This is a genomic window from Secundilactobacillus odoratitofui DSM 19909 = JCM 15043 (genome assembly GCF_001434895.1).
In the GTDB taxonomy this organism is placed as follows: Bacteria; Bacillota; Bacilli; order Lactobacillales; family Lactobacillaceae; genus Secundilactobacillus; species Secundilactobacillus odoratitofui.
The window spans coordinates 1-57,671 of the sequence record NZ_AZEE01000001.1 but is presented as its reverse complement, the minus strand read 5'-3'; the positions used below and the strand labels follow the sequence as shown (position 1 = coordinate 57,671).

Sequence of the window (57,671 nt, the reverse complement as noted above, 5' to 3'; positions counted from 1 at the left end):
GAAGTGATCAATGAAGCTAAGTTACTGATTACAAACGCTATCAAACGTCATCAATAAGAGAGGATTTTTAAGATGAAACTAGTGATTGCAATTGTACAAGATAAAGATGCAAACCGACTTCGAAGTGAATTCGTAAAGGCCGGAATCGGCGCCACGCGCTTATCAACGACTGGTGGATTTCTAAAGTCCGGTAATACAACCTATATGATTGGTGTGGAAGACAAACGGGTGCAAGAAGTGTTGGATTTGATCGATGAAACGTCGCGAACCCGTCAGCAATTTATGACCCCACCGATTAATTTGGATGCTCAAATGGATAGTACTTCGGGTTATCCAGTGGAAGTGCAAGTTGGTGGGGCCACGGTCTTTGTAATGCCAATCGAACAATTTCATCAGTTTTAGTGGGGGTTAGGTGTGACGACGCAAACGATAATTGAACAAGCAACCCAAAAACAGCCACAGCTAGCTGCCCACTTCTTACACCTGGTCACAACCGGACGCCTGAGTCACGCGTACTTGTTTTCAGGTTTACCGGGCTGCGGTAAACAAGCGGTCGCACAGTTAGTGGCAATGCGGCTCTTTTGTTCAGACGTCACAGCCGATGGCTATCCCTGTGGCGTGTGCGCCGAGTGTCAACGCATTTTGGCAGGGGATAACCCCGATGTTGTGATGGTTCAACCAGAGGGTCAACGAATTAAGATTGATCAGGTGCGTTATATCAAGGATGAATTTAGTAAAAGCGCTGTTGAAGGTGCCAGCAAAGTGTTCATCATTGAGGGGTCTGAAACGTTAACGAGTAACGCTGCTAATGGTCTCCTCAAATTTATTGAGGAACCGGTCGCTAATCGAACCATTTTCTTGCTGACTACCAATAAGAGTATGATGTTGCCCACGATTCTTTCCCGAACTCAAATCGTTGAATTTCCAGCGTTGAGTGCGACCGCTTTTTCGGAAACGTTGCGCCAAGCTGGTATCTCTGAAAATCAAATCCCGCTGTTGAGTGCCTTGACCAACAGCATGGCAGTTTCAGAGATGTTGATGACGGATGATTGGTTGGTTAAATGTCAGCACGAGGTGAGTCGCTGGTATACGCAACTCGCTAAAAACGACGACATGGCGTTTGTGACCGTTTCAACTGGATTAATGCCTCTGGCGGGAGATCGAGATCACCAAGCGACGCTGTTGGATGTCATCATCTTGATTTGGCAGCTAACCTTAAACCGTAAATTTATCACAACTGAGGAATCAGGGTGTTTTCCGGAAGCAGACGCTATGATCACCAAATTAGCGCAGCAGTTATCGCGCCGCCAACTTCTTACGATTGTGACAGCCACGTTAACTACTAAAAAGTCGTTAGCTGGCAACATGGCCATTCAAAGTATTTTGGAATCACTCACATTGACAATTTTAGATCAATTTTAGTTCAGCGCTAGAGCGGTATAGCACACCGTTCAATACATAACGACCAGTCAGAATTATTGAAGAGAGGGTGCCATCTTGGTAAAACGTGACGTTTATGAAGATTTAAAAAATTTACAACTAGCAATGACGCAGATTATTACAAGGTTTGAGCAAGTGCAAGACGAAGTCACCCAAACTTTAGAGCAAAATGCCGAGTTAGAGATTGAAAACCAGCATTTAAGAGAAGTCCTGCGCAGTGATCACGAACGGGAACTGAATAGCGACAATCCAGAACCACAGTTGTCTAAGTCGCGGCAAAACCTTGAAAAATTATATGAACAAGGCTTCCATGTCTGCAATTATGAGTATGGTAAACGTCGTGAAAACAACGAGCCTTGTGCTTTTTGTGTAGAGGTTATTTACGGTGAACGATAGAGTGGAGGATTAAGCGTGCAGTCACAGTTAAGTTTTTCAGCACAGAATCAGACGGGAACGTTGTTTTTGGTGCCCACCCCGATTGGTAATTTAGGCGATATGACATACAGAAGCGTGGCGGTATTAAAGCAGGTGAGTTTGATTGCTGCTGAAGATACCCGCAATACCCAAAAACTGTTAAATCATTTTGAAATCGAGACGCCTCAAATTAGCTTTCATGAACATAATACCCAAGAACGAATTCCACAACTCATTGCTAAGTTAGTTGCTGGCGAAGATCTGGCCCAAGTCAGTGACGCGGGGATGCCATCGATTAGCGATCCTGGTCATGAATTGGTGATGGCTTGTATAGAAGCGCAGATTCCGGTTGTGCCGTTACCGGGAGCCAATGCTGCGTTAACCGCATTAATTGCGTCCGGCGTATCACCACAACCGTTTTATTTTTACGGTTTCTTGGATCGTAAGCCAAAACTTCAACGTGAGACCTTGTCAGCGTTAAAAGACCGTCCGGAAAGTTTGATTTTTTATGAGGCGCCGCACCGCTTAGCGAAAACCTTGACTCAAATGGTCACGGTGTTGGGTGGTCAACGACCTGCTTCACTGTGCCGGGAACTAACTAAAAAGCATGAACAGTTTGTTCGTGGAACGTTGCAATCATTATTAGATTGGGCAACTGAATCAGATCAAGTTCGTGGCGAGTTTGTCGTCATTGTTGGGGGTAACCCGGATGGACCAAGTGACCAAGCAACGGGTGATCAACCAGAATTAAGCATTGAAGACTTCGTGAACCAGCTGATTGAAACTGGCCTGAAACCCAACGATGCCATCAAACAGGTGGCCCACTACCGGCAACTTAAAAAGCAGGCCGTTTATCAAATTTATCATCACTTAGATCAGAATTAATAGGAATTAGAGGATTACCACATGGGTGCAACCACATTTTCAGAACAACATCAGATTACCTTTTACGAAACTGATGTCACAAACACCGTAACACCGGCAATGTTGATCAACATGATTATCTTAGCCTCAGAAGACCAAACCACCTCTTTAGGGGTTGGGAGCGACGTCGTTATTAAATTAGGAATTGGCTGGGTTGTGACCCAGTATAAGATGGCCATTACCCGGCTACCTAAAGTTGATGAAACGATCACGATTTCCACACGGGCAACGTGTTACAATCGCTATTTTGCATTTCGTGAATTTTGGGTACACGACGCAGCAGGAGCTGAATGTGTGCACGTCGAAAGTATTTGGGTGACAATGAATCATCAGACTCGTAAAATTGTCAGTATTCCAGACGACATTATTGCGCCGTTTCAATCTGAACAAGTCAAGATGATTCCGCGCTTGGGCCGTCCCAAACGATTGACGCCTGAAGAGCAGTTACTGACGAAACAGTATCGAGTTCGGTATTTTGATATCGATGGTAACGGTCACGTTAATAATTCACGTTATTTTGATTGGTTACTGGATGCTTTACCGATGAGCTTTTTGACGCGCCACGATTTGACCGAAATTAACATTCGGTTCGAAAATGAAGTTCAGTATCACCACGTTGTGACCAGTGAAGCAACGTTGATGACGGATGTCTCGGAACCAATCGTGACGAAGCATCGAATTCTCATGGAAAACGGTGATGTGGCGACGGAAGCCGAGTTTCATTGGCAACCAATTATCAAACATTAAGTTCTCAACAAAATAGGTACATGAATAAAAAGGGGCATTTAAACTAAATGAAAGTATTGGCATTAGACACATCTAATCGCCCGTTGAGCGTAGCCGTTTTGTCAGATGATCAAGTTTTGGCGACGACTACGGTTACGATCACGCAAAAACACGCAGCACACTTACTACCAATTATTGAGTCGTTGATGAAAGTCGCTGGCTTGAAACCGGCTGATTTAGATCGCGTAGTAGTTGCGGACGGGCCAGGCTCATACACTGGTCTTCGGATTGGCGTTACAACCGCCAAAACTTTGGCCGATACGTTAAAACTTCAGTTAGTTGGCGTTTCGAGTTTAGCAACCATTGCAGCCAATGTGATGACTGACAACCAATTGGTGGCGGTGTTTTTTGATGGCCGTAACGACCACGTTTTTGCCGGGGTCTACCGTATCAAAGACCAGCAACCGGTTACGGTGATTGAAGATCAGCACGCGGACTTCGGTGACTTTTTAAAACGCATTGCTGACCTTAATGAATCAGTCGTGGTTTTAGGCGAACTTAGTGCTTTTTCAGAGCGACTGAAAAATGTCTTAGCGGACCGTTATCTGCAATATCCAGCAGCTTTTAATTTACCGAGTGCTGTTCAGCTGGCGCGATTAGGAAACAGTGTTGCGCCAGTGGCAGACATCAATGCATTTGTGCCACGTTACCTAAGATTAACCAAGGCAGAAGCCGATTGGCAAAAGCAACACCCAGAAGAGGATAGTAGCAATTATGTTGAAAAAGTTTAAGGACTGGTATCGCCAAATTTTTCAGGTTCAAGAAGCGAAGTATCAGGACGTATTAGATATTAAAAATCATGAGGTTTATATTCAGGACGTGGCTTACTTCTTAGCCAAAGCCCAATTTACGGATATTCCCGAAATGCTTGGTATTGAGCGTGCGGTGTACGGCGGTAAAACGCCCTGGGATTCGGCTGCATTTGCCAGCGAATTACGTCGTGAGACGGACCGATTATATCTTGTATTGCGTCGCAACGACCGACTGCTTGCCTTTATTGGCTGTACGTTTAACGACGTCAAAAGTGACGCCCACATTACTAATATTGCTGTCGTCACCGATTATCAAAATCGTGGCTTAGGTCATTTTTTAATTGCGGTCATGATCAAAAAAGCGCGTCATCTAGGACTCCAACAGGTATCGCTGGAGGTTCGGCGAAGTAACGTTCGGGCACAGTCGCTGTATCAGGACCTTGGTTTTGAAAAGGCCGGGATTAAAAAGGGTTACTACTTTGGTGATCATGAGGATGCTGTTGATATGGTTTTAACCACGGGAATCAGTGATCATGACACAGTATAAGAACCAATTTGTTGCCTACCCAGAGCTTGGCGAGTTTGCGGAGAAGTGTGCCGAAATTGCTCAGTTAGCTTACCCCGCGGGCGCTGCTTGGTCGGTTGAAACCTTCAAACGAGATATGGCAACGGCTAAACGGGCGTACCTGCTTCGCTATGACCATGATCAGTTAGTGGGCTATATTGGCATCATCCAAGTTTTGGATCAAGTCGACATTACTGGTGTGGCTGTTCACCCCGATTATCAACGACGTGGTCATGCTCAGGCGTTATTCGAAGCCCTAGTGGCGCAATTAGCCACGGGATCGGCAATTTTTTTAGAGGTTCGGGTTTCAAACACTGCAGCTCAATCGCTATATGAACGAGTGGGCTTTAAAGTGATCGGTAAACGACCGGCATATTACAGCAATCCGGATGAAGACGCTATTTTAATGAAGTTTATTGTGAATGTTAAGAAAGGGGACGACGAGTGAATGGAACGAAATTTAATTTTAGCATTTGAATCAAGTTGTGACGAAACCAGTGTTGCTGTGGTTGAGGACGGCAAAACAATCCTTTCTAACATTGTGGCAACCCAAATCAAGAGTCATCAACGATTTGGTGGCGTCGTACCAGAGGTCGCTAGCCGACACCATATTGAACAGATTACGGCTTGTATTGATTTGGCGCTATCGGAGGCCCAAGTGACTTATGATGACCTATCAGCCGTTGCCGTCACTTATGGCCCAGGTTTAGTAGGCGCACTGTTGATTGGCGTTACCGCTGCTAAGACGGTGGCTTACGCCCATCAACTGCCACTCATTCCGGTCAATCACATGGCTGGACATATTTACGCAGCGCGGTACGTTGCCCCGATTGAATTTCCAGCTTTGGCACTGTTAGTTTCTGGTGGCCACACGGAGTTAGTTTATTTGGCCGAACCGGGCCAATTTGAAATCATTGGTGAAACGCGCGATGATGCGGCTGGTGAAGCTTACGATAAAATTGGCCGGGTGCTGGGTATCAACTATCCAGCTGGTAAAGAAGTGGACCGTCTGGCTCACTTAGGCAAGGATAACTTCCACTTTCCACGAGCTATGGACAAGGATGATAGTTTCGACTTTAGTTTTAGTGGACTAAAGAGTGCGTTTATCAACACTGTCCACCATGCTGATCAAATCGGTGAGACGTTAAATCGTGAAGATCTTGCTGCCAGCTTCCAACAAGCAGTCGTGGATGTACTGGCGGACAAAACGGTTCGCGCTCTAAAGGCATTTCCGGTTAAACAGTTAATTTTGGCTGGCGGTGTGGCCGCTAATCAAGGGTTGAGAGATCGGTTAACAACTGAATTAACACAATTTCCAGACGTTACCTTTTTAAAGGCACCAATCAAGTTGTGTGGTGATAATGCCGCCATGATTGGGGCTGCCGGGTACGTTTCTTATCAGCTCAATCAGTTTGGTGATGCTGGGTTAAACGCTGACCCTAGTCTGGAGTTCGACTGGCTTGAAACTACACAAGCAAATGCGTAATCACAATGAGGTCAAAATAAAAACAAGTGAACACTTTCAATTTCGGAAGTGGTTCACTTGTTTTTTTATGTTGCAGTGTCGTTGCGAACTGGTAATTGGTTGGCTAGTCTAAGTCTTCAAGTGCCATGGAGGATTCTTCCCATTGCGTTTCAACCGTTTCAATTTGAGTCGTAATCGTTTCTAACTGAGTCTGAAGTTCCGCCATTTTGGCTTGGTCATTGAAGACATCTGGGGAAGTCATGGATACTTCAAGCTGCGACTTTTGATCACCAAGTTCAGTGAGCTGCGTCTCAAGACGCTCAACTTCACGTTGTAATTTACGTTGTTGCTTTTGGTGGTCCTTAGACTGCTGATAACTTTGTTTACTTTGACTCACTGATTTAGTCACTGGTTGACCAGCGGTTTGTTCAGCAAGGGCACGTGCAGCTACTGCAGCTTGCTCTTCTTTTTTCTCAAGGTAATAATTATAGTCGCCCAAGAATAATTCTGAGCCCCTGGCTGATAGTTCAACCACCGACGTCGCCACTTGATTGATAAAGTAACGGTCATGTGAAACAAAGAGAATGGTGCCGTCAAAATCATTGAGGGTGTTTTCAAGCACTTGACGACTATCAATATCCAAATGGTTCGTTGGTTCATCTAAAATTAGGAAATTATCATGCTTCATCGCTAATTTAGTAAGGAGTAGTCGGGCTTTTTCACCACCGCTTAGACTGTGCACTAACTTGTCCACATCTTCACCAGTGAATAAAAAGCTCCCCAAAATTGTCCGGATATCGCGCTCTGGTGTGGTTGGGTGGTCATCCCAAAGTTCAGCCAAAACGGTCTTTTTGTCGTGCAACGAGCGTTGTTCTTGATCATAGTAACCAGTATCAACACCAGTACCGAAGCGAACGTCACCGGCGATGGCCGGAATTTTGCCCAGAATGGTTTTTAACAAAGTTGATTTACCGACACCGTTCGGACCGACAATGGCAATTGCCTGATGCTTTTTGATGTCCAAGTTAACGGGCTGGGCTAGGATTTGATCTGGATTCCAACCCACGGCTAAGTCAGTCACAGTGAGGACAATATTGCCACTCTGACGGTTGGGCGTGAACGCAAAGTGAGCAACTTTATCATCGTTTTCTGGCCGCTCAAGTCGATCCATTTTAGCCAGCTGTTTTCGACGAGCTTGAGCACGTTTCGTGGTAGACGCTCGGACGATATTTTTGTTCACAAAATCCTCGAGTTGTGAGATTTTGTGCTGTTGCTTGTCGTATTCTTTCCATTCCCGTTGGAGCTTGGCGGCCTTTTGAGTAACATAGTTTGAGTAGTTACCGTGAAAGTGGGTCACCGTCCCGCTGGCCATTTCGTAAACTTCTGACACCAGGCGGTCAAGGAAGTACCGGTCATGTGAAACGATCAGTAGCGCACCTTTGTAAGATTGAATGTACCCCTCAAGCCAAGTGAGCGTTTCAACGTCTAAGTGGTTGGTAGGTTCGTCCAAAATTAACAAATCGCGTTTTTCTAATAATAACTTAGCAAGTGCAAGCTGGGTCTTTTGACCGCCAGAAAGCTCGGTAATCGACCGGCTGTAATCTGGTTCGTCAAATTCAAAGCCATGAAGTACGCCCCGAATCTCGGCACGATAACCATAACCGTTATTGGCCTTAAAGGCGGCCTGACGCTGGTCATAGGTTTTTGAAAGACGTTCAAATTGTTCTGGATCATCGATAATCTCTGGGTCACTCATCTGAGCTTCAAGTTGGTGGAGGGCGTCTTCTTGATCTTGTAAATCCTTGAACACGCTAGCCATTTCTTCCCAAATCGATTTAGTGGAATCTAACCCGGTATCTTGAGCAAGATACCCGATCGTCATATTTTTTTTATAGATAATCTGGCCTTCATCTGGTGCATCAATACCGGTAATCATTCGAATCAAGGTTGATTTTCCGGCACCGTTACGACCGACAAGTGCGACACGTCCATGTTCCGGGACATCCAAGCTAACGTTGTCAAAGAGGGTGTCAGCACCAAACCGACGCGTAACCTGTTGGACTTGTAATAACATGTTGTTCAGCTACCTTTCTATTGTGAAACTATTTTACCATTATTAGGTGGTGGTCGGATAGTCTCATCAGTTGTTTGTGCATTTTTTATTGAAAATTATTTCACAAATTCGATGAATATGCTACAATGTACAGGAATGGTGATTTCACAATCTTAAATTTAAAGAAAAACAAGTTGTGATAAAAAATGGCTAACATTTAATTCGTGAAAATTCACAAGGAGGAAATGAGACTTGAGTGAAACAAAGATTCCAAAAGCAACGGCAAAACGATTGCCAATTTATTATCGTTATTTGAATATTTTACGTGACGCAGATAAGACGCGGGTTTCTTCAACGGAACTTTCTGAAGCAGTCAAAGTTGATTCTGCCACAATTCGACGCGACTTTTCTTATTTTGGTGCGTTAGGTAAGCGTGGTTACGGTTATGACGTTGAAAGCTTATTGAAGTTCTTCAAGAAAATTTTGAACCAAGATAAGCTTACCAACGCCGCCCTAATCGGGGTTGGTAACTTAGGTAACGCACTGTTAAACTTTAACTTCCACCAAAACAGTAATGTCCGAATCAGCGCTGCCTTTGACGTTAAGCCAGAATTGGCCAACACCGTTAAAAGTGGTGTACCAATTTACCCAATGGCTGAACTGCGCAAGCAACTGGAAGACCAACAGATTAAAATCGTGATCTTGACGGTGCCAGCAACGAATGCGCAAGACGTTACCGATGAAGCAATTGCTGGTGGTGTGCGGGGGATTTTAAACTTTACCCCACTTCGGGTTTCCGTGCCATCTAATGTGCGGGTTCAAAACGTTGATTTAACCAATGAATTGCAAACTTTGATTTACTTCCTCGATCACTATAACGAAGAGGTTTAACGCTATTTTTAACTTGACTGACCATGACTCTAAAACGAGAATTGGTCAGTTTTTTTGTAGAATTGGTTAAATTACTTGCAATTGAAAACGAAACATTTTATAGTAGTTATTGTGATTAGCACTTATGTTAGATGAGTGCTAACAGTGCTAAACTTTAGATTTATTGGAGGGATTCAAGTGTTAAAACCATTAGGAGACCGTGTTATTTTACAAGCACAAGAAGAAGAGGAAACAACTGTCGGTGGTATCGTGCTGGCAAGCAATGCCCAAGAAAAGCCACAAACTGCCAAGGTAGTTGCAGTTGGTAATGGCCGCGTGCTTGACAATGGTGAAAAGGTTGCGCCAAGTGTAAAGGAAGGCGACACTGTCTTATTTGATAAATACGCAGGTACTGAAGTTAAATATGCAGATGCCACATACTTGGTTGTCCACGAAAAGGATTTAGTTGCAATCGTTGACTAATCACTTTCCACAATTGAATTAAACTTAAACAATATTTTATGAGGTGAATTAAAATTATGGCTAAGGAACTTAAGTTTTCTGAAGACGCTCGTGCAGCAATGTTACGTGGCGTTGATAAATTAGCAGATACAGTTAAGACGACGATCGGTCCTAAGGGTCGTAACGTGGTTTTGGAACAATCATACGGCAACCCAACCATCACTAATGATGGTGTTACGATTGCTAAGGCAATTGAACTTTCAGACCACTTTGAGAACTTGGGTGCTAAGTTAGTTGCAGAAGTTGCATCAAAGACCAACGATATTGCTGGTGATGGGACTACGACCGCTACTGTTTTAACCCAAGCTATCGTTAACGAAGGTATGAAGAACGTGACCGCTGGTGCTAACCCAGTTGGTATTCGTCGCGGAATTGAAAAGGCCACTGATGCAGCTGTCAAGGCTTTGCACAAGATGAGCCATGAAGTGACCACTAAAGATGATATCGCCCAAATCGCTGCAATTTCTTCAGCAAACGAAGAAACTGGTAAGCTGATTGCCGATGCCATGGAAAAAGTTGGTAACGACGGTGTTATCACGATTGAAGAATCACGTGGTGTTGATACTAGTTTGGATGTTGTTGAAGGGATGCAATTTGATCGTGGGTACATGTCACAGTACATGGTTACCGACAACGATAAGATGGAAGCTAACCTTGACAACCCGTATATCTTAATCACTGATAAGAAGATTTCAAATATCCAAGATATCTTACCATTATTACAATCAGTTGTTGAACAAAGTCGTTCACTCTTGATTATTGCGGATGACATTACTGGTGAAGCTTTACCAACCCTTGTATTGAACAAGATGCGTGGGACCTTCAACGTGGTTGCTGTAAAGGCACCTGGTTTTGGTGATCGTCGTAAGGCACAATTGCAAGATATCGCCGTATTAACTGGTGGTACTGTGATTACCGATGACTTAGGCCTTAACTTGAAGGACGCTACTATTGAACAACTTGGTCAAGCTAACAAGGTTAACGTGACGAAGGATGATACGACTGTCGTTGAAGGCGCTGGTTCTAAGGAACAAATTGGCGAACGTGTTGCTGAAATCAAGTCACAAATCGAAGGAACGACTTCAGACTTTGACCGTGACAAGTTAAAGGAACGTCTTGCCAAGATGGCCGGTGGTGTTGCCGTTATCCGTGTCGGTGCGGCTACTGAAACCGAATTAAAGGAACGTAAGTACCGTATTGAAGATGCTTTGAACGCTACTCGTGCTGCCGTTGAAGAAGGCTTTGTTGCCGGTGGTGGTACTGCTTTGATCAACGTCATTGGTGATGTAGACAAGGTTGAAGCTGAAGGCGACGAAGCAACTGGTGTTGCCATTGTTCGCCGTGCTTTGGAAGAACCTGTTCGTCAAATCGCTGAAAATGCCGGTTTGGAAGGTTCAGTCATCGTTGAACACATGAAGACTTTAGATGCTGGTGTTGGTTACAACGCAGCAACTAACGAATATGTCGACATGGTTGACGCTGGTATTGTGGATCCTACCAAGGTAACGCGTTCAGCATTACAAAACGCCGCTTCTGTATCAGCGTTATTGTTGACGACCGAAGCCGTTGTTGCTGACGAACCAAAGGATGACGCTGCACCTGCTGCACCTGCACAACCAGGTATGGGCGGTATGATGTAATTAGCATCTTTAGACAAAAAAACCACTCTCAGGAGTGGTTTTTTTGTTTCTGTCAAAGGATGAGCGTTTGATCACAGGAGAGTAGGCTATTTATTGGTTGAAAACACCGTTAACTGAATTTATGACAGATAGAATTGATTGAACAGTGTCACTGTCTGGTTACTTCAGCGGTCACTTGAAATAAGAATTGAAATTCAATAGTATTTGCTGCCAGATTGGTGTACAATACCAATTGATTTTGCATGCAATTATTGTATTGAATCAAACTTAATAGTCTTGTGCGGATGGAGCTATCGATTATGCAGTGTTGTGGTCGATAGCTGTTATTCGTCGAAAAGGAGTAAATAACATGTGGCGTTATTTGAAGCGGGTCCTGATTGGGAAACCGCTGAAGACCACAGAAGAGGGCGGCCAGGCCTTAACGAAGTTTAAAGCATTGGCACTATTGTCCTCTGATGCACTTTCTTCAGTGGCATATGGGACCGAACAAATTACGACGGTGCTGATCACCTTATCTGCCGCAGCCTTGGTATACCAACTTTGGGCCGCAGCCTTGGTCTTAGTGCTATTATTTGCAATCACACTGTCGTATCAGCAAATTATCCACGCCTATCCATCTGGGGGCGGCGCTTATGTGGTGGCGACCACGAATTGGGGGCAACCAGCTGGGTTGGTTGCTGGAGGATCGTTATTGGTTGACTACATGTTAACCGTTGCGGTTTCCGTTACTTCTGGTACTGATGCCATTGTTTCAGCCATACCGGCGTTAAGAACACACACGGTTGGCATTTCGATCATTATTGTAATTTTAGTGATGGGACTGAACTTACGGGGGTTACGGGAATCGGCTTCCTTCTTAACCATTCCGGTCTATCTTTTCATTGTTATGATTATTGCAATGATTGGTTGGGGCTTCTTTGAAATTGTGACGGGTCAAATCACGTATCATGCGGCGGCGCCAATCGGTGCCCCGGTTCAAGGAATGACCTTGGTTCTGTTTTTACGGGCCTTTTCAAGCGGGTCATCATCTCTGACTGGGGTTGAAGCCATCAGTAACGCGGTACCAAATTTCCATAAGCCTAAGAGCCATAATGCCAGTGCAACACTGGCAATCATGGCAGCTATCTTAGGTGTCTTCTTTGGTGGTATCACCTTCTTAAGTTATTACCTTGGTATTCGACCAATGGCTGATAACACGGTGCTGTCACAGATTGCGGCCGCTGTGTTTGGTCACGGTTTGATTTACTACATTTTACAATTAGCGACAGCGATGATCCTGGCAGTTGCGGCAAATACCGGTTTTTCAGCCTTTCCAATTTTGGCTTACAACCTTGCAAAGGATAAATTTTTGCCACACGCCTATCTAGATCGTGGTGATCGGTTAGGGTACTCAAACGGGATTATTTCCCTCGCTCTGGGTGCCATCGTATTGATCCTCATCTTCCACGGTCAAACCAGTTTACTGATTCCGCTGTATGCTGTGGGGGTTTTCGTACCATTTACCCTGTCACAGTCCGGGATGATTCGGCACTGGTTACGTGTTCGTGAAGGTGCTTGGCCATTGAAGGCGACAATCAACTTTCTTGGTGCGTTCATCTCACTTGGCTTAGTTGTGTCACTGTTTTTCCTTCGTTTCAGTAATGTCTGGCCTTACTTGATCGTGATGCCGGCACTTTATTACATGTTCTACCGCATTCATTTACACTACATGAATGTTGCCCATCAGCTAAAGGTCACTGCGCAAAGCGCGTCAGTTAACCACCATTACGATGGCGCAACGGTAATCGTGTTAGTCAGCAACGTGACGCAAGTTACAGCCAATGCAATTGACTATGCGCGTTCCGTGGGTGATTATGTGATTGCCATGCACGTTTCGTTTGACGAGAATCCACGTAAAGAACATAAAACAGCGCAAAAGTTTAAGGCTGAGTTCCCAGACGTTCGGTTTGTCGACATTCATTCGTCTTACCGGTCAATCATCACGCCAACGTTGCGATTCTGTGATGTGATTGCGAAACGGGCGGCAGAACGCAACTTTACCACAACGGTTTTGGTACCGCAGTTCGTACCACGCCGGCCATGGCAAAACGTACTGCATAACCAAACGGCATTGCGCCTCAGAACCGCTTTAAATACACGAGAAAACATTATCGTTTCAACTTATAGTTACCACCTGAAACGCTAGTTAACAGTTAATTAAAATCGCGTAGATGCTTAAATTTGGGCATCTACGCGATTTTAATTGTTAGGTCGATGACTTTTAGAGGTGGCGACTAGTCCTTGATCTAAACGGCTGATAGGGTGGCTAAATTGAGTGGATTAACTTGCTGAAAGGTTCACAGCATTAAAGTGCAAATGATACCGTTTGATTGTAAATTGGGAATCTGTTAATTAAGAGATAGTATATAGAACCAAAAATAGCCACTGTTTCGATCACGTCGAAACAGTGGCTATTTTTTTAATTAACCGATGTGTTATCTAATACGCTATCGACTAGTGGAGACCCATCATTGAAGCGAAGGTCGGTACAACTAAGTCAATAACAATTGAGATGACAACCACCGCAATGGAAGCCATCGCACCTTGAACTGAACCAAGTTGAACGGCTTTGGCAGAACCAACCGTGTGTCCGGCAGTCCCTAAACCAAGTCCAGCACCAACGGGATCGCTGTTCAAACGGAAGATCTTGATCAAGAAGTCAGCTAAGGCGTAAATCAAGACGGCGTTTAAGATACATGCCATGGCAGTAACGGCAGGTACACCACCGATAGCACCAGAGATTGGCATCGCAATCGCAGTCGTTGCAGCTTGTGGCAACATTGATGCGATCATCGAGTTGTTCAAGCCGAAGATCTTGGCAACGTAGTAAATAACGAACAATGAAATAATAGAACCAACAATTAATGATAGCACAATTTCAAGCCAGAATTTTTTAACAACGTCGTTCCGGCGATAAAGCGGGATGGCAAACGCAATCGTGGCTGGGTTCAAGAACCAGAATAGCAGGTCGCCACCTGGTTTGTAAGCCTGCGTGTAGAAGTCTGGTAAGGATACACCTAACCATTTTGACATAAGCCATAAAATGAAAATACCTAGGACCATCCCAACGAATAATGGTTGAAACAGGAAGAACCCTTTTGAAATTTTAAATAAATATTGGCCAATTAGAAAAACGATGAGTGACAAGAAAATACCAAAGAATAAAAGCGGTGCGGAAGCTGGATTTGCAACAGCTTTACCTAAAAACGGGGCCCAATTCATTTAACTCATTCCTTTCTTTAATAAGAAACGGTACCAAATTAGTCGACATCTGTACTCTTGTGGAAAACTTTACGACTGATGGCCATAAATCCAGCAGTTGTGTAAGCCACTACGACTAACAGGATGATGGTTGCTAAGATGATTGTGACAATCAACATAACCCCAGTCATCGCACCGCCGTCAGTGAAGACGTTCAGTGAATTAGCCATTTGGATCCCAGATGGGACGAACAAGAAGGCAATCAAGCTAATTAAGAAATCAGCCATTTTTTCCACTTGATACAGCTTGATAATGTGTGATGCCAAGAGCACGTACATCAAAACTAAACCAATAACCGGTGTTGGAACAGGAAACGACTTGGGGAATAATGGTGAAATCAATGAAGAGACAAACAGAACAGTCGCAAAAATTGCCATTTGTTGCAAAATTGGCGCCGGTTCGTGTTCAACCTCCGAAGTTTTGGCAGCTTGTTGATTACTTGCCATGGGTAAACACTCCTTTCAAAATATAGATAACTTTTCACAAACTTGCGAAGCGCTTTCACTTCACATTTACAGTATAATGACTTTTACCTTTAAACGCAAGGTATTAGACATAGAGGGTTGTATTTTAATCTCTAAAGCCTTGTGAAATCAGCAAAAGAGAACAAATATTGTTCAAGGGTGAGCTGGTTGTTCAAAGAATTTCGCTTGGCATGATTGTGTTTCATGAAAGCGATTTGTATAATAGTACCAATGCGTCGTGAAGAGAGGAATTTTCTATGAAATTTGAAATCATCGTCAGTCTAGTCGCGACTATGATTTTATCCGCAATCTTGACGCCCTTCGTCCGTAAACTTGCTTTTCGACTGGGCGCAATTGATAATCCCAATGCTAGACGGGTCAATAAAGTACCAATGCCGACGATGGGCGGGTTAGCGATTTTTCTAGCCTATACCTTTGCGACAGTTTTCTTATTGCGTCAACAGATTCCCACGCGTCAGCTTTGGGGAGTCTTCGGCGGTGAGTGTGTGATTATCCTAACAGGGATGATTGACGATATCTTTGAATTGAAACCGCGCCAAAAAGTGTTTGGGATTTCATTAGCGGCCTTAGTTGTTTATTTTGCGGCTGGGGTTAAAATGAGCCACCTAACGATCCCGTTTGTTGGGATGATTTCCCTAGGGTGGTGGAGTTTGCCGGTTACCTGGATTTGGATTTTAGCGATTACCAACGCGGTTAATCTAATTGATGGTCTTGATGGGCTGGCTACAGGTGTTGGCATTATTGCCTTATCAACCATGGGGATTACCGGACTGTTCTTTTTGAACGTTGAGAACACCTTTGTTGGCATCATTATTTTTGCCTTAGTTGCTGCAATGGTGGGCTTCTTACCTTACAATTTCTTTCCGGCGAGAATTTACCTTGGTGACACGGGTTCTCTATTTATCGGATTCATGATGTCGGTCTTTTCGCTCTATGGCTTAAAAAATGTGACCTTTATTACCATGATCATCCCGGTCATTATTTTAGGTGTCCCCATCACGGACACGGTTTACGCCATTTTGCGACGGACGTTAAACCGACAACCGATTTCACACGCGGATAAGCACCATCTACATCACCGACTGATGCAGATGGGTCTGACACATCGACAAACAGTCTTAGTGATTTATGGTATTGCACTGATCTTTGCTTTCATTTCACTGCTATACCCAATTTCACCGAAATGGGGCACTATCAGTTTAACGATCGCCAGTTTGATTGGTTTGGAGTTGTTTGTTGAAGCTATCGGGCTGGTTGGAACGAATCGGCAGCCACTCCTTAATTGGATCAAAAAGCTGGTTAAAGGGACAACCTCTAAAAATTCACACTAACTTAATACTGATGATTAATTTTAAATAGCAGCGTAGAGAATTTATTTCCGAAATTCTTTACGCTGCTATTTTTGTTAGATGTTTCAAATTGGCATTGGCACGCTTTGACTTGCTTTAGTGAGTGACTAGCCGTCGAACGTGTTATATCTGTGGGCTCAGTTCACACTGATGTGAATTTTGAGTTTGTCGCAGATTACTCTTGGTATAGGGGCATATCAACTTCATGATAGCTTTCGTCACCAATTTTAAAACTGACCTGACCAGCCAATAAATTGGTGATGTTGGTTTGAACATCGTCGAGATTGGCTGTATCAACCGCAATTGTCACTTGAACTTGGTCAGTGTAATCCGTTTGAGTAATGCTGATGGCTTGCTGTGTTAGATAGTAGTTGAGCTTGTCCAAATTAGCATAGCTGACAGTGATTTGAATCGCGGTTTGTAGCACTAATGACACGATACCCACTTGCTCGATGGCTTTGGAGGTTGCATTACTGTATGCCCGGATCAGACCGCCAGCTCCAAGCTTGATACCACCAAAATAACGGGTGACAACGGCACAGACATTATGAAGTTCGAGCCGCTTTAAGACCTCCAAAATAGGGACACCAGCTGTTCCTGAAGGCTCACCATCATCACTTTCTCGTTGAATCTGATCATGTTCGCCAATCATGTAGGCAAAACAGTTATGATTAGCTTTACCATTCGCCTTTTTGATTTCGGCGATAAATTGATCCGCTGCTGCGGCAGTTTCAACCCGCTGTAGTGAACAAATAAACTGAGATTTTTTGATCACCAGTTCATGTTGACCTGCTGCTTTGAGCGTGAGAAAAATATCTGACATAAAATTTACACTCCATTTCTGCGTAGTTAGTTCTAGGAAGGTGATATGAATGGTTTTAAAACCGCAACAATTGTACGGTCGACAAGTACTCTCAGTGACGCAGCCGGAGCTGAGTGAAACTGGTCTAAAACTCAAGGGCAGACCAGCCATTTTAGAAGCTGGTGATTGGTGTATTTGTCAGCGGTGTGGCCAAAAAAGTCGTCGTAATCAAGTTCAATTACCTGACGAAACCACATACTGTTGTCATTGCTTTCAACTAGGGCGGGTGACATCTAATCAATCCCTTTGGTCCTTGCCTGAGGAAAATCAGTTCAGTCCCCAACCAAGGCCGTTAACCTGGCAAGGACAGTTAACGACGGCTCAAGCGGCCTGCAGTCGCGAAATTCGGGATTTCTTTCAAACTGGTGGCAATCATTTGCTGTGGGCGGTGACTGGTGCAGGCAAAACGGAGATGCTATTTGAAGGCGTTGGTTGGGCGCTTTCACAGGGATTACGCGTCGCCATTGCATCGCCAAGAGTTGACGTTTGTCTTGAATTAATGCCACGTTTTGAAGCCGCATTTGCTACGGTACCGCAAGTGACGCTTTATGGCGATATGCCAGGGCAATACCAATATTGTCAGTTGACGATTTGCACCACGCATCAATTACTCCGATTTTACCACGCCTTTGATGTGTTAGTCATTGACGAGGTGGATGCCTTTCCATTCGCTGCAGATGATGGCCTTCACTATGCTGCTCAACAGGCCAAAAAGCAGTCTGGTGCGCTCCTCTATCTAACTGCCACACCCAGTCAAGCGTTGTTAAAAAGTCAGCGTCAGGGACGTATTCAAGTCAGTTACTTACCAGCGCGCTATCACGGTTACCCGTTACCAGAAATCACGGTGAAGTTGACGCCTGCCTGGCGAAAGCGTTTGAAGAAAGGGCGTTTGCCATCTCAGATTCGACAGACACTGATGTCGCTTATGAGACAGCAGCATCGATTCCTAATTTTTGTTCCCCATATCAGCAATCTAGCACCAACAGGGGCGGCCCTAAAGCAACTCATACCAGAGCTAAGCTTTGAAACGGTTCACGCCGCAGATCCCAAACGTCACGAAAAAGTTCAGTTGATGCGAGATCTGGCCATTAATTGCTTAATTACAACCACAATTTTAGAACGAGGCATTACTTTTCCAGGAATTGATGTCATCGTGATAGGGGCCAATGATCCAGTCTTTTCGACGGCTGCGTTAGTTCAAATTGCTGGTCGAGTTGGTCGAAAAGAAACGGCACCAACCGGATTAGTCCGTTTTTTTGCTGATTGTTATACGCGAGAAATTCGTGAGGCAAATCGACAAATTAAATTTGTTAATTCGCGTGCACGACGGTCTGGTTTATTAAAGAAAGGATAGTTATGACGATGTGTTTATTATGCCATCGTGAGATAGCGGCACCATTAACGCTTTGGCAACTGATTAATTTTCAACCAATTACTGAACAGATAGTTTGCACGCGTTGTCGCCAAGCTTTCTCTGCAATCGATCCACAACTTGGCTGTCAAAGCTGTGGTCGATTAAGCGATCAAAAGAAGTGTTCGGATTGCGAACGTTGGTCGTCTGAAATTGAGTTTAGCAACCGAGCCTGTTACACGTATAACACGGCGATGAAGGCGTATATGTCGCAATATAAGTTTAACGGTGATTACCGACTTCGAACGGTTTTTCAACTTGAAATTCAACGAGAAATTCAAGCATCGAAGTGTGATGTGGTCGTGCCAATTCCCCTCCATCCGGATACGTTAGCAGCCAGAGGGTTTAATCAAGTTGAGGGTTTAATCGGTGAATTACCAATGTTACGTGCCCTCACCACGATTTCGGCAACCAAGGCGCAACATCAATCCGCCAAGAACCGAAAGCAGCGCCTCACAACTGCCCAGCCGTTTAAGTTGGCTGTAGATTCAATGCAACTATATCGTAAAAATGTTTTAATCGTTGATGATGTTTATACCACTGGCCGAACGATTCGACATGCCGCACTTTTATTAAAAAAAGCCGGTGCAACAACCGTCAAAGGACTGACGTTAGCACACGGATAATCACTTTAATGATTTAATTCATCTCGACAATGGCCTAAAGTATTGTGTATTGTAGCGCTTTCTATTATAATAAAATTATAAACAAAACAAACATTTGAATACCAATTTAATGTGTATTTAAATTAACTTTTGTTTGTTGTGGAAGGGAGAGAAGTTCTATGCTCACATTCAATATTCGTGGTGAAAACATTGAGGTCACTCAGGCAATCAGAGATTACGTTCAAAAACGGATCAGTAAGCTTGAGAAGTATTTTGAGCAAAGCGTCGATTCAACAGCTCACGTTAATCTGAAGGTTTATCAAAATAAGGATTCAAAGGTGGAAGTTACCATTCCACTCCCTTATCTAACCTTACGGGCTGAAGAAACGTCACCAGATCTATATGCAAGTATTGATTTAGTGACGGATAAGCTAGAGCGTCAGATCCGCAAGTACAAGACTAAGATCAACCGTAAGTCACGTGAAAAGGGCTTTAAGAACTTCGAATTTACACCTGAAACGGCTGAACCCGCTAAGGATGAAGAATCGAAGTTAGAGGTTGTTCGTACGAAACGCGTCTCTTTGAAGCCAATGGACAATGAAGAGGCAATCCTTCAGATGGATATGCTAGGGCATGACTTCTTTATCTACGAAGACGCTGAATCCGAAGGCGTCAATATCGTCTATCGTCGTAATGACGGTCGTTATGGCTTGATTGAAGCAGGCGAAGAATAATTTAATTGAATTTAACCGTGTGAGGGATCGAAGTCATTGCAGTGAGACTTCGGTCCCTTTCCTTTGGGGTGCTGAAAACGGTATCACTAATTTTTTTGAAATATCATTACCTGATGAGTTTTAAATCCTTTCCATAAATGTTAGACTGATTAATGGTATGCAATCAATTGATTTTTAAAAACAGCTAAAACCACAATGACACGATTAATAGAAGGGAATCAAGTATGGCCAATTTTTTACAACGATGGGTCGAAAGTGATAAGCGCGAACTTCGACGAATTAGTAAACTTGCAGATAAAGTTAACGCGTACGCTAAAGAGTACGACGCTTTATCTGACGATGAACTTAAAGCAAAAACACCAGAATTTCAAAAACGATATCAAGATGGCGAAACCTTAGACGATTTATTACCAGAGGCGTTTGCAGTTGCCCGTGAAGGTGCTAAACGGGTCTTGGGCTTATACCCATTCCATGTTCAAATCATGGGTGGTATTGTTCTTCATGAAGGTAACATTGCTGAAATGAAGACCGGTGAAGGGAAAACTTTGACCGCGACAATGCCAGTTTATTTGAACGCAATTTCAGGTAAGGGTGTTCACGTGGTAACGGTTAACGAATACTTATCTTCACGTGATGCCACTGAAATGGGTGAATTATATAATTGGTTAGGGTTAAGCGTTGGTTTAAACCTGACTGAGAAGTCACCAGAAGAAAAGCGTGAGGCCTATAACGCTGATATCACGTACTCAACCAATTCAGAAATTGGGTTCGATTATTTGCGGGATAACATGGTGGTCTACAAAGAAGATATGGTGCAACGACCATTGAACTTTGCAATTGTCGATGAAGTTGACTCAATTTTAATTGATGAGGCGCGGACCCCGCTGATTATTTCTGGTCAAGCTGAAGGTACCTCACAGCTTTATCAACGGACTGACCGGTTTGCCAAAACGCTTCAAGAAGACACTGATTTCAAGATCGACCTGGAATCAAAGAGTGTGTCACTGACTGAAGAGGGTATCGCCAAGGCTGAAAAGTACTTTAACTTGCACAACCTTTACGATACAGATAACACGGCATTGACGCATCATATGGATCAGGCCTTAAGAGCGAACTTTATCATGCTACGTGACAAAGATTACGTGGTCTCAGATGGTGAAGTCATGATCGTGGATTCCTTTACTGGACGGGTCATGGAAGGGCGTCGTTATTCTGACGGTCTTCATCAAGCCATCGAAGCCAAAGAAGGCGTGGACATTCAAGAAGAGTCCAAGACTATGGCTAACATTACCTACCAAAACTTGTTCCGGATGTATCGTAAGCTCTCTGGGATGACGGGTACTGCTCGGACTGAAATTGAAGAATTCCGTGAAATTTACAATATGGAAGTTATTTCAGTACCAACTAACAAGCCGGTTATTCGACTTGATGAACCAGATGTATTGTATCCAACACTTGAAGCGAAATTTAATGCAGTTGTTAACCGCATTAAAGAACTTCATGAAAAGGGACAACCCATGCTGATTGGGACCGTTGCCGTTGAAACTTCAGAATACTTGTCTGAAAAACTTGATGAAGCTAATATTCCTCACGTGGTTTTGAACGCTAAAAACCACGCCAAGGAAGCCGATATCATCATGAACGCTGGTCAACGTGGCGCCGTAACGATTGCCACCAACATGGCTGGTCGTGGGACCGATATCAAGCTTGGACCGGGTGTTCGTGAATTAGGCGGCCTAGTGGTGCTCGGGACTGAACGACACGAGTCACGGCGGATCGATAACCAACTTCGTGGCCGTTCTGGTCGACAAGGTGACCCTGGTTTGACACAGTTCTTCTTATCACTTGAAGACGACTTAATGCGCCGTTTTGGGACGGATCGGGTAAAGGCCTTCTTGGAACGGATGAACGTTGATGGTGAGGATGCCGTCATTAAGAGTCGAATGATCAGTCGTCAAGTTGAATCTGCCCAAAAACGGGTTGAAGGGAACAACTACGATTCTCGTAAGAACGTTTTGCAGTATGATGATGTGATGCGTGCGCAACGTGAAGTGATCTATGGACAACGTAACCAAATCATCAATGAAGATGACTCACTTCGTTGGGTGATCATGCCAATGATTCAACGGACCATCGATCGCGTTGTTAACCTTCATACACAAGGTGAACAGAAGGATTGGGATCTTTCAACTATCTTGGACTTTGCTATCTCAGCTCTGGTTAGTCCTGACAAAGTCAAACTCGAAGATTTTCAAGATAAAGATGCTGACCAGATTAAGTCAATTTTGATGGACTTAGCTGAAGGCGTTTATCAAGAAAAGCAAAAACAATTGTATGATCCTGCTCAAATGCTAGAATTTGAAAAGGTCGTTATTTTACGAGTGGTCGATTCACACTGGACTGATCATATCGACGTGATGGATCAATTGCGTACTTCAATTGGTCTTCGTGGGTATGGCCAATTGAACCCACTCGTTGAGTATCAACAAGATGGCTACCGGATGTTTGAAGAAATGATTGCGGATATCGATTACGATGCCACTCGTTTATTCATGAAGTCTGAAATCCGTCAAAATATTACCCGTTAATCTTAGCGATTCATTGCGACAATAAGCAGCGTTAGCAGTTAGTTAACTAATTTTCTAACAGTTTCGCTCGAACAAACAAGGTTCCACCGATTGATCTCACGATGATTCGGTGGAACCTTGTTGTATCCAACAACGCAATGATTGCGTTAAACTAGATGGGAATGAGTAACGATAAAACAATGAATGGAGCGCTTATGATGGAATTAAGTGATATTAAACGCGATTTAAAAGCGATGGCAACTGAAATTGCTGGCTTTGGGAGGTCTCTTTGACTTAGATGCATTGCATGAAAGCATCGCTATCAATGAGGCCAAAATGGCTGAACCGGGGTTTTGGGATCATCAAGAAACTGCTCAGAAGTTAATTGATGAGACCAATCTGCTTAAGGGTAAGTCAGAATCATTTGAGACATTAACGCAACAGTTATCTGATGCACAAGTTGCTGTTGAGTTACTTGAAGAAGAACCTGACCAAGAGGTTCAGCTAGAGTTAGAGACCAATCTGGATCATTTGAAAGGTGAGTTGCAGCAATACCGATTAAATTTACTGTTAAATGGCCCGTATGATAGTCATAATGCTATTCTTGAAATCCACCCAGGTGCAGGTGGCACCGAATCACAGGACTGGGGCGCGATGCTATTACGGATGTATACTCGTTGGGCTGATCAACATCAATTCAAAGTTGAAACGTTAGATTATCAAGCGGGTGAAGTTGCTGGTATTAGTTCAGTAACCTTGATGATTTCTGGACATAATGCCTACGGGTATTTACGCTCTGAAAAGGGTGTTCACCGACTTGTCCGCATCTCACCGTTTGATTCCGCTGGTCGAAGACATACCTCATTTGCCTCAGTCGACGTGTTGCCAGAGCTTGATGATTCAGTAAATATTGAGATTAATCCGGCTGATTTAAAGGTCGATGTTTATCGGGCCAGTGGTGCTGGTGGTCAACACGTCAATAAAACGTCATCGGCAGTTCGAATTACCCATGAGCCGACCGGTATCGTGGTCGCTTCTCAAGCACAACGATCTCAACTCCAAAACCGTCAAACCGCAATGAATATGTTGAAGGCCAAACTCTATGAATTAGAAGAAGAAAAGAAGGCTAAGCAAAAAGCCGCGATTGAGGGCGAACAGCTGGATATTGGTTGGGGCTCTCAAATTAGATCCTATGTTTTTCACCCCTATACGATGGTTAAAGACCACCGGACCAACTATGAAACGGGTAACGGTCAGGCCGTTATGGATGGTGATTTAGATCCATTTATCAATGCCTACCTGCAATATCAACTGGAGCAGTCTAATCCGGATTGATAAAAAGTGATTCGGGCGCTTAATGGCGACTAGAATCAATTGATGTAGTTACGTTTAAATCAATCAGTGTGTCGAGAATGGGTTGCCGTTCTCGACTTTTTTTGTGCCTAGCATTTTAAATCAGTCTTTTCTTATCGTTTGCCAACAGTTGCTCAAGCAACACGGGGTTTATGCTATACTGCTTTTAGGAACAGATAATGAAAACGTGGGTGTTTGTGATGAGAATTGGATTATTAATTTTAACTTTAGTGGCTCAACCGATCTGGTGGATCGGACTTATTCGAGAATGGTGGACCTCGAATCGACGAATTAAAAAAGAACGGCAGACCTTTGGCAGTGCGGTTTATTCGGACAAGTATGAAGTCAGACACTTCATACTACTCAGCTTGTCATTAGGCTGCTTACTCTCCCTTGTAACGTTTGGTTTAGGGGTGACGGTCCCGCTGACGTGGCTGTTGATTTATCTTAGTTTGGCGCTGATTGCCGTCTTGATTGGTCCGGCGGCAGGTCTTTCAACAACGATTTTAATTGGATCCGTGGTATTGTATGACTTGGTCAAATACTTTGACGTTAAATTCGACCATTTTGGGTTAAGTCGAAGTTTTGGTGTCAATTTTTCGGTCGTACCAGTAGCGGATTTAGTCATTTTTGTCGCGTTGGCCTTTATCGGGCTTGGTATCTGGGTTCGATTTGCTGGCGGACGCTTTGCGGCCCCCAAAGTATTAAGTCAACAACGGGGGAAATTAGTTGCAGGCTATACCTTTAATGAATTGTTAGTCGTCCCAACCTTGATTCTGGTGCCAGGTGATTGGATTACCAGTCATTTGAGCTTTTGGCCAGTCTTGGCAATGGGTCACACTACTGTAACCCCGCTGTTTATTCCGCTTATTTTGGGATTGCGATTGACCATCTTTAAACAACAGCCGCGGATTGCAGAACGGCAGCTTGCTCGTCACATTCTAGTTTTAGGACTAATTGCCGTTGTGTTGGGACTCGTTACGCTGAAGTTGAACGATCTGGCCGTACCCGGCCTCTTAGTTATTTATCTGGCATATCTAGGTTGCCTAATTTGGACGCGTTGGCGTGATCGAACCCGTTCGTTTTGGTTTTCCAAAGTTGATCATGGCGTCCGGGTACTGGGCATTAAACCGGGGACGCCAGCGGCTAAAATGGCCATTTCAGTTGGTGATATTATTACCGAGTGCAACCGACAAGCCGTTAATTCTGAACAAGGTTTCTATGAGGCTTTGCTGATTAACCCAACGTATTGCCGGCTAAAGATTCAAACGCCAGAAGGTGATTACAAAGTTACCGAAACTGCCATTTTTGATGGTGCACCGCATGAGATTGGAATTGTGATGTTTAAAAATTAGGAGGGCCCTATGCAAAGAGTTTTAGTTGTTGATGATGAACCTGCAATTGTCACACTGTTAACCTATAATTTAGAAAAAGCTAACTACGAGGTGGAATCGGCAATTAATGGGCATGACGCCGTTAACTTAGCCAGTGAGAAGCACTTTGATGCAATTTTACTCGATTTAATGTTACCCGGACTAGATGGTGTCGAAGTCACCAAGCAGCTACGACAAGAAAAAGTGAGCACCCCAATTATCATGATCACAGCCAAAACGGATGAATTTGATAAAGTGTTCGGGTTAGAGTTGGGTGCGGACGACTACATTACCAAACCGTTCAGTCCTCGCGAGGTTTTAGCTAGGCTTAAGGCAGTTTTGCGGCGAACTCAGGGTGGCCCAGCAACTGATAGTGAATTTGATGATAGCCAGCAGTTGCGAGTTGGTGAGATCATGATCGATCAAGCTACTGTGAGTGTCACTGTTAATCAACAACGGGTAAAACTAACACCCAAAGAATTTGAACTACTGGTTTACTTAGTTAAACGACCAAACCAAGTTTTAAAACGTGACCAGTTACTTGAGGGCGTTTGGGGGTTTGATTATGCCGGTCAAACCAGAATGGTTGATATCCATATTTCTCACTTGAGAGACAAAATTGAACCAGATCCAAAGCATCCGACCTATCTCAAGACCGTCAGGGGATTTGGTTATCGTTTCGAGGCACCCCAACATGATTAAGCAAAGGCATCTATTGAAACGGTTAGGGTTAGAGCTTGGCATCACTTTTTTGCTTAACTTTTTAGTTATCTTCATCGCCATGCGTATGCTAGGTGCTTCTCAGTTAACGGGTTCGACTATCAGCCAGTTAGGTTTCCTTGATTTGATTGCGTCAATTATAGAAGTTGGGTTATTTAACTGGGCCTTTTTACACCGTCAGCAACCAATCAATGCGATGACCCACAAGGTACAAGGTATGCTGAAAGATGAGCAGCCGGCGCACGTTTTATTGCGGCATAATGACGACTACTACGAACTGGCGATGGCCATTAATCGGTTACAGACGCATCAACAAAAACTATTGCGAGCCAAAACGCAGCAGACTGAAGAGCTACGGTTACTGTTGGCCTACTTACCCATCGGTGTGATGGTGATCGACCGCTACCGAAAAGTGGAGATGGCAAACGCCGCGATGGCAGAGTTTTTGCAGACCGAAATTAATCCGCACCGTCATCCCTATACACAAGACATTCATCAATTTGAGTTGGTGTCATTAATCGGGAAGGTGATTAGTGATAAGACGTCCAGACGGCAAGTAATCACCTTGCCCGGTGTACCAACCGAAAAACGCGTGGAGGTCTCGGTGGTGTACACTTCGACAACTGAAGATTTCTTCCAGATTTTGGTGCTTTTGTATGATGTCACCGAAATTTACGCGGTTGAAAAGATGCAAATGGACTTTATTTCAAATGCCTCCCATGAATTAAAAACGCCGGTTACCGCAATCGCTGGCTTTGCTGAAACGTTGTTAGGTGGTGCTAAGGATGACCCAGCGACTCTAGATGAGTTTTTAGGAATTATTCAACGGGAAAGCAAGCGCCTAACTGAGCTCATCCAAGACGTGCTTGCCATTTCAAGAATTGAATCACAGTCATTGTCTGAACAACAGGTGACAACGATTAAGCTGGCGGAGATGGTGACCGAACAAACTCGAGTATTGCAACAGATTGCTTCCATGAAACGGGTCACCTTTAGTAATCTGGTTTCTGATGATGTCAAGGTGAGTGCCGATGAGAAAAAACTTGATGAAATTATCAAGAACTTGATGTCTAACGCGATAAAATATAATCATGAAGGTGGACAAGTCAAGATTAGTTATCAAGCGAATAATGAGGATTGGTCAATCATGGTGCAAGATACCGGTATTGGAATTGCGCAGAATGAACAAGCCAGAATTTTTGAGCGGTTTTATCGTGTTGATAGTTCTCGTACCCAACAGGTTGTCAGTGGTACAGGTCTCGGTTTGGCCATTGTAGCCGAATTAGTGCAGTCGATGGGCGGCCAAATCTCAGTGCACAGTCAACGTGGTGTTGGGAGTACATTTACGGTCACTTTTCCAATTAAGACTCAAAAATAAACATATTAATAAAACCGGTCTAGGCGCTTATTCAATTAAATGCCTAGACTGGTTTTATTTATATCCGGAATGGTATAGATGAAAATCGAAAATATTTACAAAACATTTACAAAGATGTGTGCCTGACATTTACATTGCTTTCGTATACTGATTTTGAAAGATGAGATGGAGGGACAACGCATGTCAAAAGCGCGGTGGATTGAGATTCTACTGGTAATCAGTATCGTTATTTTAGGTGGTTGGGCGTATCAGACCAGACAGGTCAGTCATACGAACCAAACCATTACGGCTGTTGGCTCAACGGCACTTCAACCGTTAGTTGAAGCAGCGGGTGAAGATTACGCGGGTCAGCATCTAGGGACGTTTGTGAACGTTCAAGGTGGTGGCACGGGGACTGGGCTAAGCCAAGTGCAAGAAGGTGCAGTGGATATCGGCAACGCCGATGTGTTCGCGGAACAGCAAAAGGGAATTGTGCCCAGTCGTTTACGCGATCATCGCGTCGCAGTGGTTGGCATCACACCAATCGTTAATCCTAAAGTCGGGGTCAGCCACCTGACAACCAAACAGCTGATTGCCATCTTCACTGGCCGGGTAACGAATTGGTCGCAGGTCGGTGGTCATCATCAAAAAATCGTGATTTTAAACCGCGCTCAAGGCAGTGGAACTCGAACAACTTTTGAACAATATGGGTTGAACGGCCATCGCAGTATTGCGGCTCAAGAACAAGATTCCTCAGGCATGGTTCGCCAAATCGTAGCAACCACACCGGGGGCAATTAGTTACGTTGGCTTTTCGTACGTTGATAAAACGGTTCGGGCAGTATCGTTGAACAGTGTGGCGCCAACTAACCAAAATGTGACCACAAATCATTGGAAAATTTGGTCGTATGAGCATATGTATACTGGCCGCCAACCGCAGCCATTAGCAACTGCGTTCATTCACTACATTCAATCGGCCAAGATTCAAAAGACCCTCGTCAAGCAACTTGGCTATATTAGCATTTCTGAAATGAAAATTTCGCGTGATGGTCACGGTACCATTTCGCAAGTGGGGAGCAGCCATGAATAATCAGTTGAAAAAACAGCTATTAAAACGATCAAAGGCCGCTAAGCTGGAACGCTTGGGAAAAAGCGTGAGTTTTCTGGCGTTAATGTTGATCACCGTAACCGTGTTCGCGATTATTATTTTCGTCGCGTCAAAGGGATTTTCAACGTTTTTTAGCAACCACGTGAGTTTCGTGGATTTTATTACCGGGAAAAATTGGAATCCGTCAGTCACGAACGCCAAGGGACAGCCAGAGGTCGGTGCGCTACCCATGATTGCAGGCTCGTTCATTGTGACCATCTTATCCGCGTTAGTTGCCACGCCGTTCGCAATTGGCGCCGCAATTTTCATGACTGAGATTTCACCACAACGAGGTGCTAAAATTTTACAACCGGTGATTGAGTTATTGGTGGGGATTCCATCGGTAGTTTACGGTTTTATCGGGTTGACGGTAATTGTGCCGCTGACTCGGAGCCTATTCGGTGGTAGCGGGTTTGGCATTTTGTCCGGGACCTGTGTCCTGTTTGTGATGATCTTGCCGACGGTGACGTCGATGAGTGTCGATGCCCTTCGTGCTGTGCCACGGTACTATCGCGAAGCAGCACTGGCACTAGGTGCGACCCAATGGCAGACAATTTATAAAGTCATCTTGAGAGCGGCTACTCCGGGGATGCTGACGGCAATCGTTTTTGGCATGGCCAGAGCATTCGGTGAAGCATTAGCAGTTCAAATGGTGATTGGTAACGCTGCCTTATTACCAACCAGTTTGGTATCACCGGCTTCAACCCTGACTTCTGTCTTAACGACTGGTATTGGTAACACCGTCATGGGGTCATTACAAAATAATGCGTTGTGGTCATTAGCACTCGTGTTATTGGTGATGTCACTAATTTTCAACTTGGTAATTCGCTTAATCGGACGTAAGGGGGCAATGTCAAAATGAATCCCAAACTAAGTAATCGGATCGCCATTTCGGTCCTCTACGTTATTTCAGGTACTATCATCGTCATTTTAGCAGCATTGCTAGGCTACATTATCATTAGTGGGTTACCAGCCATTAACTGGCACTTCTTAACGTCACCAGCGCGTGCCTTTACGAGTGGTGGTGGCATCGGGATTCAGTTATTTAATTCGTTTTACCTACTTATTCTAACGATGCTGATCTCATTTCCCATTGCCTTGGGTGCTGGGATTTATTTGAACGAATATGCTAAACAAAATTGGGTAACTGCATTAGTCAGAACCGCGATTGAGATTTTGAGTTCACTGCCTTCCGTTGTTGTTGGATTGTTTGGCTTTTTAATCTTCGTTGTGCAATTTGACTTTGGCTTTTCAATTCTGTCTGGCGCCTTTGCCCTGACGTTTTTCAACCTCCCATTGTTGACTCGAAGCATTGAAGAAGCGCTGGCTGCCGTTCCCAACGCACAGCGTGAGGGCGGCTTGGCACTCGGCCTTTCAAAGTGGGAAACGGTGACCCATATTATTGTTCCGGCGGCGCTACCGGCGATTTTAACTGGAGTGATTTTAAGTGCGGGACGAATCTTCGGTGAAGCGGCAGCATTGATCTTTACCGCTGGTCAAAGTGCACCTGCTTTAAATTTTGCGGATTGGAATCCATTCAACATGACCAGTCCATTGAACCCAATGCGACCAGCCGAAACGCTAGCCGTTCATATTTGGAAAATTAATTCGGAGGGAATCATGCCCGATGCAAAGGCAATTTCTTCGGGCTCATCGGCCGTACTGGTGATTTCAGTTTTGGCATTTAACCTACTCGCTCGTTTCGTCGGGAAACGATTATTTAAGCGTTTGACAGCTAGCTAACGACTGGCAGAATTGGAGGCAGTTCATGTTAATTAATCCAACTAGCCCGCATCAAGGTGATAGCTGGCTCGAAAGAAATATTGTTGACCCAAGTGAGCGTCATGATTCACCAATCGTTTTGGAAACGAAACAGTTGCGAGTCTTTTACGGTGAAAACGAGGCCATTCATGAGGGTGATTTGAAGTTTCCAGAACATCAAATCACAGCGTTAATTGGCCCTTCTGGTTCTGGTAAATCAACCTTTTTAAGATCGCTCAATCGTATGAACGATGGCGTCGCAACGGTTAAGGGTCAAATCTTATATCGTGGTGTTGATGTGAATCAACCCGAAATTGACGTTTACGAAATGCGCCGCCGAATTGGCATGGTCTTTCAGCGCCCAAATCCGTTTTCAAAATCGATTTATGACAATATCGTGTTTGCGCTTCGGCGACGGGGTGTGACTGATAAAGCGACGCTGGATGAAATTGTTGAAACAAGCCTAAAACAGGCGGCCATCTGGGACGAAGTGAAGGATTCCCTTCAAAAAAGTGCCTTAGCACTTTCCGGAGGACAGCAACAACGACTTTGCATTGCCCGCGCCATTGCAGTACAGCCAGATATTTTACTCTTGGACGAACCGGCCAGTGCGCTTGACCCAATCTCAACTGGGAAACTTGAAGAAACCTTGATGACACTTAAGCAGAAGTACACCATTATAATCGTGACGCATAACATGCAACAAGCAGCTCGAATTAGTGACTATACAGCTTTCTTTAACATGGGACGGGCGCTTGAATATAACGAAACCTCAAAAATTTTTACTCGGCCCAAGGTTCAGTTAACCAATAATTACGTTGCTGGCGATTTTGGATAGGAGATAACGATGACAGCGATTTTAGAGACGCACGACCTACATGTCTATTATGGCAAGCACGAAGCATTAAAGGGCATTGATCTTAGTTTTGAGGAGAAGGGAATCACCGCCTTGATTGGGCCGTCAGGTTCAAGTAAATCAACCTATCTGCGGACGCTCAATCGGATGAATGATTTAATTCCGAATGTTACGATCACCGGTGATATTGCCTTTCGCGGTCAAAATATTTATGCGCCACAGACCGATTTAGTGACTTTACGTAAGGAAATTGGCATGGTGTTTCAACAACCCAACCCATTTCCGTTTTCAATCTATGACAATGTGGCCTTTGGGTTAAAGTTAGCTGGTAGTCAGCAACGCGAACAACTCGATGAGATTGTGGAAACTAGCCTCAAACAAGCAGCTGTGTGGGATGAAGTTAAGGATCATCTCCACGAAAGTGCGCTATCACTTTCAGGTGGTCAACAGCAACGAGTTTGTATTGCCAGGGTGTTAGCAGTATCGCCTGAAATTATCTTACTTGATGAACCCACCAGTGCGTTGGATCCAATCTCAAGTAGCCAAATCGAAGCGACTTTGTTAAAATTAAGAACCGATTATACGATTATTACGGTGACCCATAATTTGCAGCAGGCGTCACGTATCGCTGATCGAACGGCCTTCTTCATGGACGGCGAAATTGTCGAAGTTGATGATACTAAAAAAATTTTTATGAACCCAGCTAAAAAAGCAACTGAGGATTACATTAGTGGTCGCTTCGGTTAGTAATGGAGGAAAATGATGAGACGGTTATTTGACGAAGAATTAGACGAGCTAGATAACGGCTTCACGGAGATGGGCATCTTGGTGAGTAACGTGGTCCAGCAATCAGTAGACGCTTTTATCAACCACGATCGCGCCGCTGCCCAACAAATTATTGATCACGACCACGATATTAACGAACGTGAGATTCGCTTGGAATCCAAGTCATTTGAGATCATTGCTCTGTATCAACCTGTGACGACGGATCTTAGGGAAGTTGTGACGATTCTAAAGGCAGTGTCCGATTTGGAACGAGCGGGGGATCATGCTCGTAATATCGCCTATGCCACAATTGAGGTGAAGGGAAATACTCGGGTTGCGTCAATTGAATCCCAGATTGCCCAAATGGGACAATTGACAACGGATATGGTTAAGCGGGCGATTCAAGCGTACGTTGACAAGGATGAGGTTGCGGCTAAAGATTTAGTCACAATTAACGATCAGTTGATCGATTTTCATGATCAAATTATGCGTGAAAGTTACGACCAAATTACCAAGGATTCCGAAGTGTTAATTGCGGCCATGAACTATAACCGTGTTGCTGGTGACCTGATCCGAATTGCGGATTACTTGACCAATGTTGGTGAGTGGATCGTCTACTTAAAGACGGGTAAAATCATTGAATTAAAGCTGATGAAGTAAAAATTTCAAATCAAAAAGGGTCATGCAGGACCTGAATATTATGTTCAAAAACGTCGTCAGTTTCTGATTGAAGAAACGGCGGCGTTTTCTGAGTCGTCAATTTGACGCCAAACCACCATCAGGGAAGGCTGTTTATGCCTCATGACTTGGATAATTCACCATAAGATTCTCTGACAAATCTACCGTTGAATTGAGAATCAGATCGATAAAAAGGTCATCACGCCTTCAAGAATGTAATCGATTACATTTTAAGGCTGTTTATGTTAATAAATCGTGTTAAATCGGTTTCTTCACTTGCTTTCGAGCGTCACATTATCTATTCTGTAATTGGTAACTAGAAATGAGGTGATTTTTTGATGAATAGCAAACGACGATTAACACGTTCCTCTGACCGAATTTTTACGGGCGTTTTGGGCGGCTTAGCAGCGTACTTTGGCATCAGTGCAACACTGGTACGAATCATTTTCGTTGTACTGACCATTTTTCCTGGGCACGTTGTATTCGGTCTGTTAGTTTACCTACTACTCACCGTTATTATTCCCGAAAACACTGGTACACAGCGGCAAAGTCACTTTTGGAACGCTGATCAGTCACAATCACGAAAAGAGCTCCACGACGTTACTGAGGAAGATACTGATAAAAAGTGAGTTGTAGAGAATATGAAATTTTGGGTTCGAATATTAATTAACGCAGTGCTTTTTATGGCACTCGCAGGTTTTTTAAAGAGTCTCTTTTTTGTTGCTAGCCCATGGATCGCATTACTTGCAAGTTTAGTGCTCGCAATTTTGAACGCGCTAGTTAAACCGTTTTTAATGATTTTGTCATTACCTATCACGGTGGTGACGCTGGGGCTTTTCAGTATCGTGATCAATGGTTTGATGTTGCAATTGACAGCCGCACTCGTTGGACAGGACTTTCGGTTTAGTTCGTTCGGAGCTTCGATGCTCGTCGCTGTGTTGATGTCGCTATGTAATACGATTATTTCAAACTACGTGGGTCACGGTAATACTGATTAATGCGTTTAATTGGTTACTAAAATAGATCGTCAAATCAGAAAGAAGGGTGTCCTGCTGCTGATGACAATTAGCTAAATTGACGATACGTTTAGTGATGTTCATAAAACCTCCCGTTGGCTAATCGGGAATCAAACTGACCATTATTTTTGTGGCATCAGTGGCGGGTAATGATTTGGCAGATAGTGTAACAGTTGCTGACCTGGTTGAAAACATTCGGCTGGATGTGATATACGGTGATGATTTACTGGATGATCGCGAAATTTCAACGAGTGATATCTCACGACCGGGTCTCGAATTAACTGGCTATTTTAACTATTATCCAGCTAAGCGAGTTCAACTTCTTGGTATTACGGAGACTTCCTTTGCCAAGGGAATGAGTCATGATGAGCTATTGAGTGTCATGCGTCAAATGTGTCAACCAGAAACGCCAGCGTTTGTGATTTCGACGCAACTCGAACCACCAGAGGAACTCTTACAAGCGGCCAAAGAAAATCAGATTCCCATTTTGGGGACTAAGATGACAACGTCTCGGGTCTTAAGTAATATGACGAACTACCTTGAAGGCCAGTTGGCAGAACGACAATCGCTTCACGGGGTTCTCGTTGATATCTATGGCGTCGGCGTTTTGATCACTGGTGATTCAGGGGTTGGGAAAAGTGAAACCGCGCTGGAATTGGTTAAGCGTGGTCACCGGTTAATTGCGGATGACCGTGTTGAAGTTTATCAACAGGATGAACAAACCTTAGTTGGTGCAGCGCCAGCTATCTTAGCCCATTTACTTGAAATTCGAGGGATCGGTATCATTGATGTCATGAACTTGTTTGGTGCTGGAGCTGTTCGAAGTGAAACTGATATCGAACTGATTGTTCACTTGGAAGCTTGGTCGGCTGATAAACGGTTTGATCGACTCGGTAATGGCGACGAAACGCAAAAGATTTTCGACGTTGAGATTCCTAAAATCTCCATTCCGGTCAAAACTGGTCGTAACTTAGCCATTATTATCGAAGCCGCTGCCATGAATTTCCGTGCGCGTTCGATGGGTTACGATGCCACTAAAGTTTTTGATCAGAATTTGAACCGGTTGATTCAACAAAATTCAAATAAAAAATCTAAATAGTTAAGATTCACTATAAGAGAAGTTAAGAGGTGGCATCCTTGCGGGGAGTTTTGGCAGCATTGAACCCAATTGCATTTCACTTGGGTCCAATAGAGGTTCACTGGTATGGTATTTTCATTGCTAGTGCCGTTATTATTGCGGTATATTTAGCAGTCCGCGAGGGCAATCGACGTTCGGTTGATGCTGATGACATTTACGATATGATTTTGTGGGCGTTACCGGCGGCCATTATCGCAGCGCGTGCTTATTACGTTGCGTTTGAATGGCCGTATTATTCGAAACACTTGGGCGAAATTATCCGAATTTGGGATGGTGGAATTGCCATTTATGGTTCGCTGATTGGTGCCGGTTTGGTTGTGTTTTTCTTTTGCCGTGCACGATTTATACCAGTATGGTTAATGTTAGATATTGCGGCGCCAACCGTTATCATGGCCCAAGGGATTGGACGCTGGGGCAACTTTATGAACCAAGAAGCTTTCGGTCAGATTACGAGCTTGAGCTTTTTACAAGGTTTACATTTACCTCAATTTATTATCAACCAGATGTTCATTAATGGCGCTTATCGGCAACCAACGTTTTTATATGAATCAACTTGGGATATTCTCGGGTTCATTGTTTTAATGAGTCTGCGACACCGAACTGGGCTCTTTAAACAGGGAGAGGTCTTTCTAAGCTACGTCATTTGGTATTCATTTGGCCGATTCTTCATCGAAGGCATGCGGACAGATAGTTTAATGTTGATGAACGTTATTCGCGTGTCACAATTATTGTCGGTTGTTTTGTTTGTCGGTGCGATTGGGTTGATGCTCTATCGACGTCGACTTGGCAGTCAGATTCCAATGTATCTTGAAGGTAACCCTTTTTCAAAAAAAGCCGTGAAGGCGAAAAATTAAGGAGAAATAACTATGTCTGAAAAAATTGCAGTATTAGGCGCAGGCTCATGGGGTAGTATTTTAGCGAACTTGTTAGACGAAAATGGTCACGACGTTTCACTCTGGTCTTATAAACAAGATCAGGTCGACGAACTCAATCAACACCATACTAATACGCATTATATTAAGGATTTTACCTACTCTGAAACCTTAGTGGCATATTCTGACCTTAAAGCTGCATTGAAAGACGCCACAACCGTCTTGTTTGTGGTTCCAACTAAAGCAGTTCGCTCAGTTGCTAGTCAAACCAAGCGTGCATTAGCCGAGCTACATACAAAGCCAGCACTGATTCATGCCAGTAAGGGGATCGAACAGGATACTTACAAGCGGGTGTCGGAGATTTTAGCTGAAGAGATCCCTGCAGAATCACGTCAGTCGATTACCGTCCTTTCAGGTCCTAGTCATGCCGAGGACGTTGCCAAAAAGGATATTACCTTGGTAACAGCTGCAAGTACTGATTTGAGCGCCGCTGAACACGTTCAAAAATTATTCATGAACCGTTACTTCCGGGTTTATACCAACACAGACGTAATCGGTGTTGAAATTGCGGCTGCCTTGAAGAACATTATTGCCTTAGGGACTGGTGCTTTACACGGTCTTGGCTATGGTGACAATGCTAAGGCTGCTTTGATGACTCGTGGTTTAGCTGAAATCTCACGGTTAGGTGCTTCGTTCGGTGCTAACCCGCTGACCTTTATTGGTTTAGCAGGCGTTGGTGATATTATTGTGACTGGGACTAGCCACAATTCCCGTAACTGGCGTGCCGGTGATGAACTTGGCAAAGGTCAGTCCCTTGAAGAAGTGATTGACACCATGGGTATGGTGATCGAGGGTGTGGCAACTACCAAGTCGGCTTACGAATTAGCTAAGCAACGGGGTGTGGACATGCCAATCACAACGGCGATTTACCAAGTTCTTTATGAAGGCAAGGATATCCGAGAAGCTATTTCTGATTTGATGCAACGTGAGGGTCGATCAGAATTTTAAGGGTGCGACAAATTGCTTGTTGGCTAAATGCTAGACAAACTTACAAAAAGATAGTAAAGTTAGTGCCATTAAATTAACTTCTCGATGGTACGAGTGAAAGGGGAACTTTGATGGCAAAACAATATGATGTGATTGTAATCGGTGCAGGCCCTGGTGGCATGACTGCAGCGCTATATGCGTCACGAGCTAACCTATCCGTTTTGATGTTGGATCGCGGGATTTATGGTGGTCAAATGAACAACACAGCGGCAATTGAAAATTATCCAGGTTTTTCTTCAGTGATGGGCCCAGACTTGGCTGAGAACATGTATCAAGGTTCGACCCAGTTCGGCGCGGAATACGCCTATGGTAACGTTGAAGGAATTGAAGACCACGGTGCGATTAAAGTGGTTAAAACTGATACTGACAGTTTTGAAGCGAAGGCAGTCGTCATTGCGACCGGCTCAGAATACCGTAAACTAGGTGTACCTGGCGAAGAAGCTTATGGTGGCCGCGGTGTTTCTTACTGTGCAGTTTGTGATGGTGCTTTTTTCAAAGGCCGTGAAGTCATCGTTGTTGGTGGTGGTGATTCCGCTGTTGAAGAAGGACTTTATCTGACACAGCTCGCTTCCAAAGTGACTGTGATTCATCGTCGTGATCAGTTACGCGCCCAAAAGATTATTCAAGACCGGGCATTTGCTAATGACAAGATGAACTTCATTTGGAATAGTAACGTTGAGGAAGTTCTAGGTGATGATCAAAAAGTCACCGGTGTTAAGGTCGTTAATAATCAGACTGGTGAAGAGCAGACGATTGATGCCAGTGGTGTCTTCATTTACGTTGGTATTTTGCCTAAGACTGAGCAATTTGGTGATCTTGGCATTACTGACGAAACCGGTTGGATTCCAACTGATAAGAATATGGCGACTAAAGTACCTGGTATTTTTGCCATTGGCGACGTTCGAGCTAAGGATCTTCGTCAAATCACTACTGCAGTTGGTGATGGTGGCGTTGCGGGTCAACAAGTGTTTAAGTACATTGAATCACTTGCTGATACCGGAGCAACGGTTTAGTTTAACACCAATGTTATTCATGAAAGTGGCACTCAAACTTGACTTTGAGTACCGCTTTTTTTGAACTCCCAAACTCGGTATAATTAAGTGTGTAATTGAAATGAGAAAAAGGATGGCGAAACCATGGAGACACTTGCAACGCAGCTTGAAGCACAACTGGATTATGAGGTACGGCCACTGACTCATCAGGATGAAGATCAAATATACGCTTTGCAGAAACAACATCAGGCTTACTTTGATTTGTTTTTGGACCATCGCTTAACAAAGCAGGAAGCGGTTCGTGATTTAGATGAAGTTGCCAGTGACGCAACGCCAGCACAAAAAAACTACTTAGGGTTGTTTGATCATGGCCAATTAATTGCAACGCTGGATTTAACCATTGATTATCCGCTACCGCAATTAGTCTGGCTAGGACAATATTTTGTCGATGCTGAACACCTTTCGGAGGCGGATCAACGGGCCATCATGGCCACTGTGTTAACGACACTTAAGGCATTGACAGCTGTTCAAGTGCAGTTATTGGTTTTAAAAGCCGATCAGGCAGGTCGTGACTTTTATGAAGCAGTTGGGTTTCAGGCGATATCAGAGACGCGAACCCGGATCAATGGTCAATTCGTGGACGCAATCGTCTATCAACGAGCACTCTAATTGACTGATTTAGCAGTGATAACCCGGTTAGTGGCGAAAATACGTTCGGTATGTTAGAATAGACGAACGCACGTAGGAAGGCGAATGCTTTCCTACTTTTAACGTGTTTTAAATTAAGGGGGTCACGAGCGTGATTGAACGACAGGAGAATCGTAAATTTGACTTAGTGTCCAAGTATCAGCCAACGGGAGATCAACCTAATGCCATCAAGGAACTGACGGCTGGTATTGATGCAGGTAAACGCGCCCAAGTATTATTAGGTGCGACTGGAACTGGGAAAACCTTTACGATTTCTAATGTGATAAAGAACGTCAATAAACCAACGTTGATTTTATCGCATAATAAAACGTTGGTTGGACAGTTATATGGCGAATTTAAGGAATTTTTCCCGAATAATGCGGTTGAATACTTTGTCAGTTATTACGATTATTATCAACCGGAAGCCTACGTGCCCTCAAGTGATACCTACATCGAAAAGGACTCTTCCATTAATGATGAGATTGATAAACTGCGACACTCAGCGACTAGTTCGTTGCTTGAGCGTAACGATGTGATCGTGGTGGCCTCAGTGTCATCGATCTTTGGCTTGGGGGATCCTAATGAGTATAAAAATCACACCGTTTCGTTGCGAGTTGGTCAACAAATCGAACGAAATGATTTGATGCGCAAACTGGTTGATATTCAATTTGACCGAAATGATATCGACTTTCAACGTGGTCGGTTCCGAGTTCATGGTGACGTTGTCGAGATTTTTCCGGCCTCACGTGATGAACGGGCGTTACGGGTTGAATTCTTCGGTGACGAAATTGACCGTATCCGTGAAGTTGATGCCCTTACTGGTGAGATCATTGGTGACCGCGAACACGTCGCTATCTTCCCGGCAACCCACTTTATGACCAATGACGATATTATGGATCATGCCATTACTGGGATTGAAGATGAATTAAAAGACCGTTTATCCGTTTTAGAAGGTGACGGCAAGCTGTTGGAGGCACAGCGCTTAAAACAGCGAACAACTTACGATATTGAGATGCTCCGCGAGATGGGTTACACCAACGGTATCGAAAACTACTCACGGTTTATGGACGGTCGTAAACCAGGTGAGCCACCGTATACACTGCTGGATTTCTTCCCCAAAGACTTCTTGCTGGTTGTCGATGAATCACACGTCACGATGCCACAAGTGCGTGGTATGTATAATGGTGACCGTTCTCGTAAACAACAGCTGGTTGATTACGGTTTTCGCTTGCCAAGTGCTTTGGATAACCGGCCGTTAAAGCTCGATGAATTCGAAGATCACGTTAATCAAGTCGTTTACATGTCGGCGACGCCAGGTGACTACGAGATGGATCAGACTGATACGGTCGTCGAACAGATTATTCGGCCGACTGGTTTACTTGATCCAACGGTTGAAGTCCGGCCAATTATGGGCCAAATGGACGATTTAGTTGGTGAAATCAATCAACGAATCGATGCAGACGAACGCGTTTTCGTGACAACTTTAACTAAAAAAATGGCAGAAGATTTAACGGACTATCTGAAAGATTTGGGCATTAAAGTTGCCTATCTACACAGTGACATTAAGACTTTGGAACGAACTGAGATTATCCGTGATTTACGACTTGGTAAGTACGATGTGTTAGTTGGTATCAACTTGTTACGTGAGGGGATCGACGTACCCGAGGTTTCCCTAGTGGCGATTTTAGATGCTGATAAAGAAGGTTTTCTTCGAAATGAACGGTCACTGATCCAAACCATGGGTCGGGCTGCTCGTAATGAACACGGGGCAGTTATTATGTATGCCGACCACGTGACAGATTCGATGCAACGTGCGATGGATGAAACAGCTCGTCGTCGTCAGATTCAAACTGCCTATAATAAAAAGCATGGCATTACACCTAAGACCATTAAAAAAGATATTCGTGACCTCATCAGTGTGACGAAACCGTCAGAGGGTAGTGGCGAGAAGGATGACTTTGTTGAAAGCGACTTTGAGTCAATGTCACACGAAGAACAACTGGATATGATTAAGCGGCTTGAAGACGAGATGCGTAGTGCAGCTAAGAAACTTGATTTCGAACACGCTGCCACGTTACGTGATACGGTATTGGAACTTAAAACCGAATTAGATGGCTAGCCAAGGGGGAGCACTTTGTCAAACGACTATATTGATATTCACGGGGCACGCGCCCATAATTTAAAAAACATTAACGTTAAAATTCCTAAGAATAAACTGGTTGTGGTAACCGGTTTGTCTGGTTCAGGTAAGAGTTCACTAGCTTTTGATACGCTGTATGCGGAAGGTCAACGCCGTTACGTCCAGAGTTTGTCCGCATATGCACGTCAATTCTTGGGCCAAATGGATAAACCTGATGTGGACTCAATTGATGGTCTATCGCCAGCAATTTCAATCGACCAAAAAACCACTTCCAAAAATCCGCGTTCAACGGTTGGAACGGTTACTGAAATCAATGATTATTTACGATTGCTGTGGGCTCGAGTTGGGACACCAATTTGTCCAAATGATGGGACCGAAATTACTAGTCAAACAGTTGAGCAGATGGTTGATAAGGTTTTATCGTTACCAGAACGAACCAAGCTACAGATTTTGTCACCCATTGTTCGTGAGAAGAAGGGGCAACACAAAAAAGTTTTCGACAAAATTCGGCGCGAGGGGTTTGTGCGCGTTCGAATTGACGGCGAAATTCATGATATTGATGAAGAAATTGACTTGAATAAGAATCAAATGCACTCGATCGATATCGTTGTTGATCGAATCGTGGTCAAGGATGGCATTCGCTCCCGTTTATTTGATTCCTTTGAAGCCGCACTTCGACTTAGCGGTGGCTACGCCGTTGCAGATGTGATTGACGGCGAACCGATCTTATTTTCAGAACACTATGCTTGTCCAATCTGCGGATTTACGGTCGGTGAATTAGAGCCACGGTTGTTCTCATTTAACGCGCCATTTGGTGCTTGTCCAGACTGTGACGGGCTGGGGATGAAGTTGGAAGTTGATCCTGATTTGATCGTACCTGATCAAACTAAGACTTTGCGTGAGGGCGCCTTAGCACCTTGGAACTCTAGCTCGAAGTATTACCCTGAAATGCTACGTCAAGCCTGTGAGCAAGCTGGGGTGGATATGGACACACCTTGGGAAAAACTTTCAACAGAGGATCAACAATTTGTTCTGTATGGTTCAAAGGGCAAGTCATATCACTTTGTGTTAGATAGCGACTTTGGTGGTGTTCGTGAGACTGACGCGCCTTTTGAAGGCGTGATCAATAACGTTGATCGTCGTTACCACAATGGTTCTGATTTTACCCAGGGTCAGATGCAACAGTACTTCCGTGAACTGACATGTCAAACCTGTCATGGTTACCGGTTAAACCGCAAGGCGCTAGCCGTTAAAATTGACGGGCAACACATTGGTGAAGTTTCTGATTTAGCGATTGGCAAAGAATTACCGTTTTTTGATCGACTTAAATTTAGTGAGCAAAATGAAGCCATCGCACGTCCCATTTTGAAAGAAATTCGTGATCGGTTAACGTTCCTAGAAAACGTCGGGTTGGATTACCTGACGCTGAGTCGGGCAGCCCGCACCCTTTCTGGTGGGGAAGCGCAACGAATTCGATTGGCTACCCAGATTGGGTCCAATCTATCTGGAGTCCTTTATATCCTCGATGAGCCTTCAATTGGGTTACACCAACGGGATAATGATCGATTAATCGCTTCCTTAAAGAAAATGCGGGACCTGGGCAATACCTTGATTGTGGTTGAACACGATGAAGATACCATGTTAGCATCAGATTACCTGATTGATATTGGTCCGGGCGCTGGTGAACATGGTGGTCAAGTAATGGCTGCCGGGACGCCAAAGCAAGTCACTCGGGTGAAAAAATCACTGACGGGACAGTACTTGTCTGGTAAGAAATTCGTGCCAGTGCCAACTGAACGCCGCCAAGGTAACGGCAAGAAGATTCGGATCACTGGCGCAGCCGAAAACAACTTGAAGCAAATTACAGTTGACTTTCCGCTGGGTGAATTTGTGGTCGTGACTGGGGTTTCAGGTTCAGGTAAATCGACGTTAGTCAATACGATCTTGAAACGGGTACTGGCGCAAAAGATTAACCATAACTCGGAAAAACCAGGTAAGTACAAATCGGTTACTGGCATTAAAAATATCGAAAAAATTATCGATATCGATCAAAGCCCCATTGGCCGAACACCGCGAAGTAACCCCGCAACCTACACCGGTGTTTTTGATGATATTCGTGGTTTGTTTGCACAAACTAGTGAGGCTAAGCTTCGGGGGTATCAAAAAGGACGGTTCAGTTTCAACGTGAAAGGCGGTCGTTGTGAAGCCTGTCATGGTGATGGCATTTTGAAAATTGAAATGAACTTTCTCCCGGACGTCTATGTACCATGCGAAGTTTGTCATGGCAAGCGATATAATTCAGAAACCCTGGAAGTTGAATATAAGGGCAAAAATATCGCTGAAGTGCTTGATATGACAGTCGATCAAGCATTAGCATTTTTTAGTGCGATTCCCAAAATCACCCGTAAACTTCAAACCATTCATGACGTGGGCTTAGGCTACGTCACCTTGGGACAGTCAGCTACTACCCTTTCAGGCGGTGAAGCACAACGGATGAAACTGGCTTCTGAGTTACAAAAGAAGTCAGATGGTAAAAACTTCTATATTCTTGATGAACCAACTACTGGACTCCATGTTGACGACATTAAACGCTTATTGGATGTTTTACATCGTCTAGTAGATAGTGGCAATACCGTATTGATCATTGAACATAATTTGGATGTAATCAAAACTGCTGATCATTTGATCGATCTTGGACCAGAAGGAGGTGATGGCGGTGGCCAAGTGGTCGCAACCGGAACCCCTGAAGAAATTGCTCAAGTCAAGGAGAGCTATACTGGCCAATATCTTGCGCCAGTTTTGGCACGTGATAAGCAACGAATGGCTGATGCTAAGCGATCGCAAGCTTAGTTAATTCTGACGAATATCAAAACACCCGGACAACAAATCGGCGACAATGTCGCGACCTGTTGTCCGGGTGCTTTTTATTTTATTTAAGCAGTAGTGTGATCAAAAGGATGGCGCTTGCCACCTGAACGATTAGGATACCACCGCCATACAACGCTAGTTTCTTGCCGGCTTTGATGAAGGCCGCAAAGTTGAGGCGCAGTCCAATTGCTGCCAGAGCGGTAACTTCACACCAACCCGATAAACCGTGTGCCAGACCAGAGATGGCCGGATCGAAGTGCAGCCATGAATTTAACGCGCATAAGACAACAAACCCAATCACGTACCAGGGGAGTGCGCGACGCCAGCTACTTTGAACCGTGCTTTGGTTGCCCGCCAACGATTGATTATGCTGATGGATGCGACTGAAGAGGAGTACCACCGCAACCAACATGATGATCCGCAAAATTTTAAACAACGTTGCATAAGTGGTTGTCGGATCATTGACCATGGTTGCACTGGCAATGACTTGACCGACTGATTGAACAGTGCCACCAATTAACGCACCACATAAAAAGTTTTGGTGGTGAAAAGTGAGTAAACTGATCACGGGTAATGAAAGCATTAAAATCGTGCCCATCAAATTCACCAACGTGACCGCCAATCGCTTGTCTTCATCGCGGGCTTCAATCGCTGGTGTGATGGCTGCAATTGCACTAGAGCCGCAAACGGCGTTGCCGCCAGCCATCAATAACGTCATCCCTTCCGAGAAGTGAAGTAATTTACCTAATAGCATGGCCCCACAAATTGTAATGGTCATTTGTAACAGGATGAACACCACTCCACTCAGTTTAAGGGCTTGGATGGTTTGAAACGTAATCGTGGCGCCGAGCAACATGACGGAATACTCTAAGAGCCGCTTTTCTGACCAGGCGGTACCACTTTGCCAAAATGGCTGCCGAATGATGGTATTACCAAGCAAAATCCCAATCAGTAAGGCAATTGTGGGGGCGCCGAACCCCTTTAAAATGGTAGAATTTAACGCTTGACTAATAATTGCAAGTAACAAACTGAGGCCGAATCCGGGTAACACTGCCCGTTCTGGTTTCATAATGACTCCTCCCTCTCTTTTAATACTTTGTGAAGTATACAGGTATTCTTGCTATTAATAAAATATCTATTTATAATAGTTTTAATTAATATTTTTAATCGAAAGGAGTCAGTAATGGACAAATTCATTAAGACGTTCATGGCGGTATATGAAACCCGTAATTTTTCGTTGGCGGCTAAACAACTGTTTATTTCACAACCAAGTGTGTCCGTCAAGATTCATCAGTTAGAGGAACAATTGGGTGTTGTTTTATTCGAACGAAATGGGCATCGTCAAGTTCGCCCAACGACGGCGGCCACTCATTTTTACAAAACAGCAGAACAATTGCTGCAAACTTGGCAGCAAGGCACCCAAGAAGTGCAACAGCTGGCAGCTCATCCTAGAAAAAACGTTATCTTGGGTTTCTCACAGACGACCTCGGTGGAATTGTTACCCGCAATTATTCATTCGCTTTTGGCCGACTCAAGGTTTTCAATTACGATCCATACTATGAACTCCGAAGCAATTTTACAAGCAGTGATTGATCGCGAAATTGCGTTTGGCATTATTGAAAAGCCAATTGTCGCCGACTACGTCCAACAAGTGACCATTCCAGGTGACGAACTGGTGTTGGCTGGTAATTCAGATGAAACATTATGGCTGTTACGTGAGCCAGGTTCTGGCGTCAGACACTATACGGATGCTTACTTACATGAGCAGGGCATCGTGCCAAAACAGACTCTTGTGATCGATAGTAATCAAAGTATTATTGGCTTGCTCGCACACGGAATCGGTAAAACCCTCATGTCAGCAGGGGTGTTACCTGCCACCGTACCACAACGGTCACTTAGCCAGCAGTATCATCGTAACTTTTATTTGATTGGATTAGATCATGAGCCGAACCCTGAATTGATTGATTTAAGGCGAGTTATGGCACAAACGATTCGCCAAATATCGCGTAAATAAAGTGCAACACCCGGATATTATTAGTAATGGCACGCCAGGTATGCTAGAATGGTCAAATGAATTAAATTGGGTCGATGGGAGATAACGCAATGGATAATGGAGAACAATTAGTCATTATTTCAGGCATGAGTGGTGCTGGTAAGACAGTTGCCATGCAGGCCTTTGAAGATTTAGGTTATTTTTGCATTGATAATATGCCGCCTTCGCTCATGAATAAGTTTTGGGAGTTGGTTCAAGAATCAGGCAAAATTAAAAAAGTGGCCGTAGTCATTGATTTACGGTCCAAGGCTTTTTACGGTGAAATTAAGCAGATGACGACTGACATTTCCGATTTAAGTCAGTCAGATATGGCTCAAATTGTTTTCTTGGATGCGGATGATGAAACTTTGGTCTCTCGCTATAAAGAAACGCGGCGGTCACACCCCTTAGCGCGAAATGGCCGGGTAGTTGATGGCATTAAGGATGAACGTAAGCTTTTAGCGCCGTTGAAACAAGCTGCGCAGTTAGTTATCAATACGACGCAACTCACACCGCGTAAATTACGTGAAGAGATTTTTCACAGTTTTGAATCTGGTGAGAATCAGACTTTTCACATCGAACTCATGTCGTTTGGGTTCAAATATGGGTTGCCGATTGACGCCGACATCGTTATGGACGTCCGCTTCTTACCTAATCCGTACTATCTACCAGAGCTCAAAAATCAAACGGGCTTAGATCAACCAGTTTATGATTACGTGATGCAGCAGCCGGAAACAGAGCAGTTTTACCAACAGTTTTTGAGTCTGCTCACAACCACGGTGCCCGGTTATAAACGAGAGGGCAAAACGAACTTAACAATCGCAATTGGCTGTACTGGTGGTCAACATCGGTCGGTTGCTTTGACTGAACGAATTGGTAATGCGCTTGGGGAAACTTACCCCGTGCACATCAGTCACCGCGATATTGCGAAACGAAAGGAAACGAATTAATGATGGAAGAACGACATCGCCCTAAGATTGTGGTGATGGGTGGCGGTACTGGCTTGCCCGTTATCTTGCGCAACCTAAAAGGCCACGATGTGGATATCACTGCGGTGGTGACCGTTGCGGATGATGGTGGCTCATCTGGTATTATTCGAGACTATGTCAATGTTGTGCCACCTGGCGATATTCGTAACGTGGTGGTTTCTTTATCATCACTGCCAACGATTGATTTACAACTATTCCAATATCGTTTTGATAGTAATGATCAATTTTTCGCCGGGCACGCGCTGGGGAATTTAGTGATTGCAGCGTTATCTGAAATGCGAAACGGTATTTTTGATGCTGTGCAGGAATTGTCCCACATTATGAAAGTGGACGGTCATATCTATCCGGCAGCTAACGAACCGTTAGAGCTCAATGCCGAATTTTCGGATGGTACAACGCTGACCGGTGAATCCGAAATCACTGCAGCGCATAAACTAATCAAACACGTTTGGGTGACATCTAGCCAACATCACGATGTTGCACCGGAGGCGGTTGATGAGGTGATTGAAGCAATTATGACAGCTGACCAAATCGTACTGGGGCCTGGTAGTTTGTTTACCAGTATTTTACCGAACTTAATGATCGGTAACGTGGGTGAAGCGCTACGGCGGACGCCCGCTGAAGTGGTTTACATCTGCAATATCATGACGCAAAAGGGTGAAACTGAAAAGTTTACGGATGCCGATCACGTCCGAGTATTGAATCAACACCTACACCAAAACGTGATCAATACGGTATTAGTTAACACGAAAAAAGTACCAGATGAATACATTGATTATCAACGCTGGAACGAGATGTCACGGCAAGTGATTCACGATTTTAAGGGATTACGGGCACAAGATTGTCGCGTGATTTCAGCCGATTTCTTGGAATTGCGAGATAACGGTGCCTTTCATAACGGTAAATTAGTTGTGGAAGAGTTAATGAACCTGCTAGGTCAGGTCAATTCGCGTGTATCTGAGGGGAGGTAGACAGGGTGTCATACGCAAGTGAAGTAAAAAAAGAACTAACAACGTTGGAAGTTCATAAGGAGAATGCTAAGGCGGAACTCATTGCCTTAATTCGGATGAATGGTTCAATTGCAATTGCCAATCATCATTTTGTGTTAAATATTCAAACTGAAAATCCTGCTATCGCTAGACGCATCTACCAGTTACTTAAACAGTTTTACGATGTCGAAAGTGAACTGATGGTTCGGCGTAAAATGAAATTAAAGAAGAATAATCTTTATATTGTGCGGGTTAATGAAGGCACGGATAAAGTTTTGGACGATTTGGGCATTTTTAAGGATGGTCAAATTATTGAAGATGTACCAGAGTCATTATTGCAGAGTGATGCACAGGTGCGGTCATATTTAAGGGGCGCCTTTTTGGCAGGTGGCTCAGTGAATAATCCGGAAACCTCGCGGTATCATTTGGAAATCTATTCTGTTTATGAAACCCATAACCAGATGATTGCTAAGATGATCAATCAATACGATTTAAACGCAAGAACAACGCCTCGTCGCGGTGGGTTTATTACCTATTTAAAAGAAGGCGAACGAATTGCGGATTTTTTGTCGTTGATTGGGGCAACTAGTGCGATGCTTAAGTTTGAAGACATTCGCATCATGCGTGACATGCGTAATTCAGTTAACCGGTTGGTTAATTGCGAAAACGCGAATATGGATAAAGTCGCAACTGCGTCTAGTAAACAGATTGAAAGCATCGAATTTATTGATGCTTCAGTTGGATTGGGCCAGTTACCACCTAAATTGCGCGAAGTGGCTGAAACTCGGTTAGCTAATCGCGAAGTCAGCCTTAAGGAGTTAGGTACCATGATTCCAAGTGGTGCGATCTCTAAATCTGGCATTAACCATCGATTACGCAAAATTAGTGAGTATGCGGATAGTTTAAGAGAAGCAAAAGTGGTTTAAGACACAAAAAAGGTGAGCCAAGCGGCTCACCTTTTTTGTGTCTTAAATTGCAGGTTATTTACGATCTTTAGAACTGGTCATAATTGCATCTAACAAACCGTAATCGACGGCTTCTTGAGCAGTTAAGTAATGGTCACGTTCAGTGTCCGTATTAACCCGTTCGATTGGTTGACCAGAGTTATCAGATAAAATCTGGTTAATCATCTTCCGTGCCTTCAAAATCTCTTCGGCAGCAATTTCAATTTCTGTTTGTTGACCTTGAGCACCACCTGATGGTTGGTGAATCAAGACTTGTGAATGTGGTAATGCGAAACGCTTGCCCTTAGTACCTGAAGAAGCAAGGACACTGGCCATTGAAGCAGCCATCCCAGTCACGATGGTTTGAACATCAGACTGAATAAAGTTCATCGTATCGTAAATTGCCATACCAGAAGTGATAACACCACCTGGTGAGTTAATGTAGAGATAAATATCCTTCGTTGAATCCTGTGCATCCAAGAACAAAAGTTGTGCGATAATGGCGTTGGCCATATCATCTTCAATTGGACCGGAAAGCATGATAATTCTGTCCTTTAATAGGCGAGAGTAAATATCATAAGCACGTTCACCGCGGGACGATTGTTCGATAACCGTTGGGACTAAGTTCATAGCTTTGCAGCCTCCTTATGATCAATTCGTTATAGATTAGCCGTCTGATGACTAACTGATTTGTAGTTTAACCCAAAGGTCAATAAAGGTCAAACAAAAAGATTTTAAAACTAGTTAATCATTGGCGTCTCAATCTCACACTAGTTAGAATACCATATTTTACCATTTTCTGGCAGTCTAAAGCTTATATTGCTAATTGTTGTTTTTGAGAGTTCTGAATTGCCCCTTGAATTTATATTCAAATTCAGGTATAGTATTCTAGTGTTGAAACGCAAACTATGCGCCTGTAGTGTAATGGATCGCACGTAAGATTCCGGTTCTTGAAATGGGGGTTCGATTCCCTCCAGGCGCACTCAGATAAAAAAGGATGCCAGTTGGCATCCTTTTTTCGTGATCTAAATTCATTGTGTTGCTTTATTAAACTGTTGGAAAGCAAACTGGTAAGCTTGCGGTAAGATTTGATCCCAGTAAGTCCAGCTATGACCGCCAAAGTTATCAACTTGATAGTTGACGGTTAGGCCGTCTTGACGCAACCGTTTAACAAAATAATTAACGTTTTTGATTGGAACATGGGTATCGTATTTTGAACTTTCAACGTAAAGTGCGGCCGGTGGGGTGGCTTTTTGAAGGTAAGACTTAACAAATCGCGTTGGCTTTGACGCGTTATACAACGTCGTGGAAAAGCTACCGTTTTGACGCCAACCAGCAATGGTCGGATTCGCTTGGATGTGAGGTGTCGCAACTTGCCAAACGGCTGGCGAGAGCATGATACCGACTGAAAATTGATTTGGATGGCGGAATAATAGGCGTGCAGCGCCGTACCCGCCCATTGATAAACCGCCAATGGCTCTTTTATTGCCGCCAGCTGTTTGATAGGTTTGCGTGATTTTAGGAATGAGTTCACGCATAATGGCCTGTTCATACGGTTGAGTCTTAGTGTTTAAGTAGAAAGAATCCTCAGCTGAAGGGAAGACGACAATGACTGGTTCGTTGAATTTCTTTACCAGTTTATCCAAAAAGTGTTTTGTTTGGGATTTCGTCGTAAAGTCGGTCTGGTCGCCGTTGGTACCGTGAAGCATGTAAATTGAAGCAAATCGTTGACCTTGGGCTTTCAAGCGCTGGTAATTTGCCGGCAAGTAAACACGATAGTGCCACTGCTTTTTAAGTAACGAGCTGTACAGAGACCGGTTTTCGACGCGACTTGGCGAGGCAGTAATGGCTGTTTGGTCTTTAGCAGAGTGACTCAAATGGGCTTGTAAGCTGTGAGTGATGCCAAAGCCAATAATGATGATCAGAGAAATGACGTCGATCACGATGACGATACTTTTTTTATTCAAAAGTGGACCTCCTAGTAATCAAATTTTTATTTTAGTACAAGTTGAGGGGCACGACCAGCCAAAATTTGTCGTCATTGCAAGCGCAACCAACTTATCGACTAAGTTGCATTTCGTTATTTTGACTGCTATAATTTGCTTTGTGGGTTAGGTAACCCATTAATTTTTGACCTCACTGGGTCGTATTACGTCAACATGGGACATATATTGTCCCAATTGGTAACAGAGAGTGGGTATGGTTATGGATCTCGAGTGGAGATGGGTGAATGCGGTAGTACCGAAGATGACCCAAAAACTGCTCAGACGTTACTCGTTATTGTCGACCGTGAGCCGGATGCAACCGGTCGGTCGGCGACTGCTCGCTGAGAAGTTGGCGCTAACGGAGCGAACGGTCAGAACTGATCTCGATAGTTTGGTTGAGAGTGGTTTGATTGAGATGGCGCCTAAGGGTGTGCGTCTTACTGGCGATGGTCAAAAGGCTGTGTTGAATTTGCAGCCACTGGTTGAAGACTTAACCGGTATTCGTAAAAAGGAAGCGTTACTTCAAGAACGACTTGGCTTAAAGGGGTGTCTGATCGTTTCGGGTGATTCTGATTCGCAGCCAGACGTCAAACAGGCCATGGGACGCGTTACCAATGATTTACTCAGGCAGCAATTACCATCAGCTGATAGCATTGTTGCTGTAATGGGTGGCACCACGATGGCGGCCGTTGCCAATAACTTAACGGCAACGTTGACCGATGAACGCAACTTAACGTTTGTTCCCGCCCGTGGTGGCATGGGTGAGTCGCCCGACATTCAAGCAAATACGGTTTGTGCCAGAATGGCGACTGCAACGAACAGTCGGTATCAAGCACTGTATCTGCCTGAGCTAACGTCTGAAGCAACATCTTCATCACTGCGTCGTGAGCCATTAATTGCGAAAACCCTGTCCATTATTGCTAACGCAAATGTTGCAATTCATTGTGTTGGGGATGCAATGGCAATGGCTCAGAGACGTCAAATGTCTGAAACGGACATGGCAACGTTAACCAAGCGGCAAGCCGTTGGTGAGGCATTCGGTGATTTCTTTGATCAAAACGGTCAAATTGTCTACCGGGTTCCCAAGCTTGGTTTATCGATATCCGATTTGGAAAAAATGGATCTCGTGGTTGCCGTGGCAGGCGGTCATAGTAAGGCTGCCGCTGTTGAGGCATATTTCAAAATACCTCCGACTGGAACTTTTTTGGTCACAGACGAAGGTTTAGCTGACATGATTTTAAAGAAGTGATACTATATATAGGTATTGCTGTTTAAAATAATTATTTTTACTTCCTAAAGGAGGAAAACACAGTTATGACTGTAAAAATTGGTATTAATGGTTTCGGCCGCATTGGTCGTTTAGCGTTCAAGCGGATTCACGAACTTCATTCTGACGACATCGAAGTCGCAGCTATCAATGATTTAACTACCCCTTCAATGTTGGCATACCTCTTAAAGTATGATTCAACACATGGTCGTTTCCCTGGCGAAGTTTCAGCAACCGATAAAGGTATCGTTGTTGACGGCAAGGAAATCCCTGTATACGCAGAACCAAAGGCTCAAAACATTCCTTGGGTTAAGAACGACGGGGTTGACTTTGTACTTGAATGTACTGGTTTTTACACTTCAGAAGAAAAGTCACAAGCTCACTTGGACGCCGGCGTTAAGCGTGTCTTAGTTTCAGCTCCTGCAGGTGACGTTCGGACTGTTGTGCCAGGTGTTAACTTGGATACTTTGAAGGCTGACGATGTGATCGTTTCTGCCGGTTCATGTACAACTAACTGTCTAGCACCAATGGCATACTTCTTAAATGAAGAATTCGGTATCAAGGCCGGTACTATGACCACGATTCATGCCTTTACTGCTACTCAACAAATTCTTGATGGCCCTCGCGGTAAGAAGATGCGTAACAACCGTACCGCAAGCATCAACACCATTCCTCACTCAACTGGTGCTGCTAAGGCTATCGGTTTGGTTATCCCAGAATTGAACGGTAAATTACAAGGCCATGCACAACGTGTTGCCGTTGTTGATGGTTCTTTGACTGAATTAGTATCTGTCCTTGACAAGAAGGTCACTGCTGACGAAATCAACGAAGCAATCAAGAAGCACACTGTTAACAACGATGCCTTTGGTTACAACGATGACGAAATCGTTTCAACTGACATCATTGACGACCCTCATGGTTCAGTATTTGACCCAACTCAAACTGAAGTTACGACTGCCGGTGACACTCAGATCGTTAAGACTGTTGCTTGGTACGACAACGAATGGGGCTTCACTTGCAACATGGTACGTACTTTGTTGCACTTTGCTTCACTTTAATTTAAATAAAGTACTCAATTAAAAGGCGGAGGGAGGAGACTTTCTTCGCCTTTTATCGTCAATACGGCATTAATTGAGAATTAACCAGGAGGGTTTTAAATTGGCTAAATTAACTGTTTCTGATTTAGCGCTTGAAGGCAAAAAAGTCTTAATGCGTGTAGATTTCAATGTTCCTATCAAGGATGGTGTGATTGGTAACGATAATCGTATCGTTGCTGCATTACCAACCATTCAATACGTGATTGATCATGGTGGCAAAGCCATCTTACTTTCTCACCTTGGTCGCATTAAGTCTGAAGATGACAAACCAGGCTTGTCAATGCGTCCAGTTGCAGAACGTTTATCAAACTTGCTGAACAAGCCAGTTACCTTCGTCCCAACGACTGAAGGTGCTCAACTTGAAGAAGCCATTAACAAGATGTCAAACGGCGATGTTTTGGTTATGGAAAACACTCGTTATGAAGATGTTAAAAATGGTGAACAAGTTAAGCGCGAATCAAAGAACGACCCTGAATTGGGTAAGTATTGGGCTTCACTTGGCGATGTGTTCGTTAACGATGCCTTTGGTACCGCACACCGTTCACACGCCTCAAACGTTGGGATTGCTGCCAACATGAAGCAAACTGCTGCTGGTTTCTTGATGGAAAAAGAAATTAAGTTCATCGGTGGCGCCGTTTCCAACCCAGCTCACCCATTTGTCGCTATTTTAGGTGGCGCTAAGGTTTCTGATAAGATTGGTGTCATTGATAATTTATTAGACAAAGCCGATAAAGTTATCATTGGTGGTGGGATGACCTACACTTTCTACGCCGCAAAGGGTATGAAGATTGGTAACTCACTTGTTGAAACCGATAAGATTGATTTGGCTAAAGAAATCATGGATAAGGCTGGCGATAAGCTTGTCTTGCCTGTGGATTCAATCGTTGCCGAAAAGTTTGATAACGATGCTGCCCACAAAACTGTTGAAGGCGACATTCCTGATGGTTACATGGCCCTTGATATTGGACCAAAGTCAGTTGCTGAATTCAAGGATGTTTTGAAATCAGCTAAGTTAGTTGTTTGGAACGGCCCAATGGGTGTGTTCGAAATGAGTAACTACGCCGAAGGCACACTTGAAATCGGTAAATTCTTGGGTACTTTAAGCGATGCAACAACCATTGTCGGTGGTGGTGATTCTACCGCTGCTGTTCAACAATTAGGTGTTGGCGATCAATTAACCCATATTTCTACCGGTGGTGGCGCTTCACTTGAATACCTTGAAGGTAAAACTTTACCAGGTATCGCCGCAATTAGTGATAAATAAATTAATTTTTTTGAAGCCAGGACACCTCCTGGCTTCTTTAGTCTAAGCGATTAGGCCATTTTTGACAGTGGCGATGAGGCCCAAGATACTGGATAAAACGTTTTCAATTCGATAAAATGAACCTGTTACTTCAAATTGTTGAACAAAAGGAGCGTTTACTGTGCGGATACCATTAATTGCGGGTAATTGGAAGATGAATAAGTCGGTCAATGACGCCCGTGCTTTCATGCAAGCGGTTGTTGATCAATTACCGGCACCAGATCAGGTTGAAACGGCAATTGCAGCACCAGTTATTTTATTAGAAACGATGCTTGAGTTAAACACGACCAACCGGTTAAAAGTCGGTGCAGAGAATTGTTATTACGAGGATTCGGGTGCTTTTACTGGCGAAACGAGTCCGATGGCATTGGCCGAAATGGGTATTCCATACGTGATTGTTGGTCATTCTGAGCGGCGTAGTTACTTCGGTGAAACTGACGATGTGATTAATCGTAAGGTTCATGCTGTTTATCGCAATCATATGACACCAATTCTGTGTTGTGATGAAACAATGGGGCGTCTCGAAGCCGGTGAGAAAATTCACTGGGTCGTGAGTCAAGTTACTGGTGCCTTAAAGGGTGTGAGTGATGAGTTGGCGCGACAGTTAATTATTGCTTACGAGCCAAGTTGGGCGATTGGTAGTGGCAAATCAGCTTCCGCGGATCAAGCTGAAGAGGGCTGTTACCTCATTCGTCAAACAATCGCTGACATTTACGGTGACGCGGTAGCTGATCAAATGCGTGTGCTATACGGTGGTAGTGTTAATCCGGATAACATTGCGGAGATCATGGCCAAGCCAAACATCGATGGTGTTTTAGCAGGTGGTGCCAGTTTGAAGGCCGAAACTTTTCTGCAATTAGCACACTATCAAAAATAAAGCCAAATTATAATTGCAAGTTCAAGGGTAAACTAATAGAATAGACTGCGGGGAATTGTTTCCCGCTAGGTTAAACTTTCATAAGGAGAGAATATAATGTCAATTATTTCTGATATTTACGCACGCGAAGTCTTAGACTCACGTGGTAACCCAACTGTTGAAGTTGAAGTCTACACTGAGGCCGGCGCTGTTGGCCGCGGAATCGTTCCTTCAGGTGCCTCAACCGGTGAACACGAAGCCGTTGAATTACGTGACGGTGACAAGAGCCGTTTTGGTGGCAAGGGCGTTACTAAGGCTGTTGACAACGTTAACAACTTGATTGCCAAGGAAATTGTCGGCTACGATGTAACTGACCAAATCGCTATTGATAAGGCCATGATCAAGTTAGACGGTACCCCTAACAAGGGCAAGCTTGGCGCCAACGCCATCTTGGGTGTTTCATTAGCTGCTGCCCGTGCTGCTGCTGATGAACTTGAAGTTCCGCTTTACAACTACTTAGGCGGTTTCAACGGTCATTTATTACCTACACCAATGATGAACGTTATCAACGGTGGGAAGCACGCCAACAACAAGGTTGACTTCCAAGAATTCATGATTATGCCTGTTGGTGCACCTTCTGTTAAGGAAGCTATTCGTATGGGTGCCGAAACTTTCCACGCCTTGAAAGCAATCTTAAACGACCGCGGCTACTCTACTGCCGTTGGTGACGAAGGTGGTTTTGCACCTGACTTGAAGAACAACGAAGAACCATTCGAAATCTTGGTTGAAGCAATCAAGAAGGCTGGCTATGTACCTGGCAAAGACGTTGCAATCGCCTTTGACTGTGCATCATCAGAATTCTACAACACTGAAACTAAGACCTACAACTTGGTTGGTGACGGTAAGTCATACACTGCCGAAGAATTTGTTAGCTTGCTTGAAAGCATCGTTGACAAGTACCCAGTTGTTTCTATCGAAGATCCTTTGGATGAAAACGAATGGGAAGATTGGCAAATGGCAACTTCTCGCTTAGGCAAGAAGGTTCAATTAGTCGGTGATGATTTGTTTGTTACCAACACTGATTACCTTGAAAAGGGTATCAAGATGGGCGTTGCAAACTCAATCTTAATCAAGCTTAACCAAATCGGTACTTTGACTGAAACTGTTGAAGCCGTTGAAATGGCTAAGGAAGCTGGTTACACAGCTATCATCTCTCACCGTTCTGGTGAAACTGAAGATACCACCATTTCTGACTTGGTTGTTGCCTTGAACGCAGGCCAAATCAAGACTGGTTCAATGAGCCGTGGCGAACGTATCGCTAAGTACAACCAATTGATGCGTATCGAAGACCAACTTGGTGAAGTTTCTGACTACAAGGGTATCCACTCATTCTACAACTTGAGCGAACAAGCCCGCGAAGCTATCCAAAACAAGTAATTAACAATTAACTGAAAAGTTAGAATTAAGGATGAACGTCATTGACGTTCATCCTTTTTGATTGTGAACTGTATCGAGTTTAAAACAACCGAATGCTCTTTTTTCGTAGGTATGGGTACCAAGGTGAGAAGGAGTGTTTTAATGGTAAGCAAACGCAATCAGATTTTAATGGGACTCGGTATTATGGTAGGGATGCTAACCGGTCCACAATCGCAAACGGTAAAAGCAGCACAAAAGTTCATACCGTATACGATTAAGTTCCATCTTGACCGAGAGGTTCAAGATGCCAACGCACCAGATTTTCGAGTAAAAGCGGAGCAACATTCACATTTTGTGGATGCTCTGATACCAGGTGTAAGTGTTATGAACGAGCGACTCAAGGGGTTTGATTTATTGACACTCTTTCCAGGTTATGAGTCACGAAATGATGCATCGAAATTTTTGGGCACTGAAATTAAGAACAAAGTCTTCACTGCTCGTTATCGAATTAGGGGGCTGGCTCATCACCCTAGCTTAACTTACAAACTTGTCAATCCGGATCAAACCGTCAGCTCAAAAATTTTTGAAAAATATGAGTATGCATACGGCACAAACGGCGGGGCCTATCAGCCAGTTATTTCAGGCGAGTTAGAAGGACAATACTGGCTGGCGGATGAAAAGGAAAAAGAAATCACTGTAGACGAGACAAAGTTTGAAACAGTAATTCATCGTCGTCAGGTTCATTTAAAGATAATTGTGGTTAATCAGGCCACACAATCAGTTATTCAACACCAGTTACCAAAGCAAGTCACAGTGGCTTTTCAAGATATTGATGAAAAGCTCACTGAGCTAAAGCGCCATGTCAATACGGTTGATAAAGAGTCAGTGAAGCAGACCGTTACGTACGATGAAGAGGGTGACGGCATTGTTCGGTTTGAAGTATCTGATCAAACTGCCCTCGAAATGGCCTCAAACGTGGCGTTAGAACCAGACTCAAAGCCAGAACCGGAGTCAAAGCCAGAACCGGAGTCAAAGCCGGAACCGGAGTCAAAGCCGGAACCAGAATCGAACCTGGAATCGGAATCAAATCCGGAACCAGAATCGAAACCAGAACTGGAGTTAAATCAGCAACCAGAATCGAGCCTAGGACCAGCCTCAGAGCCGAACCCGGAACAAGAGTCGAATCAGCCAACAGTATCGAAGCCGGCATTAATGCAACAAAGTGAAGCAAAACCAGAAGCAAAACCAGAAGCAAAACCAGAAGCAAAACCAGAAGCAAA

Annotated in this window: 54 protein-coding genes, 1 tRNA gene and 1 pseudogene (1 of these 56 running past the window's edge); 49 read left to right on the top strand and 7 right to left on the bottom strand. The window is 44.1% G+C overall.

The genetic code is table 11. The annotated features are described in order from the left end of the window. The 10 genes from tmk to tsaD all read left to right on the top strand — a co-directional run. A protein-coding gene (gene tmk, locus FD04_RS00280) for a dTMP kinase (protein WP_056946200.1) crosses the window boundary here: on the top strand, positions 1–57 show its 3' end. It extends 579 nt beyond the left edge of the window; 57 of the gene's 636 nt are visible here — the last part of the coding sequence; the start codon falls outside the window, past its left edge; its stop codon occupies positions 55–57. A 15-nt stretch (positions 58–72) separates the two neighbouring features. Then, positions 73–402, top strand: a complete 330-nt coding sequence (locus tag FD04_RS00275; protein WP_054701971.1) for a cyclic-di-AMP receptor — start codon at positions 73–75, stop codon at positions 400–402. A 12-nt stretch (positions 403–414) separates the two neighbouring features. Next, positions 415–1,422 (top strand): DNA polymerase III subunit delta', encoded by a 1,008-nt coding sequence (gene holB / locus FD04_RS00270; protein WP_054701974.1) that lies wholly within the window; start codon positions 415–417, stop codon positions 1,420–1,422. A gap of 75 nt (positions 1,423–1,497) precedes the next feature. Beyond that, positions 1,498–1,836, top strand: coding sequence for a DNA replication initiation control protein YabA (locus FD04_RS00265; RefSeq protein ID WP_054701975.1), 339 nt, complete (start codon positions 1,498–1,500; stop codon positions 1,834–1,836). 15 nt (positions 1,837–1,851) lie between these two features. Next, positions 1,852–2,739: a 16S rRNA (cytidine(1402)-2'-O)-methyltransferase gene (rsmI, locus tag FD04_RS00260; RefSeq protein ID WP_056946198.1), complete on the top strand. Its 888-nt coding sequence runs from the start codon at positions 1,852–1,854 to the stop codon at positions 2,737–2,739. Positions 2,740–2,760: 21 nt separating this feature from the next. Continuing rightward, complete coding sequence (locus tag FD04_RS00255; RefSeq protein ID WP_054701978.1) at positions 2,761–3,525, top strand: acyl-[acyl-carrier-protein] thioesterase; 765 nt, start codon at positions 2,761–2,763, stop codon at positions 3,523–3,525. A gap of 47 nt (positions 3,526–3,572) precedes the next feature. Further along, on the top strand, positions 3,573–4,295 hold the full coding sequence (gene tsaB, locus FD04_RS00250; protein ID WP_054701981.1) for a tRNA (adenosine(37)-N6)-threonylcarbamoyltransferase complex dimerization subunit type 1 TsaB: 723 nt from the start codon (positions 3,573–3,575) through the stop codon (positions 4,293–4,295). Continuing rightward, positions 4,279–4,863, top strand: coding sequence for a ribosomal protein S18-alanine N-acetyltransferase (rimI, locus tag FD04_RS00245; protein WP_056946196.1), 585 nt, complete (start codon positions 4,279–4,281; stop codon positions 4,861–4,863). The genes tsaB and rimI (FD04_RS00245) overlap by 17 nt, the downstream gene beginning before the upstream one ends. Continuing rightward, a complete protein-coding gene (gene rimI, locus FD04_RS00240) occupies positions 4,850–5,329 on the top strand; it encodes a ribosomal protein S18-alanine N-acetyltransferase (RefSeq protein WP_056946194.1) in 480 nt (159 codons plus the stop codon). Before rimI (FD04_RS00245) ends, rimI (FD04_RS00240) begins: the two co-directional genes overlap by 14 nt. Next, entirely contained in the window at positions 5,330–6,367 is a 1,038-nt protein-coding gene (gene tsaD / locus FD04_RS00235; RefSeq protein ID WP_056946192.1) for a tRNA (adenosine(37)-N6)-threonylcarbamoyltransferase complex transferase subunit TsaD, read from the top strand. A 103-nt stretch (positions 6,368–6,470) separates the two neighbouring features. Here tsaD and FD04_RS00230 read toward each other — a convergent pair whose 3' ends face one another. Next, positions 6,471–8,420, bottom strand: a complete 1,950-nt coding sequence (locus tag FD04_RS00230) for an ABC-F family ATP-binding cassette domain-containing protein (protein WP_054701987.1) — start codon at positions 8,418–8,420, stop codon at positions 6,471–6,473. Positions 8,421–8,651: 231 nt separating this feature from the next. Here FD04_RS00230 and FD04_RS00225 point away from each other — a divergent pair, with 231 nt between their 5' ends. From FD04_RS00225 to FD04_RS00210, 4 genes are all read left to right on the top strand, one after another. Then, positions 8,652–9,290: a redox-sensing transcriptional repressor Rex gene (locus FD04_RS00225; RefSeq protein ID WP_054701990.1), complete on the top strand. Its 639-nt coding sequence runs from the start codon at positions 8,652–8,654 to the stop codon at positions 9,288–9,290. 177 nt (positions 9,291–9,467) lie between these two features. Beyond that, positions 9,468–9,752, top strand: a complete 285-nt coding sequence (gene groES, locus FD04_RS00220) for a co-chaperone GroES (RefSeq protein ID WP_056946190.1) — start codon at positions 9,468–9,470, stop codon at positions 9,750–9,752. Between the two features lie 56 nt (positions 9,753–9,808). Further along, entirely contained in the window at positions 9,809–11,431 is a 1,623-nt protein-coding gene (gene groL, locus FD04_RS00215; RefSeq protein ID WP_056946188.1) for a chaperonin GroEL, read from the top strand. Positions 11,432–11,780: 349 nt separating this feature from the next. Further along, the gene (locus FD04_RS00210; RefSeq protein ID WP_056946186.1) at positions 11,781–13,616 is read left to right on the top strand and encodes an APC family permease; all 1,836 of its coding nucleotides are present in this window, start codon (positions 11,781–11,783) and stop codon (positions 13,614–13,616) included. Between the two features lie 308 nt (positions 13,617–13,924). On the opposite strand, the gene lrgB is transcribed toward FD04_RS00210, so the two are convergent. Together lrgB and FD04_RS00200 are read right to left on the bottom strand one after the other, a co-directional pair. Next, positions 13,925–14,692 carry an antiholin-like protein LrgB gene (gene lrgB, locus FD04_RS00205; RefSeq protein WP_082603065.1) on the bottom strand — a complete coding sequence of 256 codons (768 nt, stop codon included), beginning with the start codon at positions 14,690–14,692 and terminating at the stop codon, positions 13,925–13,927. Positions 14,693–14,730: 38 nt separating this feature from the next. Next, entirely contained in the window at positions 14,731–15,177 is a 447-nt protein-coding gene (locus FD04_RS00200; protein WP_054701993.1) for a CidA/LrgA family protein, read from the bottom strand. A 275-nt stretch (positions 15,178–15,452) separates the two neighbouring features. Between FD04_RS00200 and FD04_RS00195 the strand changes: the two genes are divergently transcribed. After that, complete coding sequence (locus FD04_RS00195) at positions 15,453–16,547, top strand: glycosyltransferase family 4 protein (RefSeq protein WP_056946184.1); 1,095 nt, start codon at positions 15,453–15,455, stop codon at positions 16,545–16,547. Between the two features lie 193 nt (positions 16,548–16,740). Here FD04_RS00195 and FD04_RS00190 read toward each other — a convergent pair whose 3' ends face one another. After that, on the bottom strand, positions 16,741–17,388 hold the full coding sequence (locus tag FD04_RS00190) for a YigZ family protein (protein WP_054701996.1): 648 nt from the start codon (positions 17,386–17,388) through the stop codon (positions 16,741–16,743). 49 nt (positions 17,389–17,437) lie between these two features. On the opposite strand from FD04_RS00190, the gene FD04_RS00185 reads away from it, so the two are divergent. The 23 genes from FD04_RS00185 (at position 17,438) to uvrA (ending at position 43,495) form a co-directional block, all read left to right on the top strand. Beyond that, entirely contained in the window at positions 17,438–18,781 is a 1,344-nt protein-coding gene (locus FD04_RS00185) for an ATP-dependent helicase ComFA (protein ID WP_056946182.1), read from the top strand. A gap of 2 nt (positions 18,782–18,783) precedes the next feature. Beyond that, the gene (locus FD04_RS12265) at positions 18,784–19,464 is read left to right on the top strand and encodes a ComF family protein (RefSeq protein WP_082603064.1); all 681 of its coding nucleotides are present in this window, start codon (positions 18,784–18,786) and stop codon (positions 19,462–19,464) included. Positions 19,465–19,622: 158 nt separating this feature from the next. Then, positions 19,623–20,177: a ribosome hibernation-promoting factor, HPF/YfiA family gene (gene hpf / locus FD04_RS00175; protein WP_054702001.1), complete on the top strand. Its 555-nt coding sequence runs from the start codon at positions 19,623–19,625 to the stop codon at positions 20,175–20,177. A 224-nt stretch (positions 20,178–20,401) separates the two neighbouring features. Then, on the top strand, positions 20,402–22,765 hold the full coding sequence (gene secA / locus FD04_RS00170; RefSeq protein ID WP_056946179.1) for a preprotein translocase subunit SecA: 2,364 nt from the start codon (positions 20,402–20,404) through the stop codon (positions 22,763–22,765). A 197-nt stretch (positions 22,766–22,962) separates the two neighbouring features. Next, a protein-coding gene (gene prfB, locus FD04_RS00165) for a peptide chain release factor 2 (RefSeq protein ID WP_191981738.1) occupies positions 22,963–24,079 on the top strand; the annotation gives its coding sequence in 2 pieces (ribosomal slippage) (positions 22,963–23,022 and positions 23,024–24,079; 1,116 coding nt in all). 218 nt (positions 24,080–24,297) lie between these two features. Then, positions 24,298–25,452, top strand: a complete 1,155-nt coding sequence (locus FD04_RS00160; RefSeq protein WP_056946271.1) for a PDZ domain-containing protein — start codon at positions 24,298–24,300, stop codon at positions 25,450–25,452. Between the two features lie 9 nt (positions 25,453–25,461). Next, complete coding sequence (locus FD04_RS00155) at positions 25,462–26,172, top strand: response regulator transcription factor (protein ID WP_054702009.1); 711 nt, start codon at positions 25,462–25,464, stop codon at positions 26,170–26,172. Beyond that, complete coding sequence (gene pnpS, locus FD04_RS00150) at positions 26,165–27,568, top strand: two-component system histidine kinase PnpS (protein WP_056946177.1); 1,404 nt, start codon at positions 26,165–26,167, stop codon at positions 27,566–27,568. The genes FD04_RS00155 and pnpS overlap by 8 nt, the downstream gene beginning before the upstream one ends. A 180-nt stretch (positions 27,569–27,748) precedes the next feature. Then, positions 27,749–28,636, top strand: a complete 888-nt coding sequence (locus FD04_RS00145) for a phosphate ABC transporter substrate-binding protein PstS family protein (RefSeq protein WP_056946175.1) — start codon at positions 27,749–27,751, stop codon at positions 28,634–28,636. Further along, on the top strand, positions 28,629–29,555 hold the full coding sequence (pstC, locus tag FD04_RS00140; protein ID WP_056946173.1) for a phosphate ABC transporter permease subunit PstC: 927 nt from the start codon (positions 28,629–28,631) through the stop codon (positions 29,553–29,555). The genes FD04_RS00145 and pstC overlap by 8 nt, the downstream gene beginning before the upstream one ends. Continuing rightward, complete coding sequence (pstA, locus tag FD04_RS00135) at positions 29,552–30,436, top strand: phosphate ABC transporter permease PstA (protein ID WP_056946171.1); 885 nt, start codon at positions 29,552–29,554, stop codon at positions 30,434–30,436. Before pstC ends, pstA begins: the two co-directional genes overlap by 4 nt. A 25-nt stretch (positions 30,437–30,461) precedes the next feature. Continuing rightward, the gene (gene pstB, locus FD04_RS00130; RefSeq protein ID WP_056946169.1) at positions 30,462–31,292 is read left to right on the top strand and encodes a phosphate ABC transporter ATP-binding protein PstB; all 831 of its coding nucleotides are present in this window, start codon (positions 30,462–30,464) and stop codon (positions 31,290–31,292) included. Positions 31,293–31,301: 9 nt separating this feature from the next. Further along, complete coding sequence (pstB, locus tag FD04_RS00125; protein ID WP_056946167.1) at positions 31,302–32,057, top strand: phosphate ABC transporter ATP-binding protein PstB; 756 nt, start codon at positions 31,302–31,304, stop codon at positions 32,055–32,057. Positions 32,058–32,072: 15 nt separating this feature from the next. Continuing rightward, on the top strand, positions 32,073–32,735 hold the full coding sequence (gene phoU, locus FD04_RS00120) for a phosphate signaling complex protein PhoU (protein ID WP_054702018.1): 663 nt from the start codon (positions 32,073–32,075) through the stop codon (positions 32,733–32,735). Between the two features lie 356 nt (positions 32,736–33,091). Beyond that, positions 33,092–33,382 (top strand): PspC domain-containing protein, encoded by a 291-nt coding sequence (locus tag FD04_RS00115; RefSeq protein ID WP_054702021.1) that lies wholly within the window; start codon positions 33,092–33,094, stop codon positions 33,380–33,382. A 12-nt stretch (positions 33,383–33,394) separates the two neighbouring features. Then, complete coding sequence (locus tag FD04_RS00110; protein ID WP_056946165.1) at positions 33,395–33,751, top strand: phage holin family protein; 357 nt, start codon at positions 33,395–33,397, stop codon at positions 33,749–33,751. 172 nt (positions 33,752–33,923) lie between these two features. After that, entirely contained in the window at positions 33,924–34,868 is a 945-nt protein-coding gene (gene hprK / locus FD04_RS00105; protein WP_054702024.1) for an HPr(Ser) kinase/phosphatase, read from the top strand. 38 nt (positions 34,869–34,906) lie between these two features. Next, positions 34,907–35,761 carry a prolipoprotein diacylglyceryl transferase gene (lgt, locus tag FD04_RS00100; protein WP_056946163.1) on the top strand — a complete coding sequence of 285 codons (855 nt, stop codon included), beginning with the start codon at positions 34,907–34,909 and terminating at the stop codon, positions 35,759–35,761. A 12-nt stretch (positions 35,762–35,773) separates the two neighbouring features. Next, positions 35,774–36,787, top strand: a complete 1,014-nt coding sequence (locus tag FD04_RS00095) for an NAD(P)H-dependent glycerol-3-phosphate dehydrogenase (RefSeq protein WP_056946162.1) — start codon at positions 35,774–35,776, stop codon at positions 36,785–36,787. A gap of 110 nt (positions 36,788–36,897) precedes the next feature. Then, a complete protein-coding gene (gene trxB / locus FD04_RS00090) occupies positions 36,898–37,839 on the top strand; it encodes a thioredoxin-disulfide reductase (RefSeq protein ID WP_054702035.1) in 942 nt (313 codons plus the stop codon). A 123-nt stretch (positions 37,840–37,962) separates the two neighbouring features. Beyond that, positions 37,963–38,487, top strand: a complete 525-nt coding sequence (locus FD04_RS00085) for a GNAT family N-acetyltransferase (protein WP_054702038.1) — start codon at positions 37,963–37,965, stop codon at positions 38,485–38,487. 130 nt (positions 38,488–38,617) lie between these two features. After that, positions 38,618–40,624 carry an excinuclease ABC subunit UvrB gene (gene uvrB, locus FD04_RS00080; RefSeq protein ID WP_056946160.1) on the top strand — a complete coding sequence of 669 codons (2,007 nt, stop codon included), beginning with the start codon at positions 38,618–38,620 and terminating at the stop codon, positions 40,622–40,624. 15 nt (positions 40,625–40,639) lie between these two features. Continuing rightward, a complete protein-coding gene (uvrA, locus tag FD04_RS00075) occupies positions 40,640–43,495 on the top strand; it encodes an excinuclease ABC subunit UvrA (RefSeq protein WP_056946158.1) in 2,856 nt (951 codons plus the stop codon). A gap of 79 nt (positions 43,496–43,574) precedes the next feature. Here uvrA and FD04_RS00070 read toward each other — a convergent pair whose 3' ends face one another. Continuing rightward, positions 43,575–44,582, bottom strand: a complete 1,008-nt coding sequence (locus tag FD04_RS00070; RefSeq protein ID WP_056946156.1) for a YeiH family protein — start codon at positions 44,580–44,582, stop codon at positions 43,575–43,577. A gap of 114 nt (positions 44,583–44,696) precedes the next feature. On the opposite strand from FD04_RS00070, the gene FD04_RS00065 reads away from it, so the two are divergent. The 4 genes from FD04_RS00065 to whiA all read left to right on the top strand — a co-directional run bounded on the left by FD04_RS00065 (position 44,697) and on the right by whiA (position 48,449). Next, positions 44,697–45,527, top strand: a complete 831-nt coding sequence (locus FD04_RS00065; protein WP_056946154.1) for a LysR family transcriptional regulator — start codon at positions 44,697–44,699, stop codon at positions 45,525–45,527. An 89-nt stretch (positions 45,528–45,616) separates the two neighbouring features. Beyond that, complete coding sequence (rapZ, locus tag FD04_RS00060; RefSeq protein ID WP_056946152.1) at positions 45,617–46,495, top strand: RNase adapter RapZ; 879 nt, start codon at positions 45,617–45,619, stop codon at positions 46,493–46,495. Beyond that, positions 46,495–47,505: a gluconeogenesis factor YvcK family protein gene (locus tag FD04_RS00055; RefSeq protein ID WP_056946150.1), complete on the top strand. Its 1,011-nt coding sequence runs from the start codon at positions 46,495–46,497 to the stop codon at positions 47,503–47,505. Before rapZ ends, FD04_RS00055 begins: the two co-directional genes overlap by 1 nt. A gap of 5 nt (positions 47,506–47,510) precedes the next feature. Continuing rightward, positions 47,511–48,449 (top strand): DNA-binding protein WhiA, encoded by a 939-nt coding sequence (gene whiA, locus FD04_RS00050; protein ID WP_056946148.1) that lies wholly within the window; start codon positions 47,511–47,513, stop codon positions 48,447–48,449. A gap of 54 nt (positions 48,450–48,503) precedes the next feature. Here whiA and FD04_RS00045 read toward each other — a convergent pair whose 3' ends face one another. Next, positions 48,504–49,097 carry an ATP-dependent Clp protease proteolytic subunit gene (locus FD04_RS00045; protein ID WP_054702047.1) on the bottom strand — a complete coding sequence of 198 codons (594 nt, stop codon included), beginning with the start codon at positions 49,095–49,097 and terminating at the stop codon, positions 48,504–48,506. A 280-nt stretch (positions 49,098–49,377) separates the two neighbouring features. Here FD04_RS00045 and FD04_RS00040 point away from each other — a divergent pair. Next, positions 49,378–49,449, top strand: a tRNA-Arg gene (locus FD04_RS00040). 49 nt (positions 49,450–49,498) lie between these two features. Here FD04_RS00040 and FD04_RS00035 read toward each other — a convergent pair. Further along, positions 49,499–50,434 (bottom strand): alpha/beta hydrolase, encoded by a 936-nt coding sequence (locus FD04_RS00035; protein ID WP_056946147.1) that lies wholly within the window; start codon positions 50,432–50,434, stop codon positions 49,499–49,501. Between the two features lie 238 nt (positions 50,435–50,672). Here FD04_RS00035 and FD04_RS00030 point away from each other — a divergent pair, with 238 nt between their 5' ends. From FD04_RS00030 to FD04_RS00005, 6 genes and pseudogenes are all read left to right on the top strand, one after another. Then, positions 50,673–51,701, top strand: a complete 1,029-nt coding sequence (locus FD04_RS00030; protein ID WP_056946146.1) for a sugar-binding transcriptional regulator — start codon at positions 50,673–50,675, stop codon at positions 51,699–51,701. Positions 51,702–51,766: 65 nt separating this feature from the next. Next, positions 51,767–52,777 carry a type I glyceraldehyde-3-phosphate dehydrogenase gene (gene gap / locus FD04_RS00025; RefSeq protein ID WP_056946145.1) on the top strand — a complete coding sequence of 337 codons (1,011 nt, stop codon included), beginning with the start codon at positions 51,767–51,769 and terminating at the stop codon, positions 52,775–52,777. A gap of 100 nt (positions 52,778–52,877) precedes the next feature. Then, a complete protein-coding gene (locus FD04_RS00020) occupies positions 52,878–54,080 on the top strand; it encodes a phosphoglycerate kinase (protein ID WP_056946144.1) in 1,203 nt (400 codons plus the stop codon). Between the two features lie 160 nt (positions 54,081–54,240). Continuing rightward, the gene (gene tpiA, locus FD04_RS00015) at positions 54,241–54,996 is read left to right on the top strand and encodes a triose-phosphate isomerase (RefSeq protein WP_056946143.1); all 756 of its coding nucleotides are present in this window, start codon (positions 54,241–54,243) and stop codon (positions 54,994–54,996) included. Between the two features lie 96 nt (positions 54,997–55,092). Further along, entirely contained in the window at positions 55,093–56,412 is a 1,320-nt protein-coding gene (eno, locus tag FD04_RS00010; protein ID WP_054702060.1) for a phosphopyruvate hydratase, read from the top strand. A 141-nt stretch (positions 56,413–56,553) separates the two neighbouring features. Further along, positions 56,554–57,671 (top strand): annotated as a pseudogene (locus FD04_RS00005) (hypothetical protein); the annotation flags it as partial.

Excerpts from the sequence above, each read along its gene's own strand:
- pstC (WP_056946173.1), top strand. The coding sequence starts at position 28,629 with ATGAATAATCAGTTGAAAAAACAGCTATTAAAACGATCAAAGGCCGCT.
- groL (WP_056946188.1), top strand. The coding sequence starts at position 9,809 with ATGGCTAAGGAACTTAAGTTTTCTGAAGACGCTCGTGCAGCAATGTTA.
- lrgB (WP_082603065.1), bottom strand. The coding sequence starts at position 14,692 with ATGAATTGGGCCCCGTTTTTAGGTAAAGCTGTTGCAAATCCAGCTTCC.
- FD04_RS00200 (WP_054701993.1), bottom strand. The coding sequence starts at position 15,177 with ATGGCAAGTAATCAACAAGCTGCCAAAACTTCGGAGGTTGAACACGAA.
- FD04_RS00095 (WP_056946162.1), top strand. The coding sequence starts at position 35,774 with ATGTCTGAAAAAATTGCAGTATTAGGCGCAGGCTCATGGGGTAGTATT.
- FD04_RS12265 (WP_082603064.1), top strand. The coding sequence starts at position 18,784 with ATGACGATGTGTTTATTATGCCATCGTGAGATAGCGGCACCATTAACG.
- FD04_RS00110 (WP_056946165.1), top strand. The coding sequence starts at position 33,395 with ATGAAATTTTGGGTTCGAATATTAATTAACGCAGTGCTTTTTATGGCA.
- pstB (WP_056946167.1), top strand. The coding sequence starts at position 31,302 with ATGACAGCGATTTTAGAGACGCACGACCTACATGTCTATTATGGCAAG.
- FD04_RS00160 (WP_056946271.1), top strand. The coding sequence starts at position 24,298 with ATGAGAATTGGATTATTAATTTTAACTTTAGTGGCTCAACCGATCTGG.
- FD04_RS00145 (WP_056946175.1), top strand. The coding sequence starts at position 27,749 with ATGTCAAAAGCGCGGTGGATTGAGATTCTACTGGTAATCAGTATCGTT.
- FD04_RS00070 (WP_056946156.1), bottom strand. The coding sequence starts at position 44,582 with ATGAAACCAGAACGGGCAGTGTTACCCGGATTCGGCCTCAGTTTGTTA.
- trxB (WP_054702035.1), top strand. The coding sequence starts at position 36,898 with ATGGCAAAACAATATGATGTGATTGTAATCGGTGCAGGCCCTGGTGGC.
- FD04_RS00255 (WP_054701978.1), top strand. The coding sequence starts at position 2,761 with ATGGGTGCAACCACATTTTCAGAACAACATCAGATTACCTTTTACGAA.
- eno (WP_054702060.1), top strand. The coding sequence starts at position 55,093 with ATGTCAATTATTTCTGATATTTACGCACGCGAAGTCTTAGACTCACGT.
- tsaD (WP_056946192.1), top strand. The coding sequence starts at position 5,330 with ATGGAACGAAATTTAATTTTAGCATTTGAATCAAGTTGTGACGAAACC.
- FD04_RS00230 (WP_054701987.1), bottom strand. The coding sequence starts at position 8,420 with ATGTTATTACAAGTCCAACAGGTTACGCGTCGGTTTGGTGCTGACACC.
- rimI (WP_056946194.1), top strand. The coding sequence starts at position 4,850 with ATGACACAGTATAAGAACCAATTTGTTGCCTACCCAGAGCTTGGCGAG.
- FD04_RS00195 (WP_056946184.1), top strand. The coding sequence starts at position 15,453 with ATGAAATTTGAAATCATCGTCAGTCTAGTCGCGACTATGATTTTATCC.
- rimI (WP_056946196.1), top strand. The coding sequence starts at position 4,279 with ATGTTGAAAAAGTTTAAGGACTGGTATCGCCAAATTTTTCAGGTTCAA.
- tsaB (WP_054701981.1), top strand. The coding sequence starts at position 3,573 with ATGAAAGTATTGGCATTAGACACATCTAATCGCCCGTTGAGCGTAGCC.
- FD04_RS00210 (WP_056946186.1), top strand. The coding sequence starts at position 11,781 with ATGTGGCGTTATTTGAAGCGGGTCCTGATTGGGAAACCGCTGAAGACC.
- FD04_RS00030 (WP_056946146.1), top strand. The coding sequence starts at position 50,673 with ATGGATCTCGAGTGGAGATGGGTGAATGCGGTAGTACCGAAGATGACC.
- FD04_RS00085 (WP_054702038.1), top strand. The coding sequence starts at position 37,963 with ATGGAGACACTTGCAACGCAGCTTGAAGCACAACTGGATTATGAGGTA.
- FD04_RS00185 (WP_056946182.1), top strand. The coding sequence starts at position 17,438 with ATGGTTTTAAAACCGCAACAATTGTACGGTCGACAAGTACTCTCAGTG.
- secA (WP_056946179.1), top strand. The coding sequence starts at position 20,402 with ATGGCCAATTTTTTACAACGATGGGTCGAAAGTGATAAGCGCGAACTT.
- rapZ (WP_056946152.1), top strand. The coding sequence starts at position 45,617 with ATGGATAATGGAGAACAATTAGTCATTATTTCAGGCATGAGTGGTGCT.
- FD04_RS00115 (WP_054702021.1), top strand. The coding sequence starts at position 33,092 with ATGAATAGCAAACGACGATTAACACGTTCCTCTGACCGAATTTTTACG.
- gap (WP_056946145.1), top strand. The coding sequence starts at position 51,767 with ATGACTGTAAAAATTGGTATTAATGGTTTCGGCCGCATTGGTCGTTTA.
- pstB (WP_056946169.1), top strand. The coding sequence starts at position 30,462 with ATGTTAATTAATCCAACTAGCCCGCATCAAGGTGATAGCTGGCTCGAA.
- FD04_RS00065 (WP_056946154.1), top strand. The coding sequence starts at position 44,697 with ATGGACAAATTCATTAAGACGTTCATGGCGGTATATGAAACCCGTAAT.
- FD04_RS00155 (WP_054702009.1), top strand. The coding sequence starts at position 25,462 with ATGCAAAGAGTTTTAGTTGTTGATGATGAACCTGCAATTGTCACACTG.
- FD04_RS00190 (WP_054701996.1), bottom strand. The coding sequence starts at position 17,388 with ATGTCAGATATTTTTCTCACGCTCAAAGCAGCAGGTCAACATGAACTG.
- pstA (WP_056946171.1), top strand. The coding sequence starts at position 29,552 with ATGAATCCCAAACTAAGTAATCGGATCGCCATTTCGGTCCTCTACGTT.
- FD04_RS00045 (WP_054702047.1), bottom strand. The coding sequence starts at position 49,097 with ATGAACTTAGTCCCAACGGTTATCGAACAATCGTCCCGCGGTGAACGT.
- hpf (WP_054702001.1), top strand. The coding sequence starts at position 19,623 with ATGCTCACATTCAATATTCGTGGTGAAAACATTGAGGTCACTCAGGCA.
- FD04_RS00275 (WP_054701971.1), top strand. The coding sequence starts at position 73 with ATGAAACTAGTGATTGCAATTGTACAAGATAAAGATGCAAACCGACTT.
- FD04_RS00055 (WP_056946150.1), top strand. The coding sequence starts at position 46,495 with ATGATGGAAGAACGACATCGCCCTAAGATTGTGGTGATGGGTGGCGGT.
- phoU (WP_054702018.1), top strand. The coding sequence starts at position 32,073 with ATGAGACGGTTATTTGACGAAGAATTAGACGAGCTAGATAACGGCTTC.
- pnpS (WP_056946177.1), top strand. The coding sequence starts at position 26,165 with ATGATTAAGCAAAGGCATCTATTGAAACGGTTAGGGTTAGAGCTTGGC.